Below are 55,647 nucleotides of genomic sequence, written 5' to 3' on the forward strand. Positions count from 1 at the left end.
ATCCCGGGCACAGCCGAGCTGCGGCTGAGCGTGCGGGCCATGCAACCCGAAATTCGCGACCTGCTGGAGCGGCGCATCCACGAAATCGCTAACGCCGTGGCGCAAACCTACGGTGCAACGGCCGATGTGAACTACATGCGCCGCTACCCGGTCCTCATGAACGACCCTACCCAAACCGCCTTCTGTCTGGACCTGGTGCGCGACTGGCTGGGCGAGACTGGCCTGGTGCCCAAGCCCGAGCCCGTGCCGGCCAGCGAAGACTTCGCCTTTTTCCTGGAAAAGGTGCCCGGCTGCTTCATCAACATCGGCAACGGCGTGGGCAGTGTGGGCGGCTGCATGGTGCACAACGCAGGTTATGACTTCAACGACCGCATCTTGTCGACCGGTGCCACTTACTGGGTCAAACTGGTGGAGCGCTGGCTGGCCAAGGTGTGAAGCGATCCAATCGTCTGCTTCAATTCGCCCCACTGCACAGCCCGGAACACGCGGCAACGGGGTGCTCGCCCGCCCCCTGAACACTGGGGGTCAGGGCGTTTGTGGACTTTGTGGCCAAGGCGTTCAGACTTCTTGTCATGGGCAATAACAAGCAAATCCAACCCTGCATCGCGTCGCGTGAGTTTGAGAAAATTAACCTATTATGGTTAAATTCAAATCCACAGCGGTGCAGATCAACAGGGTCCATTTGCCGCCATTGAAGTCAATAACCTGCTTGCGCCTTGTTGGCGTGGCAAGTCAACGCCAAGTGTCATGAGAACGCCTCCTTCTTTTCTGCATTTTTCAGTGCTTTCCGTGATCGGTGCGCCCCTGCTCGTCATCGCTCAAACCCTGCCCGATGAGCGGGCAACGCCGCAGGAGCAGTCAACGGAGACGGTCACAGTGTCTGCCCGGCGTGCGATCGAGCAGCGTTTTGATGCGACAGGATCACTGGTGGTGGTGGAGCGCAAAGACATTGCCGCCTTGGGCGCATTTTCTGTCGTGGATGTGCTGCGGCAGCTGCCGAGTGTGCAAGTCACGCCCAACGGGCAAGGGGGCGTTGAGATTCGCATGCGCGGCATGGAGGCCAGTGCAACGCAATTGCTGATTGACGGCCAGCGTGTCAGCAGCGGCAAGAGTTCCCTGCCACTGGACCAGCTGCCCTCTGAGCTGATCGAGCGCATTGAGGTGGTGCGCGCACCGACGGCTGAATTTTCTGGGGCCACCGGGGGCACACTGAACATCGTCTTGCGTGCCGCCACCGTGAAGCGCGAAACCACCTTGCAACTGACCGACAACCATGTCTGGGGTCAAAATGCGGGGCAGCTGTACTTCTCGCAGTCAGGGCCCTTGGGCACCGACCCCGCTGCCCTCAAAGCCGATGCGGCGTCGGACACGCCACCCGTCAAACCCTGGACTTACTTTGTCGCGGCCAGCCGCATCGATTACTTGATTGGCTCCGATACCCAGCGGCAAACTCAGTCCGATGGGCGGCTCACTTCGACGACCGATACCGCGGGCCGCTACCGCCGCAGCGAGTCCATGCTGCTTCCCAAGGTGAGTGGGCGCATGGGTGCCAGTGACCAGCTCACCTTGCGCGCGACCTTGAGCCAGACCGAATTTGACGGCACCGCCCTGGCCTCTGGAAGCCTGTGGCGCGACGGCACGCCCTATGCGCTCAACAGCCAGGACATGAACGACTACCAGCGCCAATACCTGCAAGTGGCAGCGGACTGGACACACCGCTTTGACCGCAGCAAGCTCGACACCACACTGCATGGCGCCCGCAGCAACTACCGCCTGAACCGCCAGGGCATCGTGCAGTCCCAGGGCAGCCCCAATTCCGACTACGCCTTGTCTGACGAACAGCGCGACAGGCAGTGGACGCTCAAATCCAAACTCACAGGCACCGACAGCCCCTTGCTGTGGTCGACCGGGGTGGAGCTGGATACGCTGAGCCTGGACGCATTGACCCAGAACACCGACACCCTGCGCGGTAGCAAGCGCGTGGAGATGGGCGCAAAGCTGCAACGCCAGATCATCTGGGGGCAAAACGAATGGGCGTTACCGGGCAAAACCACCCTGACGGGCGGTTTACGCGCCGAAACGATGATCCTGACCAGTGACGATGCCAGCGTCATCCCTGAGCGGCGCATGCACTTCATCCAACCCTCGCTGCATACACGCACCGCCATTGGCAATGACATGCAGTGGCGTTGGAACCTTGCCCGGATCACACGCAACCCCGCTGTTCGAGATTTGTTTAACCGCACCAGCCCCAGTGTGGGGGGCAACAGCATCACCAACCCGGACAACGCAGGCAACCCCGACCTGCGTCCCGAAGTGGCATGGAGTCTGGACACCGGGCTGGACCAACGCCTGAGTGAGCAAGGTCATTTGGGCTTGAACCTGTTTGTGCGCCAGCTCAGCGACACACTGGCCACCTTGGTGACGCCGATCAATGGCCGCTGGTTACAAACCCGTGCCAATGTGGGTGATGCGACAGTCTGGGGCTTGGAGGCCGATGTCAAAACCGGACTGGCCTGGGCGGGTTTGGGGCGGGACTGGACGCTGTCGAGCAACGCCAGTGTGTTGCAGTCGCGGATGACCAGTGGCCCCAGCGAGGGCAACCGCATTCCTGGACAAGCCCGCTACACCGCCAGCGTGAACGTGGCCAAACCCCTGCGCAGCACAGGCGGTTTGTTTGGTGGCGTCACCTTATCGCTCACGGGACCAACCCAACTCAATACCTCTGCCGGCATCACCGGACGAGACCACGCCCGTGCGGCGCTGGATGTTTACATCGGACGCGTGCAGCCGACCTGGGGTTTCTGGCGCGTGGGGGTGTACAACATCGGCAATGCCCGCTTTAACCGCGATCGCCACTACGCTGACGGGACAGGCGAAGTCTGGCAAGACCGCTCCAGCATGGCACTCACACCCCGGGTGTACCTGTCGGTGGGGACGCGATTTTGTGGCGCGTTCAAGCCTTGTTGATTCCGGTGGGTTTTGCCAAGTGATGGGCTTCAGAAGAATAGGCCCGTTCATCTTCATGTCTTGCGAAAACGCCAACACGCCAGCGCTTCACGAACGCGCATCTGCTTAAAATCACCCCACTGCACAGCCCGGGACGCGCGGCAACGTGGTGCTCGCCCTCCCCCAGCAAGCCTGGGGCCAGGGGATTCGGCCGCGACTTGTTTCACCCCTTGCAAAGGACAAGTCCATGACCACGCTGCTCATCCACCGCGCCCGCTGCATCGCCACGCAAGACGATGCCAATACAGAACTCAACGACGCCTCGCTGCTGATCCGCGACGGCCGCATCGAACGCATCATCCCCGCGAATGAAAACGTCGACGAACTGCTGAAGCAGGTCGACGAGGTGATCGATGCCCGCCACCATGTGGTGGTGCCGGGCCTGATCAACACGCACCACCATATGTACCAGTCGCTCACGCGGGCGATTCCGGCAGTGCAAAACGCCGAGCTGTTCAGTTGGCTGAAGGGCCTGTACCCGATCTGGGTGGGCCTGACGCCCGAGATGGTGCGAGTCTCTAGCCAGGTGGCCATGGCCGAGTTGCTGCTGAGCGGCTGCACCACCAGCAGTGACCACCTCTACATCTACCCCAACGGCGTGCGGCTGGACGACAGCATTGAAGCCGCGCACACCATCGGCATGCGCTTCACGGCCACACGCGGCAGCATGAGTGTGGGCGAGAGCCAAGGCGGCTTGCCACCCGACAGCGTGGTCGAGCAAGAACCCGCCATCCTGAAAGAAACCCAGCGCCTGATCGAACGCTGGCACGACGCGAGCTACGGGTCGATGACCCATGTGGCCGTGGCCCCCTGCTCGCCCTTCAGCGTGAGCCAAGACTTGATGCGCGAATCGGCCAAGCTGGCCCGCGCCCACGGCGTGCGCCTGCACACCCATCTGGCCGAAAACGACCACGACATCGCTTACACCCGCGAGAAGTTCAACTGCACCCCCGCCCAATACGCCGAAGACCTGGGCTGGGTCGGTCACGACGTGTGGCACGCCCATGGTGTGAAGCTGGACGAAGAAGGCACGTATTTGTTTGCCCGCACGCGCACCGGCATCGCCCACTGCCCGTGCAGCAATATGCGCCTGTCCAGCGGCATCTTGCCGCTGCGCAAAATGCTCGACGCGGGCGTGCCCATTGGCCTGGGTGTGGACGGCAGCGCCAGCAACGACGCGGCGCACCTGCTGAACGAAGCCCGCCAAGCCATGCTGCTGGCGCGTGTGGGCAGAGCCATGGAGCCACCGCGCGTCGAAAACGGGCGCACTGTGTTTGGCTGTGACTTGGGTCCGTCAGACATGACACCCCGCGACGCCTTGCGCCTGGCCACTCGCGGCGGCGCCGAGGTGCTGGGCCGCGCCCATGAGCTGGGGCAGATCAAAGAAGGCTATTGCGCCGACATCGCGATGTTCCGCACCGACACCCTGAGCATGGCGGGCGGCGCGGTGCACGACCCGGTGGGAGCGCTCTTGCTGTGCGCCAGTGACAACGCCGACTACACCATCGTGAATGGCCGCGTGGTGGTGCGCCAAGGGCAGATCACCACGGTGGACATGGGGCCGCTGATCGAGCGGCACAACCAGCTGGCTTTGCAGTTGGCCTTGGCAAGTTGATGAACGCATGATCCAATCAACGGCTTGAGTTCCGAAAGAGATTTGAACTCCATTTTTTGACATCAAAGTTAACGCCAAAAAATTCAACGGCCTGGCCATGCGACCTGAGCAAAAAGATATGACAACCCAAGACAAGCACACCGCGCATGTGACCTGGTTTGTCGACGAGGCGGGTGATCCGACGCTGTTTGGCAAAGGTGGCAAAGTCGTGGCAGCCACCGATGGCTGCTCACGTTTTTTCATTGCTGGAAAACTGGAATGCCGCGATGTGCAGGCCCTGACCTCAGATCTGGATCGCTTGCGCAGCGACCTGTTGTCTGACCCTTTTTTCAAGGATGTGCCTTCGCTGGACCCTGCACGCAAACGCACGGCGGTGCACTTTCATGCGAAAGACGATCCGCCTGAGGTGCGGTTTTTGGTCTACAAGTTATTGGCGAAACACGACCTGCGTTTTGTCGCCGTGGTTCGCGATAAATTGCGTTTGCTTGACTATGCCCAACAACGCCGCCGGATAGACCCCGCGTACCGCTATGACCCCGACGGCCACGAGCTGTATGACGAATTGACTCGGCACCTTTTTTCGCGGATGCACGGCTTGAATCACCACAAAATTGTGTTCGCTCAGCGCGGACACAAACCGCGCACCAAGGCGTTTGTGGACGCTATCGAGCACGAGCACGACACCATTCCCGAGGAATTTGGCTTAGCACGCCCCAAACCCACTGAAGTCCTGTGCTCATTCCCCAAAGACCACGCGGGTCTGCAAGCAGTTGACTACTACCTGTGGGCGCTTCAACGGTTTTATGAACGCAGCGAGGTCCGGTATCTGAATTTTGTGTGGCCCCAGATTCTGGAAGTTCTGGATCTGGATTTGCCTCAAGGAGCCAGCCAATTCAAGCAACAAAGCACCGTCTTCAATCAAGAACACCCGCTGACTTTGGAAAGTCGAGCGGGTGTTGGGAAGAAGGATCGAGAGATATAGGATGAACCGAATCACCTCACGGCATGGAGCCGATTTTTGTCTCTCGAAGCGGAAATTATAGCCATGCCCATGTTTTTTGCTCGGCTTTTTGGCTTGCCTTTTTGCCTGCTCTAAGTGGCCATTTCCGCCAACGCCCTCAAATAAGCCTCCCCACGCGCCTCGGCAAACAAGTCCAGCGCCAGCGTGAAGCCCGCCTGCACCACCAAGCCGATGCCGATAGCGGTGGCCGGGTTCCATTTGGAGAAGAACGCGATCAGACAGGCCCCGAGCACGAGCAGCGCCAACTCGACGCGTTTGTACAGCTTGAAATTGGCCATCACCGTTTGCATGCGCTCGGTTTCTGCCTGTTTGAACTCGGCTGGTGCGCTCACGAGTTGCGTGCTGAGCTTGGCCAGTTGCGCATCGGTGCGCGCAAAAATGGTGACACCCACCACCAGCTGCATCAGCGCCACCACCACCAAAGGCAGCGCCATCCAGCGCAGGCGGTGGCCGTGGGACCACAGCCAAACCGCCAGGCCTATCGCCATCAAGGCCGCCAAGATGAAGAGCACGCTTTCCTGCTTCTCCCCGACAAAATAATCCGTCATGTCTTTCACCATGTGCAGGTCTCCTGTGTTCATGTGCTGTGCCGCTCAATGCCACTGGGCGTCCATGCCCGCACGCCCCTGCCGATAGGCTGCAGGCGTGGTGCCGGTCCAGCTTCTGAAGGCCCGGATGAAAGAGTTGCTTTCCTGAAAGCCCAGCAACCACGAAATCTCGCCGGCTGAAATGTCGGTGCGGCTCAGGTAATGACGCGCCAGTTCATGCCGCACCTCGCTGAGCAGTTCTTGAAACCCCACCGACTCGTCGGCCAACTGCCGCTGCAAGGAGCGTTTGCTGATGGCCAAACGCTTTGCCACGGCGTCGATGCTGCTGATGCCGGCGGGCAGCGTCTCCAGCAACACGGCCCGCACCCGCTCGCGCAGGCTCGCTTGCGCATCCAACTCAGAGAGTCGGCTGTTGAGCGCAGGCTCAAACGCGGCCCACATGGCCATGTTGTCGGTCAAGAAAGGCCGCCGCGCATCTTGCGCTGAAAACGTGATCTGGATCTGTTCAGATGTCCCCAAAGCGCAGCCCAAATAGGCTTGGTAGGGCGCAAGGTTCAAAGGCACATCCGGCACCGAGGCCGCCAAGGGCTCAATGCGCTCGCGCGTGCCCAGTCGCGCCAGTTGCGTGAAAAACACCAGCTCCGACACCCCCAAGCTGCGGGGAATCGGCTCGTCGCTGCCATAGCAGCTGAGCGTGACTTGCGTGCGGTCTGCGCGGATGTCGACCCCCATGTGCAAGGGGCACATCAGGCGTTTGTAATGCGCCAGCCGCTGCAGCGCGGTGTTCAGGTCGGGGCTGCAGAGGCAGGCAAACATGGCCGGGTCAAAAGCCTCGACCGACATGGCTTGCGCGAGTTTGAGGGCCAGCTCGTCGTTGCCGGCGGCCTGCTCTAGTCCACGCCACAGGTCAAAGTACTGCGCGGGCGACAAACTCGCGCCACCCGGGCGTGCAAACAGGTCGCCCGGCAGCCGCGCCAGGCTCAGCACATCGGCGGGGGCGTAGCCCATGTCGAGGATGAGCAGTTTCCAACCCATCTGCAGGGCAAAACGTGTGGCCTGTTTCACGGTGGGGGGCTTTCTGGCGTGTGCGGCGTTTCGAGGGGCGGACTACTTGGCTTGGCTCATGATGGCCATGTCAAAGAGGCGGTCCCCGAAATACTTGCGGATGAACATCAGGGGCTTGGCCATTTTGCCGATGACGTAACGGGTTTTGGGTCGGCGCGAACGCACCGCCTGCAGTATGGCATCGGCCACCACCGAAGGCGGCGAGGCGGCACCCGCTTTGGCGTAGGTGCTGCGCATCGCCTTGGCCATGCCGTGGGCCATGGCGTGGTAAGGGCCTTGGCCCGAACGCGCCAGCATGGGCTCGAGCATCACGCCGCCCCATTCGGTGGCAATCACACCGGGCTCAATGATCACCACCTGAATGCCAAAGGGCGCCAGCTCGAGGCGCAAGCAATCGCTCCAGCCTTCCACCGCGTGCTTGGTGGCGTGGTACCACGAGCCCAAGGGCGTGTACATCTTGCCGCCCATGGACGAGATGTTGATGACCTTGCCCGCCTTTTGGCGGCGCATGTGCGGCAGGGCCAATTGCGTGAGCCGCGCCATGCCAAACAGGTTGACTTCAAACTGGTAGCGGGCGTCGGCCAGGGTCGAATCTTCCATCGCGCCATACATGCCAAAGCCCGCGTTGTTCACCAGCACGTCGATGCCCCCATGACCCTGGGTGATGGTGTTCACGGCCGCGACGATGTCAGCGTCCACCGAAATGTCCATCTGCAGCGGTATCGCGCCCAAGGCCCGCAGGTCTTCCATTTGCGCCACACGCCGGGCCGCGACGTAAACCACCAAGCCCTCTTGCAGCAGCCGCTTGGCCGTTTCTTTGCCCATGCCAGACGATGCGCCGGTGACGAGGACCACTTGTTTTGCGGGGGATGTGGATGCCATGAAAAACTCCGTTCGTGCTTGTGTTGCGAATGAACTGATGGTCGCCGCTGGGGCGCGAAGCGTCACCATCGGATCGCGCCAATGCACATGCCGAAGATGCCAGATGGCCATACCCAAGTGCCGCGGGCAAAAGACTTGAATCGGCGTTGCGCCCGTCCTTGCTGCGCTTTGGCCGGGTTCAGACCTGCGTCCTTGGTAAAGCGCGATGGCTCAGTTTGACGTTCATGTGAACCCCAGTGACACCGCTGCTCAAGGCATCCCTTTTGTGGTTGTCGTTCAAACCGACTTGCTCGATGCCTTGGCCACGCGCATGAGCATCCCTTTGGCTTCCATTGAATTTTCTGAAAAGTCGCCGGACAAGCTCTGCCCGATGGTCATGATCAATGGCCTAGCACGTCGAGCATTGGCCCACTACGCGGCACCCTTGCCCACTCGCAGCTTGCGCCAGCGGGTTGGCCATTTGGCACCCCAAGCGGGCTTGCTGATCGCAGCCATGGATGTTGTGGTTTCAGGTCTTTGATCAATACCCCATTCATGGGCTTGCAGGCTGAACGCTCAGCCCAAGGCGCTGCAAGCCTGGCTGGGCGAACGGGCGTTGACGTTGGGCGTTGACGTTCAGACGTCGCGCAATCGAATCACTTGTTCGCGCAAGTCATGAGCCCAGGCGCGGCGGTCGCGCCCATGCGCTTGCTGAAGTTCACCAAAATGAACCACCGCCAAAATGGGGGGCGACTTGAGGGTGCGCCACATGGAGCCCAGCAATGTATCGTCACCGATGTAGCAAGGCCCCCAACTGATTTGACCTGTTTGCGCATCCACGAATTGAATCGACATGGGCTGCACCGGGGCATTGGCCTGAATGGCCGCCTGGATCAAGTTGGCATGAAAGGGCAACAGATCGCGGCCATCGCTGGTGGTGCCTTCAGGAAAAATGGCCACCACATCGCCGTTTCGCATGGCATCGGCCATGTCTTTGACCATGCGCAGCGCGTCTTTGCGGCTGGTGCGTTCAATGTACAACGTGCCCGCGCCCGTGGCCAGCATGCCGACCAAAGGCCAGTCGCGCACATCCGATTTGGAGACAAAACGGCAATGCCGCGCTGCGTGGATGACCAAAATGTCGAGCCACGAAATGTGGTTGGCCACCATGAGCGCTGGCCCACTGACCACAGGCTGGCCCAGCACTTTGAGGTGAATGCCCCAGAGCGCCAAAAACTGCAAGGCCCAGGCTTGCACATGCATTTCCCTTTGCTCTGGTGAGAGCTGAGGAAAACGAAAGTAAATCGTCCACATGCCCACGAAGACATGCCACAGTCCCCGCAGGAATTTCCAGATGGCTTTTGCAGAGTTCATGGCTTAGCAGCACGGTGTATGAATGAAGGGCACCCCCAAGAGTGCACCGGGGATGGCACACAAAGGGCGCTTCACGCAGGCGAGGCTCACCGGGCCTCGAACGCCACTTGCCCGCCCACCACCGTGGCCAGCACACGACCGGGCAACTCGTAGCCAGAAAACGGGGTGCTCTTGCCTTGGCTGCGCAGGGCAGCGTCGCGCACCAGCCAGTGGCCTTCGGTGGACAGCACACACACATCGGCCACGCCGCCCACCGCCAGATGGCCCACCGAATCTTGCAAGCTGCCCAAAGTGGCACCCAGCACGCGGGACGGGTCGGCGGTGATGCGCGAGAGCACTTGGGTCACGGGTAGACCGGCCTCTTGTCCCCACTTGAGGGCCAGGCTCCACAGCAGCTCCATGCCGGTCGCGCCGGGTTCGGCTTCGGCAAAGGGCAAGGCCTTGGCATCGGCATCGACTGGGGTGTGGTCAGACACCAGCACGTCCAGCGTGCCGTCGGCCAGGCCTGCGCGCAAGGCATCGCGGTCGCGCTGCTGGCGCAGCACGGGCACCAGGCGAGCACGGCTGTCAAAGTAGCCCATGTCGGCATCGGTCAGGTGCAGCGAGTTGATGCTCACGTCAGCCGTGATGGGCAGGCCCTCGGCCTTGGCCTTGCGAATGAGATCCACCCCTTGGGCACTGCTGATGCGGCACAGGTGCACACGGGCTTGGGTGCTGCGCACCAGCTCAAAAATCGTGTGCAGGGCAATGGTTTCAGCCGCCACCGACACGCCCGACAGGCCCATGCGTGTGGCCAAAGCGCCGCTGGCAGCAACGCCCTTGCCCAGGTGCAGCTCTTGCGGACGCAGCCAGACCGTGAAGCCAAAAGTGCTGGCGTATTGCAAAGCGCGTTGCAGCACCTGGGTGCTGGGAATCGGCACCTCAGCCTGAGAAAAGCCTACACAACCGGCGGCCGTGAGCTGGCCCATCTCGGTCAGCACATCACCCTTGAGGCCCACGGTGAGCGCGCCCAAGGGCAGTACACGGGCCTGGTGCAGTTTTTCGGCGCGGTAGCGCAGCATCTCGACCAGACCGGGTTCGTCGAGCACCGGCTCGGTATCGGGCGGGCACACCAGGCTGGTCACGCCACCGGCCACGGCAGCGGCCATTTCGCTCTCCAGCATGCCGGCGTGTTCCTGGCCGGGTTCGCGCAGGCGAGCCGCCAAGTCCACCAAGCCAGGAGCGACGATGCAGCCCTGGGCATCGATCACCCGGTTGGGCGTGAAGTCTGTCGGGGCCTTGCCCATGGCCACAATGCGACCCGCCGCAATGGCCAAGTCCACCTTTTGGTCAAAGCCGCTGGCGGGGTCGATCACACGGCCGTTTTGAATGAGTAATTTCATGTTGTCTGTCCTCACGCCTCGTTGCCCGCGACGATGCTCATCACCGCCATGCGCACCGCGATGCCGAAGGTCACTTGCGGCAGGATCACGCTTTGCTGGCCGTCGACCACAGCCGAGTCGATCTCGACCCCGCGGTTGATGGGGCCGGGGTGCATGACGATGGCGTCGGGCTTGGCCAATTGCAGTTTTTCGGGGGTGAGGCCAAAGCTCTCAAAGTACTCCTGGCTGGAGGGCAGCAGTGCCCCGCTCATGCGCTCGTTTTGCAGGCGCAGCATGATGACCACGTCGCAGCCCTTGATGCCTTCTTCGAGGTTGTTGAAGACGCGCACACCCATTTGCGCCATGTCGGCGGGCACCAGGGTTTTGGGGCCGACCACACGCACTTCGGCGCAACCCAAGGTGGTCAACGCGTGGATGTCGGAGCGGGCCACACGCGAATGCAACACGTCACCCACGATGGCCACGGTGAGGTTGGTGAAATCTTTTTTGTAGTGCCGGATGGTGTACATGTCCAGCAGGCCCTGGGTGGGGTGGGCGTGACGCCCATCGCCCGCGTTGACCACATGCACATGGGGCGCGACGTGTTGCGCGATCAAATACGGCGCACCCGACTCGCTGTGGCGAACCACAAAGATATCGGCCGCCATGGCGCTCAGGTTGGCGATGGTGTCCAGCAAGGACTCACCTTTGCTGGCCGACGAGCGCGCAATGTCGAGCGTGTAGACATCAGCCGACAGGCGGGTGGCGGCGATGTCGAAGGTGGTGCGGGTGCGGGTGCTGTTTTCAAAAAACAGGTTGAACACGCTTTTGCCGCGCAAAAGAGGCACCTTTTTCACCTCGCGGTCGCTTACGCTGACGAAGCTGGCCGCCGTGTCCAGAATGTGGGTCAGGATGTCCTTGGACAGGCCCTCGGTGGAGAGCAGGTGGATCAGCTCGCCGTTTTTGTTGAGTTGGGGGTTGTTGCGTTTGTAGAGCATGTTTTTTTCACCTCGTGGCCTGTTGAAGTGCCTTCAAGAAAGCGCGGCTTTGATCTCCACGTCAAAACTGAAATTGCCCGCCGCATCGCGGGCCAGCGCCAGCGATTGCGTCTCGGGCAAGGCCACGCGGGCGGCGGCAAAGTCGGCCTGAATGGGCAGCTGCCGTCCACCCCGGTCCACCAACACGGCCAGCTGCACACGGGCGGGGCGGCCGTAGTCAAAAATTTCATTGAGCACCGCGCGTATGGTGCGGCCGGTGTAGAGCACGTCGTCCAGCACCAGGATGTCGGCACCGTCGACCTCGAACGGCAAGCTGGTCTGGCCACCGGCCGACAAGCCGCGTTGGGCAAAGTCGTCACGGTGCATGACCGAAGACACCTGACCCGACTCACCGGGCAAGCCCAAGTCACGTTGCAGGCGCTGGGCCAGCCAGGCCCCACCCGAGGTAATGCCGACCAAGCGGGTATTGGCCTGACACAGGCTGCGCACGCCGCGCAGCAGCTCCAGGTACAGGGCTTCTGCATTCAACGCCAAAGCACTCATGGCAGGCTCCTTAAGAATTGGTCAAGAATGATCGCCGCCGCCGCCGCATCGGCGTCTTTGGCCCCATAAGAATGGGCTTCGGTGGTGGTGTAGCGCTCATCCACTTCGTACACCACCAGGCCAAAGCGGCCGCGCAGTTGACGGCCGAACTTGCGGGCGCGCAGGGTGTTTTCGTGTTCGCCGCCATCGGGGTGGAGGGGCACGCCAATCACCAGCGCGTCGGGCTGCCACTCCTTGATGCGCTTGGCAATGTGCTCAAACCGGGCGTCACCCTCGGCGGCAATCGTGCCTTGCGGGGTGGCCGACTTCATCAGGCGGTTGCCCACGGCCACGCCGGTGCGCTTGAGGCCGTAGTCAAAGGCCAGAAAACTCTGGTGCTTGGCGGGGACGGTGTTTTCGGAGATGTTGCTCATGCGTGCCCCGCGTCTGGCGAGAGCATCCAGCTTTTGAGGCCCAGCAGGTCCAGGGCGCGGTCATAGCGCTCGGCCATGGGTACATCAAAGATCACATCGGCCGAGGCAGGCACCGTGAGCCAGGTGTTTTCACCCAGCTCGGATTCGAGTTGGCCTTCGCCCCAGGACGAATACCCCAACGTGACCAGCACGCGGCGCGGACCAGCGCCAGACGACAGGGCTTCGAGCACGTCGCGCGAGGTCGTCATCTCCAGCCCCCCAGGCACGGTGAGGGTGGAGGCGTAGGCCGAGCCTTCTTGTTCGGGTTTATCCATGCGCAGTGGATCGTGCACGAGGGGGCGCAAAGGGTCGTGCAGCACAAAGCCGCGCTCGGTTTGCACCGGGCCGCCGTGGCCCACCGGGTTTTGCATCAGGTCTTCACGGCGCAGGGGCAACTCCACCTTGTCAAACAAAAGGCGCATGCTGATGTCGGAGGGTTTGTTGATGATCAGGCCCATGGCACCGCGCGCGCTGTGTTCGCACACGTAGATGACGCTGCGGGCAAATGTCTCGTCCTCCAACCCGGGCATGGCGATCAGGAAATGATGCTTGAGGTCAATAGAGGCAGAATCGGCGGTCATGCACCGATTTTAGCGGCCCCGTCTCCTCTGTTTGGGCCAGATGTGCATTGTTTGATACAACCCGGCTTACCCCATGCAAACCCCTTTTTCTTGCGGCCTGGTCTGGCTGCGGCGCGACCTGCGCGTGAGTGACCACGCCGCCCTGCATCAAGCCCTGAAGCACTGCCAGCGGGTGCATGTGGTGTTTGTGTTCGACACCGAGATCCTGAACGCCCTGCCCCGCGCCGACCGCCGGGTCGAGTTCATCCGCGAGTCACTGGTCGAAGTCGATGCCCGTTTGCGGGAAATGTCGGGTCACCCGCAGGCGGGCCTCATCGTGCGCCACGGCGTGGCCAAAGACAAAATCGTCAAACTGGCCCAGCACCTGCAGGCCCAGGCCGTGTTTGCCAACCACGACGACGAGCCCCTGGCGCTGGCCCGCGACATCCAGGTGCGCGGCCACCTGGCGGACCATGGCATCGTGCTGCACACCTTCAAGGACCATGTGGTGTTTGAGCGCAACGAGGTGCTGACCCAGATGGCCAAGCCCTTCAGCGTGTTCACGCCCTACAAAAACGCTTGGCTGAAAAAAGTCAGGCCGGAGGACCTGCAGGCCTTTGACGTGGCATCCATGGCCCAGCGGCTGGCCCCAAGGCCGGATGACCTGGCCCAAGCCGTGCCTGCGCTGCAGGACCTTGATTTTGAAATCACCAACCTCAAAGCCCTGAAAATCCCCACGGGCGAATCGGGTGCGCAGGCCTTGCTGCAAGACTTTTTGACCCGCATTGACCAGTACGAGGACACACGCAACTTCCCGGCCGTCAAAGGCCCCAGTTATTTGAGTGTGCATTTGCGCTTTGGCACGGTGTCGATCCGCCAACTGGCCCGCGAGGCGCACCCGCGCATGCTGGCCGGCAGCGTGGGGGCCAGCGTGTGGCTGTCCGAGCTGATTTGGCGCGACTTTTATGTGCAGGTGCTGCACAACTTTGCGCATGTGGGCCGGGGCCAGAGCTTCAAGCCCGACTACGACGCCATCCACTGGGAACACGGCCCGCACGCCCACAAGCTGTTTGACGCCTGGTGCGAAGCCCGCACCGGCTACCCCTTGGTGGACGCGGCCATGCGCCAAATCAACCAGACGGGTTACATGCACAATCGCCTGCGCATGGTGGTCGCGAGCTTTTTGGTGAAGGACTTGGGCATTGACTGGCGCTGGGGCGAAAAGTACTTCGCCACCCACCTGAACGACTTTGATTTATCGGCCAACAACGGCGGTTGGCAGTGGGCCAGCTCCAGCGGCTGTGACGCGCAGCCCTACTTTCGCATCTTCAACCCGATCAGCCAAAGCGAAAAGTTCGACCCAGATGGCAAGTTCATCCGCCGCTATGTGCCGGAATTGGCGGACTTGCCCACGGCCGCGTTGCACGCGCCTTGGCTGGCCAAACCCATGGAATTGCAAGCGGCAGGGGTTGTGATCGGCAAAACCTACCCGGCCCCAATCGTGGACCACGCCCAAGCCCGCGAAAAAACGCTGGCCCGCTATGCCTTGGTCAAGAAAACACTGTCTGAATAAGGCTGCGATACGGGTGCTCGTTGTAGGTCGGAGCTTCGGCTCCGACACTTGGCCCACCGGATTTGTCGGGGCTGAAGCCACCGACCTACGGCATGCGAATGCCGATCAGATCGCGACCATCTCAAAGTCTTCTTTGCGGGCGGCGCATTCGGGGCAAGTCCAGTTCATGGGCACGTCTTCCCATTTGGTGCCGGGAGCAATGCCATGCTCGGGATCGCCCTCGGCTTCGTCGTAGATCCAGCCGCAAATCAGGCACATCCAAGTTTTGAGTTCCATCACAGTGTCGCAATCAGAGAGTCGAATAGAATGAATTGATTGTATCGGGCCGTTCAACGATCGCCCCGTACATCATTCTGAAGCACCTGAGATTCGCCCTTTTAATGACCGACTTCAGCCACGACCCCGACCTTGAACAGCTGTTTGCCGACCAAGAGCCTGCCCTCATGGCCTGTGTCCTGTCCTTCAATGCCAACGATCCCAGTGGTGCCGGGGGCTTGAGCTGCGATGCGGTCGCCATGGCGTCAGTGGGGGCGCATTGCCTGCCCGTGTGCACCGGTGCCTACGTGCGAGACACCACCAGCATCACCGACTTTTATCCCTTGGACAGCGAAGCCGTGAACGACCAGGCCCGCACCATGGCCGAAGACGTTCCGGTGCAGGTCATCAAGGTTGGTTTTGTGGGCACCCCTGAAAACTTGAGTGCGATTGCCGAGTTGGCCGATGACTACGAAGGTGTGCCGGTGGTGGCCTACATGCCCAACTTGTCGTGGTGGGACGAAGACAAAATCGACGCTTACCTGGACGCCTTTCGCGAACTGCTGTTGCCGCAGACCAGCGTCTTGATCGGCCACCACAGCACGCTGCGACGCTGGCTCTTGCCCGAATGGACAGGGCAGCGCAACCCCGGTCCACGCGACATTGCCAAGGCCGCCAGCGAATGGGGGGTGCCCTACACCCTGGTGACCGGCTTGCCCTTGCCCGAGCAGCACATCGACAACGTGTTGACGTCACCTGAGTCGGTCATGGCCCACGAGAAATTCGAGCACATTGAAGCTGTATTTGCCGGTGCGGGTGACACGCTCACCGCGGCTTTGGCCGCATTGCTGGCCACCGGCATGGACCTGCCTGAAGCCACCAGCGAAGCCCTGCATTATCTGGACCGCTGCCTGAGCGAAGGCTTTCGCCCCGGCATGGGTCAGGTCATCCCGGATCGCTTGTTTTGGGCCCTGCCCGATGACGAAGAGACCGACGACGAAGCCGACCCCGAAGGGCACCCAGGGGCCGATTATTTTGAAGTGCCTTTCAACGAAACCAAACACTGAAGCCGGAGACACACCCCATGACTGATCGCAACCAAACCCTTTTTGACCGCGCCGCCCAGGTGATCCCCGGGGGGGTGAATTCTCCCGTTCGCGCATTTCGCGCCGTGGGCGGAACACCCCGCTTTGTGCAACGTGCCCAGGGCGCCTATTTTTGGGACGCCAACGGCCAAAAATACATCGATTACATCGGCTCCTGGGGCCCGATGATCCTGGGCCACGGTCACCCCGCCGTGCTTGAAGCCGTTCAAAAAGCGGCACTGGACGGCTTCTCGTTTGGTGCCCCGACCGAGCGCGAGATCGAACTGGCCGAAGAAATCCTCAAGCATGTACCGTCCATGGAGATGGTGCGCCTGGTCAGCTCGGGCACCGAAGCGGGCATGAGCGCGCTGCGCCTAGCACGGGGCGCCACCGGCCGCACCAAGTTCATCAAGTTCGAAGGCTGTTACCACGGCCACGCCGACGCGCTGCTCGTCAAGGCCGGCTCGGGCCTGGCCACCTTTGGCAACCCCACCAGCGCCGGTGTGCCACCCGAAGTGGTGCGCGACACCCTGGTGCTGGAGTACAACAACATCACAGCGCTGGAAGAAGCCTTTGCCCTGCACGGCAAGGAACTGGCCTGCGTGATGATCGAGCCCATTGCAGGCAACATGAACTTTGTGCGCGCCAGCGTGCCCTTCATGACGCGCTGCCGCGAGCTGTGCACCGAACACGGTGCCTTGCTGGTGTTTGACGAAGTCATGTCGGGCTTTCGCGTGGCCCTGGGCAGCGCACAAAGCGTGTACGCCAAATTGATCCCCGGCTTCAAGCCCGACATGACGGTGCTGGGCAAGGTCATTGGCGGCGGCATGCCACTGGCGGCCTTTGGCGGCCCGCGCGAGATCATGCGCGAGTTGGCCCCCACCGGCCCGGTCTACCAGGCGGGCACGCTCAGCGGCAACCCGGTGGCCACTGCCTGCGGCTTGGCCACACTGCGCGAGATCGCCAAGCCCGGCTTTTGGGATGCGTTGAGTGCTCGCACGCAAAGTTTGGTCGACGGTCTCAAAGGTGTTGCGGCCCATGCGGGCGTGCCCTTCAGCGCCGACTGCCAAGGCGGCATGTTTGGCTTTTTCTTGCTGCCCGAGTTGGCGCAAAACTACGCCCAGGTCATGACCAGCGACAGCCCCAAGTTCAACAAACTGTTCCACGGCCTGCTGGACGGCGGTGTCTACATCGCGCCCGCTTTGTACGAAGCCGGTTTTGTGAGCGCCGCCCACACTGAAGCCGACATCGCCGAGACGGTACGGGTGGCAGGCGAGGTATTCAAAACCCTCTGACTTTGTGGGAGCCCTGTGGGCGATGGGCGTGGCACACGCCCCAAAAACGCCGCCTGCAACTTGGGCTTGTATGGAGAGACACCGATGAAATTGCCAGTTCCACCTGATCTGGTCTTGGGCTCTTCCCTCAAAGCCCTCAGCTTGGTTTTGCTGTGCACATTAGGCAGCGCAGCAAAAGCAGAGTTCGACGCCAGCCGCCTGTGGGTCAACGCCGGGTTTTACTCGGCCCACTTTGACACCAACCAAGGCCTGCGCAACGCCAACCCCGGCATCGGCTTCGAATACCGCATTGACGACACCTGGTCAGCCACAGCGGGGCGCTTTCGCAACAGCAACAACGCCAACTCCAACTATGTGGGTGCCTACTACCAACCCTGGACTTGGGCCGGCGTGAAGCTGGGCATGGTGGCCGGGGCTTTCAACGGTTACCCCAATGCTTACGAGGGTGGCTGGTTTCCAGCCCTCATTCCCACCGCCAGCCTGGAAGGCCAGCACTGGGGCCTGAACGTGGCGCTGGTGCCGCCCCTCAAAGACCGGCTGTATGGTGCGGTCAGTTTTCAACTCAAATACCGTTTACGCTGACACGGCACTGTCCGGCACACGACAGGTGAAGGGACTCCAGAGGTACAAGGCACAGCTGGGCTCTTCAATAATGACCATTGACCAAAAACACTTGGAGATCGCCCCATGAACCCGTCACGCCGCCAACTGAGCACCTTGCTGGGTGCCAGCCTTTTGAGTTTGGGCGCTGCCCCCTTGGCTTGGGCTCAATCTGCAGCCAGCCAAGCGCCCCTGAAACTGATCGTGCCCTTCACCCCCGGCACCGGCATTGACCTGATCGCCCGCACCTTGGGGCCCAAACTCTCGCAGCGCCTGAACCGCCCGGTGGTGGTCGAAAACCGTGTAGGTGCATCCGGCAACATCGGCACCGAAGCCGTGGTCCGCGCCGCGCCCGATGGTGCCACCTTGCTGGTGAGCGTCAATACTTTGGTCATGAACCGGGCGCTGTACCCGGGCCTGAGTTTTGATGCGGTGAAAGACCTGACGGCCGTCTCGCAAACCAGCTGGGGGCAACTGCTGCTGGTGACGCACCCCAAAACCGGCTACAAAACCGCAGGCGAATTGGTGCAAGGTGCACGCCAGTCGCCAGGCCGCATCAATTACGCATCACCCGGCGTGGGCACGCCACACCATTTGTCGATGGAGCTGTTTAAAAACACCGCCCGGGTGTTTCTGACCCACATTCCCTACCGGGGCACCGGCCCGGCCGTGACCGATTTGCTCGGCGGCCAGGTGGACGCGATGTTCTTGCCCATTCATGTGGCCTTGCCGCACATCCGATCTGGCCGACTGGTGGCGCTGGGCATTGGCAGTGACAAGCGCCACGCCCTGCTGCCCGATCTGCCCACCTTGGCCGAGGCCAAAGCAGGCAATGTCAACGTGGACATGTGGTATGGCTTTTTTGCCCCCAAAGGCACACCAGCCGACATCGTCAACCTCTACAACCGCGAGATCAACCAACTGCTCGGCGGTGAAGACGTGCAAAAAGCATTTGTTTCACAAGGCATGGACCCCAGCGGCAGCACCCCACAAGCCTTTGCCCAACTGGTCGAGCGCGACGCCGAGCGCTGGGCCCGCCTGATCAAGGACCAAGGCATCAAGGCCGACTGATGTGAATGCGCTCAGAGCGCGGTGTCTGAGTTGGTGTGGGGCTTGGCGTCGGTTGGCAACACCAGGCAACGCGTCAGCCCAAAACGCTCAAAGTCACGGTCGAAGGTGACCATGCGCAGGCCTGCGCTTTGGGCTGTGGCCGCCAAGCACATGTCGGTCCACAAGCGAATGGGCTGGGGCTCACCGCGACGCCCCAGTAACTGCGCAATGGCGTCATCCAAACCAGGCGGGTCGGCCAACAATCCCACGGCTGGCGTTTCCAGCCATTGGCGGTACATGGCCATGGCCTGCGTCAGATTCAACACATTGGGGCCCATCGCCCGGGGCTGCGACAGCACGCGCACCAAACCCATCATGGTGCTGCGGCAAAACCACAAAGGCGTTGCTGCTTCGCATGCCGATTTCCAGTAGCGCATGGCCTGCGAATGAAACGGGTGAGCGGCACTGCACAGCCCCACCCACACATTCACATCGAGCAAATCACCCGCTGCCAATCGCCAGTTGGCCGAGGCCTCAGCCACGCCCCAAGAGCTGGATGGTTCGCTCATCGTCTTCCTCGTTGATCAATTCATACAAATCGGCATTGGTCAATTTGCTCAGATGCAGCGGCAATGGGCCTTGGTTTGGAATGATCAGTGGCCTGGCCTCAAACCGCTTTTGCGGGTCCACCACCTCGCGGGCGGTCAAGCCCCGCTCCACCAGCTCAATGACCAGGTCGCGCAGGGTCCGGCCCTCTTGGGCTGCACGGGTTTTGAGGTGCTTGAACAGCGCGTCGGGAAAATCAAGTGAAGTTCGCATGTCTGCATTTTTGCATGAATGCATCAATATGCACAAGCCGTCTTGATGTGCACCACCGTATTGCCCCGTGCGCCCAAGCAAACCAGCGATAATTCGCCACTGCATTCACGTCCAGACCGGGCGCTTGCCCACCCCTCAGGACCCCCCATGAAAAAGAACTTCCCTCTGCAAGCCGAAGGCAAGCACCCCGACCGCGTGCTCGAAGCCGTCAAGCACGACATCCGCAAATACTTCAAACGCGAACGCAACCGCGACGTGCCCAAAGGCGTGGACTTTTGGGACTTTGACTGCAAAGTGGGCCTGACCGCCGACACCGCCGAAGTGGTTCGCGTGAGCGCCGTGATCGAAGCCGTGGACGCCGCCGCCAAAACAGGGGCCACATCGGTGTATGTGGAGATTTTGAGCAAGCACGGTGTGCGTGTGATCAAGGCACAAGACGACTACGAAGATCCGCAGGAAGACGCTAAATATTGAATAAAAAGTTTTCTTTTTGGTCCATGATATAAATCATGGACCCCATAAATACTCAAGACGAGCGCGCCGAAAACTTCATCCAGCGCTGGGCAATCAGCACCGCCAGCGAACTCGCCACATCGCAAAGCTTCATCATTGAACTGTGCGAACTGCTGGACGTGCCCAGGCCGCAAGCCACCGCAGACCGGGACTACATGTTTGAACGCGCTTTGAAAGAAGCCCATGCTGACGGCCAAGAATCAGACCGGTACGTGGACTGCTACAAACGCGGCCACTCCTGTTGATCGACGTGGGCCAAGTCATCCAGCTGTTCGCCGAGTTCAGCCGCACCGGCGGCAACTACATTCCCTTTCCTGATCCGCGCAGTTACCAGATCAAGCTGCAAGACCTGCGCGACGAAAAAATCCGCCACCGCCTGCGCCAAATTTGGACCGACCCCATGGCGCTGGACCCCTGCTACGCCAACGCCCAAGTGACCCGCGAAGTGGCCAAACAACTGGCCACCTTGGCCAAAAGCCTGGAGGCCGATGGACACCCCGCTCACCAGGTCGGCGCCTTCCTGACGCGCTGCCTGTTCAGCATGTTTGCCGAAGACGTGGGCCTGCTGCCCGCCAGTGACAAGGGCGATGGAAAGGGTGAAGCCTGAGCGAGACCAGAACAACAGTGAAAGTCGCCGAAAAAACTGGTGGTTATTTGGAGAAACCAATTCAAAGCTACGCAACCAACAACCGCGCCTTGCGTTTTTGTGCCTTCAGCAGCTGAATGGCCTGCTGCTCAAATGACACAAACTCGGTGCCGCCCAGCAGCTCACGATCGGCTGCAATCACACCGTCGGCAAAGTCGCCGCCCCTGGCCAGCTGCGGCGTCAAGGCTCAACAATCCCCAAGACCCGCCCCACATCCAAAAGCCCAATCACCTGCGCCTTGTCTGACAGCGGCCAGCTACTCGACACGGGGGCCACCACATAAGCGCGGCTGACTTGCAGGTCGGCGCAGGCGTTCCAGAAGCCTTTGGTCACGCGGGGGGCGTCGGAGAGCTTGATTTCAAACCCCAAGCGCTCTTGCCCCGTGTCGACCACGGCGTCGAGTTCGGCCCCAGCGGCGGTTCGGAAAAAGTGCAGACTCGCGTTGCCACCCGCGATCAAGGGCAACAATGCGGCGATGTGGTTGACCACCAACCCCTCCCACGAAAATCCCGACATAGGATGGCCTTGCAGGTCTTGCGCGTTGCCTATGCCCAGCAGGGCGTGCAGCAAGCCCGTGTCGCGGAAATACACCTTGGGCGACTTGACCAGACGCTTGCCCAGGTTCACGAAATAGGGCTCAACTTTGCGCACGATCAGGGCATCACAAAAGATGTCGAGGTAGCGGCCCACAGTGATGGGTGAGATGCCGCCCATGGCCACGGCCAGCGCCGAAGCATTAAAAAGTTGCCCATGCTGGTGCGCCAGCATGCGCAAAAAACGCCACAAGGTTTCGCTGGGAATGTGAATGCCCAAGCTGGGTAAATCTCGTCGAACCACCGATTGCAAGTAATCGTTGCGCCAGCGCAGCGATTGCGCGTCCGTTTTGGCCAAACAACTCAGGGGCATGCCCCCGCGTTGCCAATGCGATTGCAGGGCCAACAACTGCTGCGTGTCCTTGTGTGCAGGGTCGCTGGTGGCTTCTTGATGGGCAGCCCCTCCAGGTTGAACTTTGGCCTGGACTTCGGACCACAGCAAAGGCGGCAACTCCAGGTAACTGACCCGCCCAGCCAACGATTCAGCTGTTTGCCTGAGCAACACCCCACTGGCAGAACCCAGCAACAAGAAACGTCCAGGCCGTCGGTCCGCGTCGATTTCGGGGCGCAGCTGCACAAACAAGTCGGGCATGGTTTGCACTTCGTCAATGACCACCAAGTGGTCACGGTGCGCAGCAAAAAATGCAGCGGGGTTGTCAAGTTTGGCCCGGTCAGCCGGAAGTTCCAGATCCAGAAATACCGCGCCTGGCGTTTGCGCCGCCACCTGCCGCGCCAAGGTGGACTTGCCCACTTGGCGAGCGCCTAGCAAAACAACACCCGGATAAAAAGACAATCGGTCCGACAAATCGGCCATGAAAATACGATCAATCATCCTTGCATTTTGATAGGTGATTTATCAAAATGCAAGGTTATTTTAAGACCTTAATTTGAGCAGTCACTGAATTGACGGTGTCAATTCAGGTCCTTGTGTTGCCATTCAGGGGGCGCATCAGCCCCAGCATCACACCTGCCGCCAACCGTCGCCCGGCATGGCGCGCAGCATGAACTGGTCGAACAAGGGCACGGTGAACGCCGTATCTCCGTGGCTGGGGCTCCAGACCATGCCTTTGTTGATGAGGCTGCTTCGCACCATGCCCAAGGTGTTGATGGATCGTCCCAGCGCCGCAGCGATATCACCCGAGCGGTGCGGACCAGAGCCCAGCGATGCCATGGCCCGCAGGTAGCGCCGTTCGCTGGGAGTGCAGCGTTCAAAACGGGTTTTGAAAAAGCTTTCATCCAAGTCTGCTTCGGTCAACAACCTGGCCCGCTGGACATCCGTACGCGAGTTGGGGCTGATCGTCGCCACATCCCAGGCGTACTTGCTCCACATTTGCAAAAAGTATGGATAGCCGTCGGTGTCTTTGTAAATTTCATCGATGGCTTCGGGCTCAAACACCACGTTGAGTTCTTCCGCTGGACGGGTGATGGCCTGGCTGGCGTCGGCCAGTGACAAAGGGCCGACCATGGGGTAATCAAACAAGCGCTCAGAATAAGATTTGGCTTGTCCCGCCCGCGCCAACAATTGAGGCAAGCCGGCCCCAATCACGGTCACGGGCAACTTGGCTTGGGCACATCGGTGCAATGCGGTGATGAGCGCGGCAAGCTCGGCCTCTTTCACGAATTGCAGTTCATCGATGAACGTGACCACGACAGTTTTGGCACTTTGAGCCGCCAAGCCCACCTGCTCCAACAACACAGCCAGATCGCCCTCCAAGTCGCCGTTGTCGGCCAAGCCCAACTCGGGCTCCAAGTCGAGCCCAACCTCGATGTCGTTGAATTTGACCTTGAGGGCTTTGGCAAAACCAGCCAAAGCACGCAGCCCGCGCGTCGCATAGGCTTTGGCCGATTCGACAGCGCTGAGTTTGAGCAAAATCAAGCGCAACTGAGGTGCCAACAAGGCTGGCAAAGAGCGGTCTTCGGGAGCCTCCAGCTTCAGGGTGTAGACCCCACTGGCTTCGGCGTCCTGACGCATTCTGTCCAGCAACACGGTTTTGCCTACGCCGCGCAAACCCACCATCAATACACTTTTCGCGGGATTACCAATGCGGATGCGGCCGATGGCCACCCGCACACCACGACCACCTGCAGCAAAGATTCACTCCTCAACCCCGCGTGAACAAGCGCTCCACCTCTGCCCGCAGCCATTGCTGATCCGAGTCCTGCTCGGTGCTGCTGTGCCACAGCATGTGCACCTCATAAACAGGTGCATCCTCAAAGGCCCACATCTGCAGCTGCACGCGCTGGCTCAGTTCGCGGGCGTACATCTCGGGCACGATGCACAGCAAATCGGTGTTTTGCGCCAGCTCGGCGATCGCGCCAAAGTGGCGTGGACGCACCAAGATGCGGTCTTGGAGTTTCATGCCCGCCAGCATTTTTTCCACGCTCCCATGGAAGGTCGCCGTGGGCGAGACCACCACAAAATTCGCTTGCGCCAGTTGGCTTGGGCTGAGCGTCTTGCTGCGCCCTGGTGGGCTGGGTGACCAGTCTTTGGAAGAGATGGCCATATAGCGTTCCTTGAACAACAGCTGGCTGCGTATGCCCCGGTGCTGCGGCTTGAGGATGCCGATGGCCATGTCGATGTCACGCGATTCCAGGGCAGCAGCCACTTGGGACGCATCCACCGACACGTTGGACAAACTCGCATGGGGCGAGACTTTGCGCAACGCCGAAGCCAGGCGCGGCAAGAACAAAATTTCGCCCAAGTCGGACAAAGACAAACGCCAATGGCGGTGGCTGCTGGATGCGTCAAAAGGCTGGTGGTTGAGCACCAGGCTTTCCATGGCCAGCAACTGCGATTGCATGGCGGGTGCCAATTGTTCGCACAGCCGCGTGGGCTGCAAACCAGCGGGCGAGCGCACAAACAATTCATCGCCAAAAAATTCGCGCAAACGGGCCAAGGCGTTGCTGGTGGCGGGCTGCGACAAGGCCAACGCCTTGCCCGCCGCCGTGACCGAGCGGCTGCGGTGGATGGCCACCAGCACCCGCAAGAGGTTCAGGTCGAGTTGTCGGAAATTCATGCTTTGCCCATGGTTCATGTGAATAAGGGTTGCCCCTAATTATTCACACGATCAATGTACTGCATTGAAAGAATCCATTTGCGACAAGGCCTCAGCTGGCCTAAATTGCCCTCACTTGATCAGGCAACACCACGGGGCAAGGCCCCATGAAAGGTTTTGGGCATGGCTGAACGCTCGTTTGTGCAAGAGGTGCAAAAACTGCGCTTGGGCGATGGCGACGAATTCCATGGCGAAGGCATTTTGGCCGTCACCAAGGCTTTGCTGCAATCGGGCGTGTCGTATGTGGCGGGCTACCAGGGTGCGCCGATCTCGCACCTGATGGATGTGCTGACCGACGCCAACGACATCCTGCAAGAACTGGGTGTGCATTTTGAACACAGCGCCTCCGAAGCCACGGCCGCCGCCACTTTGGCCGCCTCGGTCAACTACCCTCTGCGCGGCGCGGTCACCTTCAAATCCACTGTGGGTACCAATGTGGCGTCGGACGCACTGGCCAATCTGGCCTCAGGCGGCGTCACCGGCGGGGCCATGCTGATCGTGGGCGAGGACTACGGCGAAGGTTCCAGCATCATGCAAGAGCGCTCGCACGCCTTTGCCATGAAATCGCAGGTCTGGCTGATCGACCCCCGTCCCAACCTGCCCAGCATCGTGCACGCGGTGGAAAAAGGCTTTGAGTTGTCCGAGGCCAGCAACACGCCGGTGATGCTGGAGTTGCGCATCCGCGCCTGCCATGTACACGGCCGTTTTCCCACCCGGGACAACGTGCGCCCCAGCTTCACGCTGAAAGACGCCATCGAAAACCCCAAACGCGATGTCAACCGCATCGTGTTGCCGCCCGCCAGCTACCTGCACGAGCAAGAAAAAACACACAAGCGCTGGCCCGCTGCGGTCCAATTCATTCAGGAACACCAGCTCAACGAGTTTTTCTCCGAAGACGCGCAAGACTTTGGCATCGTCATGCAGGGCGGCCTGTACAACGGTGTGGTGCGTGCACTGCAGCTGCTGGGCCTGGCCGATGACTTTGGCAAGACCGACATCCCGCTGTATGTGCTGAACATCACTTACCCCCTGGTCGACGATGAATTCAAACGCTTTTGTACAGGCAAGCGCGGCCTGCTGGTGGTGGAAGAAGGCCAGCCCGACTTCATCGAGCAAAACATCCACAGCATCTTGCACAAGGCGGGTCTGAACACCGAGGTGCACGGCAAGGATGTGTTGCCCATGGGCGGCGAGTACACCGGTGGGGTGGTGCTGAAAGGCATCCGGGCGTTCATCGCGCAATACGCGGCGCACTTGCTGCCAGCAACGGTGCCCGCAGTTCAAGCGAGCAACCAACTGGCGATCAGCGAAGCCGTGGCCCAGGTGCACCCGCGTCCGCCCTCGTTTTGCACCGGTTGCCCGGAGCGGCCCATCTTCACGGCCATCAAGATGATCGAAAAAGAGCTGGGTCAGCACCATGTGAGTTGCGACATCGGCTGCCATTTGTTTTCGATCCTGCCGCCTTTCAACATTGGTGCCACCACCATGGGCTATGGCCTGGGCTGGGCGGGCGCTTCGGCCTTCAACACCAACGAGACGAGCAAGCGCACCGTCTCGATCATGGGCGACGGGGGCTTTTGGCACAACGGCCTGACCAGCGGCGTGGGCAACGCGGTGTTCAACCAGTCCGACAACTTGCTGCTGGTCGTGGACAACGGTTATTCGGCTGCGACCGGCGGGCAGGACGTGCTCTCGTCCAAAGCCATCAACCCGATCCGCAACACCAACAACCCGATTGAAAAAGCCGTGCGCGGCGTCGGCGTGGAGTGGGTCAAGACGGTCACCAACACCTACAGCCTGGACCAAATGCGCCAGGCTTTGCGCGACGCCCTGACCACGAAACAACAAGGCCCCAAGGTCATCGTGGCGCAAAGCGAGTGCATGCTCAATCGCCAGCGCCGTGTCAAGCCGCTGATTCGCCAGCGCATCCAGAAAGGCGAGCGCGTGGTGCGCGAGCGCTTTGGAATCGACCCCGACACCTGCACCGGCGACCACTCCTGCATTCGCCTGTCGGGCTGCCCATCGCTCAGCATCAAGCCCAACCCCGATCCGCTGCGCCAAGACCCGGTGGCGGCCGTGGCCGACAGCTGTGTGGGCTGCGGCCTGTGCGGCGAGGTCGCGCACGCGGCGGTGCTCTGCCCCTCGTTTTACCGGGCCGAGATCATCAACAACCCCAGCGCCTGGGACCGCTTCAAACAAGGCCTGCGCCAGCGGGTGATTGGCTGGCTGCAAAACCGCATTGAGCGCCGACTGGAAGGCATTGCCGCATGAACGACACAAAGCGACCCCAAGGCATCATCAGCCTGGCCATTTTGGCCATGGGCGGAGAAGGCGGCGGCGTGCTGGCCGACTGGCTGGTCGACTTGGCCGAACACAACGGCCATTGGGCCCAGACCACCTCGGTGCCCGGCGTGGCGCAACGCACCGGGGCCACCATCTATTACATCGAGATGTACCCGCAATCGGCATCGCCTTCAGGGCAAATGCCCGTGATGGCGCTCAGCCCGTTTCCGGGCGAAGTCGACATCGTGTTGGCCTCCGAATTGATGGAAGCCGGTCGCGCCTTACAACGCGGGCTGGTGGACCCCCACAAAACCACCTTCATTGCGTCCTCGCACCGCGTCTATTCCATGACCGAGCGCACCGCCATGGGCGATGGGCGTGTGGACGAGGCCAAGCTGCTCGCCGGTGCACAAGCGGCTGCCAAGTTGTTCATCAGCGCCGACTTTGCCCAACTGGCAGAGCAAACCGGCAGCCTGATTGCCCCCGCCTTGTATGGTGCGCTGGCCGCCTGTGAACGTTTGCCGTTTTCTCGGGCGCAGTTTGAAGCCACCATCGAGCGCAGCGGCGTGGGTGTCAAAACCAGTCTGAAAGCTTTTGCCGCCGGGTTTGATGCGGCTAAGCAAGTGCTGCATCCCCAGACGACAAACGTGGCCGATGTCACCCCGCTTGCCCTGCCCTTGCACCGCCAAGTCGGCCCCAAGCTGCAGGCCTTGGCGAACAGTTTGGAGGGCACATTTGCCCCATCGGCGCACCCCGTCATCGCTTCGGGTTTGACGCGCCTGGCCGATTACCAAAGTGTGGGCTATGCCACCCTGTATGCGGGGTACTTGCAAGACCTGGCCCAAGCTTTGGCCTCGGCCACATTGGCCCCGGCTTTGGCCGAAGACCTCTTGCGCGAAGGTGCTCGGCACCTGGCACTTTGGATGTCCTACGAAGACACGGTGCGTGTGGCCGATCTGAAAACACGCCGCTCACGTTTCGCCCGCGTCAGCCAAGAGGTCAACCAGAGCGACAAACAGCTCATCGACATCCACGAGTTCATGCACCCGCGCCTCGAAGAAATCGCCGACACCTTGCCTGCAGGTTTGGGGCGGTGGTTGCTGGCTTCAAAAACAGCCCGCGCCGTGGTGGGCCGTTTCACGCAAAAAGGGCGCGTGGTGAAAACCAGTTCCTTGCGCGGGTTTTTGCTGCTTTATGGCGTGGCCAGCTTGCGCCGCATTCGGCCCTTGTCACTGCGCTACGAAACCGAACATCAACGCATCAATGCCTGGTGGGCACAGACCTTGGCGCTGCTGCCGCAACATGCCGATCTGGCCCTGGAGGTGCTGCGTGCGCAGCAGCTGGTCAAAGGCTACGGCGACACCCATGCCCGTGGCTGGCGACATTTTGAAATACTCATGGCAGCCTTGCCGCGCCTGCAGCAGCTGCCCGATGCAGCCAACCGGTTGAGCGCCTTGCGCAAAGCGGCGCTGGCCGACGACAGCGGCCAGGCGCTGGAGCATGCCCTGAGCCAGCTGGCACCTGCGTGACGCATGCATCCGATCCGGCAGGACTACCCTTCAAGTTTCCCATCCACCTTCCACACACTCAGGAGACAAGCCCATGAAACGACGTTTACTCACCCAGGCCACGGCACTGGTTCTGGCCCTCGGTGCCACCTCGGCCACACTGGCGCAAGAGGTCACTTTGCGCCTGATCAGTGGCTTTGCCGAAAACGGCATCTACGTGCAACGCCTGCAGCCCTGGATCAACAAGGTCAACGCCGAAGGCAAAGGCGTGTTGCAAATCAACTTCATCGGCGGCCCCCGTGCCATTCCCTCGTTTGAGCTGGGCAACGCGGTCAAAACCGGCGTGGTCGACATGGCGCTCAACACCGGCGCTTTCTACACCAACGTGATGCCCGAGGCCGACTTTTTGAAACTGACGCAGATCCCGGTGGCCGAGCAGCGCAAGAACGGGGCCTTTGATGCGATCAACAAGGTCTGGAACGAAAAAGGCAACATGCAGTATCTGGCCCGCATGGTCGAAAACCAGCCCTTCCACATCTACACCAACAAGAAGGTCGACAAGCCCGACCTGGCGGGTCAAAAAATCCGCATCACGCCCGTGTACCGCGACTTCTTTCAAGCGCTGAACGCCAGCGTGATCACCACGCCACCCGGCGAGGTTTACACCGCGCTGGAGCGCGGTGTGGTGGACGGTTATGGCTGGCCCATTGGCGGTATTTTTGACTTCAACTGGCATGAAAAAACCAAGTTCCGCATCGACCCGGGCTTTTACGACGCCGAGGTCTCGCTGATCATGAACCTGCCGGCCTACAAAAAGCTCAACGACACGCAGCGCAACTACCTGCAAAAACAGTTGCTGGCGCTGGAGGCCGAGAACACGTTCTGGGCACGCTACGGGGCCGATGAAATCGCACGCCAGACCAAGGCGGGTATCCAGACCATCACCTTTGATGCCGCCACCAGCAAGGCCTTTCGCGACAAGGCTTACGACATCGGCTGGGCCGGTGCTGCCAAGCAAAGCCCTGAAGTGGCCGCTCGGTTCAAGGCGCTGTTCTCCAAATGATGCAAGCGCTGTCTGAGCGATTTGGCCGGTGGCTGTCGGGTCTGGCCCTGCTGGGCTGCCTGCTGCTGCTGGCCATGATGCTCATCATCGTGGCCGATGTGGCGTTGCGCAACCTGGCCATTCCAGGCATGCCGCTGGGGCTGTCCTGGAGCAACGAGGTGTCTGAACTCATGCTCTACCTGATCACGATGTGCGTGGCCCCTTGGCTGCTGCGTCAGGGCCAGCACATCCGGGTGGACATTTTTTTGCAGGCCATTCCACCGCGCATGGCTTGGGCTCTGGAATGGGTGTGCGATGTGCTGGGTTTGCTGTGCTGCCTGGTGCTGGCCTGGTACGGCGCTTTGGCCACTTGGGCCAGTTATGCGGCAGGTTCTCTGAGCATCAAAACCCTGGTCACGCCCGAGTGGTGGTCGCTCGCGCCCTTGCCGGTGGTGTTTGTGCTGCTGTCCATCGAGATGGTGTTTCGCATGCACCGCCTGCTGCATGCCGAACGCGGACCACGACAGGATGCGGTGAGCGCAGCTTGAGACTGTTCGATATGTTTTTATATTTCTCGTCTGGAGTCTGCACATGAGCAGTTGGCCCATCGCAGCCTGGTTGATGTTGGGCGGCTCCACCTTGCTGCTGTTCATGGGCATGCCCGTGGCGTTGACTTTTTTGGGCGTCAACATCATCGGGGCCGTGCTTTACATGGGGGGCGAACCCGGATTGGTGCAACTGGTGCGCAACAGCGTCAGTTCAGTCACCGCTTTTGCCCTCACACCCATCCCACTGTTTGTGCTGATGGGCGAAATTCTGTTCCACACCGGTTTGGCCGTGAAGGTGATCGACGGGGTCGAGCGCTTGATCGTGCGCGTTCCTGGACGCCTGGCGGTGGTTGCTGTGGTGGCGGGCACGGTGTTTTCGGCCATCTCAGGCTCGACCATTGCCACCACGGCCATGCTGGGTGCCCTGATGCTGCCCGTGATGCTGGCACGCGGTTACCACCCCACCATGGCCACCGGCCCCATCATGGCGATTGGCGCGGTGGACATGCTGATTCCGCCTTCGGCCCTGACGGTTTTGCTGGGTTCGCTCTCGGGCATCTCGATTTCCAAGCTGCTGCTGGGCGGTGTTGTTCCCGGGCTGCTGTTGTCGGTGGCGTTTGTGGCCTGGATCGTTGTGCGGGTGCGCATCAGCCCCCATCTGGCCCCCACCGACACCGAGGCCGTTGAGCACCAAGGTTGGGACCGTTTGCAACCGCTGTTCGCTTATGTTTTGCCCACTTTGTCGATTTTTGGGGTGGTGGTGGGCGCACTGGCAGCGGGTTGGGCCACGCCCACCGAATGCGCAGCGCTCGGTGCCTTTGCCACCATGCTGCTGGCCGCGCTTTACCGTGCCTTGCGCTGGGAAGCGGTGCTCAAGGCCCTCAAGGGCACGGCGGGCATCTCCGGCATGATTTTGTTCATCATTTTGGGGGCCACCACCTTCGCACAAATTTTGTCTTTTTCGGGGGCCAGCTCGGGCCTGGTGCAGCTCATCACCGAACAAGGTTTGTCGGCCAACCAGATCCTGATCGGCATGATGCTCTTCCTGATTTTTCTGGGCATCTTTGTGGACCAGGTCAGCATGATGATGATCACCCTGCCCATCTTCATGCCCATCGTGAACGCCTTGGGCATTGACCCGGTGTGGTTTGGTGTGTTGTTCCTCATCTGCATGCAAATGGGTCTGCTTTTGCCGCCCCATGGTTTGCTGCTCATGACCATGCGGGGTGTGGCACCACCGTCGGTCACCATGACGCACATCTTTTTGGCGGTCACGCCTTATTTGGCGATGAGCGTGTTGCTGCTGGTGGCCGTCTTCATGGTGCCGGGCATCGCCACTTGGTTGCCCGGGTGGATGGGCTGATGGGCTGCTTGTAGGAACCTACCCTGTGGGCGATGGCATCCAACCGCCAGGGCAAGCCATCGCCCACGGGGGTGGGCTCCTACAAAGATACAGACAACAGCCTGCGGTCGGATCAATTGTTCGATTTGAGCAGACCTGCCGCCCGCAGCTTGTCTTTTTTGCTGGGCCGTGAACCCTTGATGCCGCCATTGCCGGGAGATGGCGGCGGCGGGGTTTCGGTCTGCTCAAAACCTGGCACCTGCTCCAAAGGCAGCTCCAAGCTTTCGCGTTTCTGGATCAGCTGCCAGTGCGCCAGCGCTGCAGCCGTGACAAAGCTCACCGCGTCGCCATGCGCACCCGCCCTGCCCGTGCGACCGATGCGGTGGGTGTAATCGGTGGCCGAGCGCGGCAAGTCATAGTTGACGACCACGGGCAGCATGGCGATGTCGATGCCGCGTGAGGCCAGGTCGGTGGTGACCACCACATCCCAGCGTCCGGCCTTGAATTCGCTCAGCACCTCTTGCCTTGCACCTTGGCTCATCTCGCCATGGAAAGGCGTGGCAAACACACCCGCCTTGTAGAGCTTGCCCGCCACATGCTCGCAGGCGTAACGCGTGGCCACAAACACCAGCACCTGTTTCCAGCCGTTTTCGGTGATCAGGTGGCGCAGCAAGGCAGTGCGACTTTTCTCGTCCACGCGGATGGCGCGTTGCGTGATGTCGGGTTGGTGGCCTTCAAAAGCCTCTACTGTGATGCGCACCGGATCACGCAGCAGCTTGGCCGCCAAGGCTTCCACCTCGGGTGCAAACGTGGCCGAGAACAACAAGGTTTGACGTTGGGCGGGCAGCAGCGCCAGCACGCGCTGCAGCTCGTCGGCAAAGCCCAAATCCAGCAAGCGGTCGGCTTCGTCCAGCACCAAGTGCTGCACATCGGCCAGGCGCAAAGCGTTCTGGTCAATCAGGTCAAGCAAACGACCCGGCGTGGCCACCACGATGTCGGCACCACCACGCAGCGCCATCATTTGAGGGTTGACCGACACGCCACCAAACACGGTGTTCACTTTCAAGGATTGCGGCAGCTTGTAAGCCAAATTGGCCAACACATCGCCCACCTGCACCGCCAGCTCGCGCGTGGGCACCAGCACCAGCGTACGCACGGGGCGGCGAAAATTGGTCTGGCGCGGTGCGGCCAGCAGGTGCTGGAGCAGCGGCAGCGCAAAAGCCAGCGTCTTGCCCGAGCCGGTGGGCGCAGTGGCCCACACATCGGCCAACTTCAGGGCAGCCGGAATCGCCTCGGCCTGGATGGGGGTGGGGGCATAGAGGCCCATGTCGGACACGGCGCGTTGCAGCGCGGGGGACAGGCCCAATGGGCCAAAACTCAAGGTCATGCTTGATCCTCAAAAAAATGCTGCCCGTTAAGGATCAAGGTGAAACGGCTCATCGCTCATCACCCTCCAGCGGAGAACGTTCGGGCACCATCGCCAAAAAGCTGGCCAAATCGCCCGGCTTGGCCGCACCAGCACGTTCGGCAAAAAAAGCCACTGCGTTGAGGGCGGACACCTTTTCGGCCACAGCCACAGTAATGAACTGGTTGAGCGAAGCCTGATCTTGTTCTGCCAACTTGCGTGCATGGGCATACAAAGAATCGGGCAAACGAAGCGCAAAAGTACTCATACGGCATCCTCCAAAAAAGCCAAAGCCTGGGCTGGTGTTTTGACAGCCAGGCCAAAGCGTGGCGCGGCGATCGAAAAATCTTTCACATTCAAGGTGACCAGGGCATGTACCCGCGCGTTGACAGCGGCCTCGAGCACCATCTCATCACCCGGGTCGCGCAACTGTGGCCGCCAGATGTAATGCAAGCTCACCGGCTCCACCCAAAGGGCCAAGGCGGACAAAAACGCATCGACCTGCTCAACAGAAAAACCATGCAAGGCCCGTATCGAATCGCGCTTGAGCACCGACTCGTATTCAAGCCACAAAGCAGGCGACGCCACCACGCGCAAACGCGTCGAAGCCACCGCTTGAAGCAGTGCATACGACGCGCCCCGAGCGCTGCTCAAGCCTGCAACCAGCACGTTGGTGTCCAGCAACATGATTTTCATGATGTTGCCAATGATATCAGCGAATAATCAGCATCGGGCCTAATGACGTGGGTGCACAGAAATGATGCACCAGAGATCGCGGCGCACAAGGCGAGCCAAGTTTGCGCTGCTGCGCTGCACTCGCCGTGAAAATTTGGTTCGTCGTGACCGTTGATGTCAATGACGGAAGTGGCGCACACCCGTGAACACCATCGCCACGCCACGCTCGTTGGCGGCGTCAATGACTTCTTGGTCGCGCATGGATCCACCGGGCTGGGCAACACAAGTAGCGCCTGCATCCACCACCACGTCGAGGCCGTCGCGGAAGGGGAAGAAGGCGTCGCTGGCGACCACGGTGTGTTGCAGGCTCAGCTTGGCGGCTTCGGCCTTGATGCTGGCGATGCGGGCGGAGTCGAGGCGGCTCATTTGGCCAGCGCCCACGCCCATGGTCATGCCGTTTTTACAGAACACGATGGCGTTGGATTTGACGAACTTGGCCACTTTCCAGGCGAACAGCAGGTCGTGCAGTTCTTCGGGGGTGGGTTGTTTGACGGTGACGATTTTCATGTCGGCCAACGCCAACTCGTGGTTGTCCGCGCTTTGCAGCAACAGACCTGAGCCCACGCGTTTGGTTTCGAGTGCGTTGCGCACATCGCCGTAATTGGCAGGCAGCGCGATTTTCATCAAGCGCACATTCACTTTGCTCTTGAACACTTCGAGCGCTTCGGCGCTGAAGTCGGGGGCCATGAGCACTTCGACGAATTGCTTGCTCACCGCTTCGGCAGCGGCTTTGTCCACCGGGCGGTTGAAGGCGATGATGCCGCCGAACGCGCTGGTGGGGTCGGTTTGGAAGGCTTTGCTGTAGGCCTCGAGTGCGGTCGCGCCCACGGCCACGCCGCAGGGATTGGCGTGTTTGACGATCACACACGCGGTGTTCTCGAAGCTCTTCACACATTCCCAAGCCGCATCGGCATCGGCGATGTTGTTGTAAGACAGTTCTTTGCCTTGCAGCTGCACGCCAGTGGCCAGAGACCCAGCCGCTGGAGCCAAGTCACGGTACCAAGCGGCTTGCTGGTGGCTGTTCTCGCCGTAGCGCAGGTCTTGCACCTTGACGTATTGCTCGTTGAACTGGTCTGAGAACTGGGCGCGCTCGGGCACGTAGTCTTCGCTCAGTTTTTCAGCTTCAAAGTTCACGCTGGAGAGGTAGTTGCTGATCGCACCGTCGTATTGGCTGATGCGGTTGAACGCGGCCACCGACAAGGCAAAACGCAGTTTGTCGCTGAGTTTGCCGCTGGCTTTGAGCTCGGCGATCACGTCGGCGTATTGGCTGGCGTCGGTGACGATGCCCACGTCTTTCCAGTTTTTGGCGGCAGAGCGCACCATGGCGGGGCCGCCGATGTCGATGTTCTCGATGGCGTCGGCCAGTGTGCAACCGGGCTTGGCCACGGTGGCCTCAAAGGGGTAGAGGTTGACGATGAGCAGGTCGATGGTCTCGATGCCATGCGCTTGCAATGCCGCCATGTGCTCGGGCGTGTCGCGGCGCGCCAGCAAGCCGCCGTGCACTTTGGGGTGCAGTGTTTTGACGCGGCCATCGAGCATTTCGGGGAAGCCGGTGACTTCGGCCACCTCGGTCACGGGCAGGCCTTGCTCGGCCAGCAGTTTGGCGGTGCCGCCGGTGGAGATCAGGCCCACGCCCAAGGCGTGCAGGTCACGCGCGAGTTCGACGATGCCGGTTTTGTCGGAGACAGAGATGAGGGCTCTCATGGGGGCTTTCTTCAAAATTCAGAGTATTTAAGGTGGGGCCGGGCTAAAGGGTTCCGGCAGGTATTCAAGTGGGCTGGGCGGGAGCAGGCCGCCCCAGCTTCATTTCAACAAATCGTGTTCGAGCAGTTTCTTGCGCAAGGTGTTGCGGTTCAGGCCCAACCATTCGGCGGCGCGTGACTGGTTTTGCCCAGACTGGTTCATCACCACGTCGAGCAGTGGCTTTTCGACCAGCTTGACCAGCATGTCGTAAAGACCCGTGGGGTCGGTGCCGTCCAGGTCGCGGAAGTAAATGTCCAGGTTGTCCCGGATGCAGTTTTCAATGGATTGGGGTTCGCTCATGGCGTGGTCTCTAAATCGGTGCAGGCCTCGGGGCGCTGGGCCTGGCGCTGGGGCAGACGCTCCATCTGCTCGGCCAAGCCGTCCAGATAAGCAGCCACGGCGGCCAGTTGTCCGTCTGCGGTTTCCAGGGTGTTCATGTGTTCACGAAAGGCGTCGCCACCGGGCAGCGTGCGCACATACCAGCCGATGTGTTTGCGCGCCGAGCGCACGCCGGTGTATTCGCCGTACAAACCGTAGTGATCTTGCAGGTGTTCCAGCAAGGCGCGGCGCACCTCGGCCACCAGGGGTGGGGCCAGGTGTTCGCCCGTGGCCAAAAAGTGGTCGATCTCACGGAAGATCCAGGGGCTGCCTTGCGCGGCGCGGCCGATCATCACGGCATCTGCGCCGGTGAACTTCATCACATCGCGGGCTTTTTCAGGCGAATCCACATCACCATTGGCCACCACAGGAATGCGCAAGGCGGCCTTGACGGCGGCCACAGTGTCGTATTCGGCCAGGCCTTTGTAGCCTTGCTCGCGGGTGCGGCCATGCACGGTGACCATTTGCACCCCGGCGCTCTCAGCGGCGCGGGCCAAGCTCAGGGCGTTTTTTTCGGCATCGCACCAGCCTGTGCGCATCTTGAGTGTGACGGGCACGCCGTGAGGCAAAGCCGCTTCAACCACGGCGCTGATGATCTCCAGCGCCAGCGGCTCGTCTTGCATCAGGGCCGAGCCAGCCCATTTGTTGCAAACTTTTTTGGCCGGGCAACCCATGTTGATGTCGATGATTTGCGCGCCCCGGTCGATGTTGTAGCGGGCAGCGTCGGCCATCATCTGCGCCTCGGTGCCCGCAATTTGCACCGCAATCGGGCCGGGCTCGCCGTCGTGGTTGGCGCGGCGCGAGGTTTTGAGCGAGGCCCACAAATCGGGCCGCGAAGTCACCATTTCGCTCACGGCATAACCCGCCCCAAACTGCCTGCACAGCTGGCGAAATGGCCGATCCGTCACCCCCGCCATGGGGGCGACAAACAAATTGTTCGGCAATAGGTAAGGGCCAATCTGCATGACTGGGGGTCGGTATTTGGTGGGGGGGCCTGAAAAGGAAGCACGATTGTAATTGCTTAATATTTCAGCAAATGAAAGCGAAGTGTGCTAGCCATTGCGGCGGGCAGCAGCACCCGCTTGATGGCGACTTGCGCTCCACGAGCGCAGTCTTCGTTTCAGGGCTTGCGGCATCCCTGCAGCTTGATGGGCTCAATGCAGAGGCGGTTTTGACCGTCGAATGGCTTCAATGACCGCTTGCCCGGTCGAGCCACTTGCCCATCAATTCGAGGATCTGGCGGCGCATGAAGGGCTTGGTGAGGTAATCGTCCATGCCTGCGGCCAGACAATTGGCCTTGTCGTCGGCCAAGGCATTGGCCGTCAAGGCCAAAATCGGCTTGCGGGGCAAGCCCAGCGCCACTTCGCGAGCACGGATGGCGCGTGTGGCGGTGATGCCATCCATCTCGGGCATTTGCACATCCATCAACACAATGTCGTGTCCTTCGGTCGCGCTGATGTGCACCGCCTCCAAGCCGTTGTGGGCCTGGAGCACACGGCAGCCCGCTGTTTTGAGCATGGTCACCAAGATTTCACGGTTCACATCGTTGTCTTCGGCGATCAACACGGTGCAGTCCAGTGTTTGCGGGGTTTTGGCCTGTGTGTGGCTGGCTTCCAGCGGCAGGTCTTTCAGGCGGGGGCCACACACCTCAAACCAAAATTCTGAACCTTGCCCGGGTTGGCTGGAAAAACCCACTTGCCCGCCCATGAGTTCGGACAACTGACGCGAAATGACCAAGCCCAGGCCGCTGCCTCCATAGCGCCGGGCCATGGAAATATCGGCTTGCGAAAACGCACTGAACAAACGGTGGGCTTCTTCTTCGCTGATGCCAATGCCGGTGTCGCGCACCGTGCAGCGCACACGGGTCATGCCGTCGTTTTGCGTCATGTAGACCAAGCCCACGCTCACCTGGCCTTGGGCGGTGAACTTGACGGCGTTGGACACCAAATTGCTGGCCACCTGGGTGAATCGGTGCGGGTCGCCCAGCAGCATCAGGGGAACCCCATCGGCGGGTGGCTCAAACACCAGCTTCAGACCTTTGTCCTGGGCATGCGGCTCAAACAAGGCAGCCACCTGACGCGCCGCCTGTTCCGGGCTGTAAGGCACTTTTTCCAAGTGCAGCATGCCCGCCTCGATCTTGGAAAAATCAAGGATGTCGTTGATCAGGTAGAGCAGCGTCGACGACGAGGAACTGATCATGCTGATGAGTTTTTTCTGCTGCTCAGTCGGGTCGGTCGAGCCCAGCAACTCAGAGACACCGATCAGGCCGTTGAGAGGGGTGCGGATCTCATGGCTCATGTTGGCCAAAAACTGGCTTTTGGCTTGGTTGGCGGCATCGGCGTGCTCTTTGGCCAACAACAGCTCGGCAGTACGGGCTTGCACCTCGGATTCAAGTTGCTGGCTGTATTGACCCAGTGCTTTGTCTTTGTGCTCGATTTGGTCGAGCATGGAATTGAAACCAGCCACCAACTCGCCAATTTCGTCCTGGCTTTGACGTTTGGCGCGTTGGCTGTAGTCGTGCACCGAGGTGATGCGCCGCATCACCTCGGCCAAATCCAAAATGGGCTGGCTGATGATGACGATCAACTGGCCCATGAATTGGCGCACCACCGCATAGGCCAACATCATGGCCACCACGGCCACCAGCAAGGTGATGGCGATGTTCCACCAAAAGTCATCCAGCCGGATTTTGACCAGCACAAAGCCAATGCGCTCGCCATCTTGAACAATGGGCAAGCGAATGGCATAGCGGCTGAGTGTGAGCTGCGAGATTTGGGTCCCGTCCAGCATGGCCGCTGGGGTGGTGCTTGGCGTTGACTTCACGTCGCCCAGCCGTGACGGGTAATGCGCAAAAGCGACCGAACCCGAGGCTTTGGTGTAAATGTCGACGGTTTCCACATTTTTGATGTGCCGGAAAATTTCCAGTTGCTTGTGGGCCCCAGCGCTGTCTTCAAAAAGGACTGCTGCTGCATTGCTTTCTGCGGCCAGCTCGGCCAGGCTTTTGGCCGCAGCCTGTGTGGCTTGCAAAGTCTGACTGGCTTGCCACAAGGTGATGACCACAAAAAACAAGATCAGCACGCACCAGATGCCCAAGGCCAAAATATGGTTGAGCTTCTCGCGCATGGGCGCATGCAGCAGTTTTTCTCGACGCCAATTGGAAAAGGTCAGCACCATCGAGCCCTTATCGAACGACCACGCGGGCCAACTTGAGCATCTGGCTGCTGGCTTTGATGCTGGATTTTTGCAAGTTCAGCAGGTTCACATCAAACTCCACCCGATCGTCGTTGAAAACCATGGACAGGTGCGCACCCTGGTCCATGGCTTGGCGGGCGTCGCTGACCAAAAGCACCGAAGCTGAGCCCAATTGCCGCACCAACAAAGGCAAAAGTCGTGCATCACTCTCGCCCACAAAGACCATGCTGCACTCCTTGGCCTGCTCGATGGCCACATCCTTGCGGACCATGATTTCGCGGCCCTGAGCCACGCGGCGATTCAAGCTGAGCATGGCCCCATTCAGGTCATCGCGACCCATGACACACATCCGAAGAATTTTGTCTTCGGAGGCGGGCAACTCGACAAACTTGGCGAAGTTGAACACATAAGCGGCTTTGATGCGGTCCACCGTTTGCCCTGCGGGCTGGGCTGCAGCCGTCCAAGAGGACAAACAGCACCACAACATGGCACCCCAGCGAAGGCCTTGCCCCACCTGCACAGAGACTTGTCGCAGGCACGCGAGACGGTTCATTTTTTGAAAGGTCATGGTCATGTCCTTCAAAAACGAACCACCGCTTGAACCAGAGCGCTGCGCTGTACGTCATACGCCCGGGTCACGGGGAAAATGTTGATGAATTCGGTGTGACGGTCTTTGAGCAGGTTGCGCCCCATCAAGGACAGTTCGGTGCTGCGGTTGACTTGCCATGCCAGTCGCATGTCCAGGCCGGTATAGCCAGGCAAGGGGGTGGGCGTGTCGGTGTTGAGGGTGTAGTGGGCCGTCCCCGAGTTGTAGCGCAGGCGCACGTCCAAGTTCAGATCGCTGGCGAGGTTGAAGTTGTTGCGCAGCAAAATCTGGTGACGTGGCGCACTGTTTTCAAAGGCCCGGACCTGGATATCACCCAAGAAGTCGCCAGACATTTTCCCTTTGACACGCAACAGGCTGTAAGAGCCCTGCACCTTCCACCAGGCACGGGGATGCCATTCCAGAGACAGCTCCCCACCCCATGAACGGGCCTTGTCCAGGTTGGTGTTGTAGCCAGACATGGTGTAGTAGCACATGCCCGGACCATAAACCGCCAAGCAACCCAGGGCCTCGGGCAAACCCACCACCGGTTGGCTGTTCATGCGGGCACCACGCAAATGGCTGTAATCGGACGCAAACAAAGAGACGTCGACGCTCAGGAAATTGGAGAATTGTTTGCGCCAACCGCCCTCCAGACTGAGTGCCTGCTCGGCTTTTAAGCCCGCCTGCGCACGCGGCGAGATCTGAGTGATGGCCGTGAGCATCTGGGCCGGCAGGTTCAAGCCCGTCACGCCATTGAAACTGGCAGCATCCGCAGCACTGATGTCAATCGTGGCCAGGCTCTCGGTGCGGCGCGACGAACGCACCGAACGCGACAAAGCCCCCCAATAGGCTTCGTTCTGTCCCGGCGTGTAGAGCATGCGCACATTGGGCTGGATGTTGAACCCCGTCAAACCATCTTTTTCGAACTTGGAGCCCACGATCAGCTTGAAGCGTTCGGGCACCAAGGTGATTTCGTCATGCACAAAAGCGCTGTAACTCAGTCGATGGCTTTCGCCATCCAGCAAAAGATAGGGCGAGGTGGGCAAGATCAGCTTGTCCGAGGTGTAGCGCAGGTTCAGTCCCCAAATGAAATCATGGTCACCCCAAATTTGACGCTGCTGAAAGTCCACATCGGCATCTGTTTTGCTGCCCCCCATGTCCATAAATCGAGGCAACTCTGCCAAGGGCATTGAAGTGCCTGCACCTGAGCCCCAAAGCCCCTCATGAATCGACCGGTCTCGGTCAATCGACGCTTGCAAGACATTCTCGGCCCCGGCACTGCCTTTCCAGGCATAACGCGCTTGCAAGGCCCCGCCCTGGGCACGTTCGTTCATGAGGCTGTCACGCGCAAATGGGGTGGCCGGGTCGCTCAAAGCCAAAACCGAAGGCGTGCCCCAGTAATCGTGCGACCGGTCTTGGTACACCTCGGCCTTGAGGCTCAAAGAGCCACCGTCAAGCTTGGGCTCAAGCCGGATGCCCAAGCGCTGCCCCTTGGCCGCATCGACACCCGTCAAACCCGTGTCGCGCTCCAAAGACCCCCCCATGCTGCTTGCTTTGCCATACACCTTGTAGTGCCCGCCTTGGGTCAACTCGCCACCCTGAGTCAGCGAGGCCGAGGCCGTTTGACCATTGCCCAGCACAGCACTGACCCGTTGGCCCTGGCTGGCACTGGCCGAACGCGTGACGATGTTAATGACGCCATTCATGGCGTTGGTGCCCCACAAGGCTGCGCCTGGGCCACGGATGACTTCAATCCGTTCGATGTCGTCCATGATCAGGTCTTGCGTTTCCCACAACACGCCAGAAAACAAGGGGGAATAAACGCTGCGGCCGTCGACTTGCACCAACAATTTGCTGGAAAAACGCTCATTGAACCCGCGAGAGCTGACTGCCCAACGGTTTCGCGCCATTTGCGCCACGTTCAGGCCCGGCACCAAACGCAAGGCTTCAGGGATGGATTGCGCACCGGAGCGCCGAATTTCTTCTGCCGAGATCACATAGGCGGCTGCCGCCATGTCGGCCACACGCTGCTCTTTGCGCGACATGGACATGAGCCGGTAATCGACCAACTCCTCCAAAGACATGTCCAAAAACTCATTGCCCGTGGCCGCTGCTGCACACGAGGCGTGAATGGCGCATGCCAACAGCGTCCATCGCCAGACATTTTGGCGTTTGTTTTTGTTTTCCCTCATCGGCATGCTCCCTTTTGAATCTATTGTCACCTCAAGATCAGTTATTAGATTTTATATTTCCTGTTTTTTGATGTCCAAAGAAAACTTGCATTTATTCAATTTGTTATATTTGAAGTATTCATTCGATTCAGTCTTCGTTTCCACTGTTCCATGACCTCAGGGCCTCGGGTAACCCGGAAAAAAACCACAAAACCGGACACCGCTACACTGACCCGATGGATGTTTGGTTGAATCACCTCTTGCAATGGCTGGCTTTGCCGCAACACGGTTTGAGTACGGTGTTTGTGGTGGCCTTCATCTCGGCCACTTTGTTGCCCATGGGTTCTGAACCCGTTGTTTTTGGGCTGGTCAAACTCAACCCTGAACTGTTTTGGCCTGCGGTGGTGGTCGCCACGGCGGGCAACACCTTGGGTGGCATGCTCAGCTGGTGGATGGGCCGAGGCACCTTGCACGCCATGAAGCGCTGGCGCGACACGCCAGGGCACCTCCGAGCCCTGTCTTGGCTCGAAAAACTGGGCCCTAAAGCCTGTTTACTGAGTTGGTTGCCGGTGGTGGGCGACCCCTTGTGCGCGGTGGCTGGCTGGCTGAAGATGCCTTTTTGGCCTTGCACCTTGTACATGGCCATCGGCAAATTCTTGCGCTACCTGGTCATGACCGCCTTGTTGCTTTGGGTGTTTCCCTGGCATTGACCAGGCTTGGCCGAGCGAGCCTTGCCAGTTGGCCAGTCGGCCTGCTGGCTCAAAACCAACGCTGCTGCTGTCAAGTGAATCCCCAACTCAGCTCACAACGTTCAACAAAGACTGCCCGGCCGTGTAGCGCCGCAGATTGTCCAAAAACATCTGACGAACGCGCTGTTCGTTGCCATCCGAATGACCCGCCGCGTGGGGCGTGACCATGACCTGGGGCATGGCCCACAAAGGGGAGTCTGTTGGCAAGGGTTCGTGCGCAAACACATCCAGAAAAGCACCGCCCAAATGGCCACTTTGCAGGGCGGACACCAAAGCTTGCTCATCCACCACCTCACCTCGCGCCACATTGATCAGGTGAGCACCCGCTGGCAAGGCGGCCAAGGTGTGCGCATTGACCAATTGACGGGTCTTGTCGGTCAAGGGGCAGGCCAAAATCAGCCAATCGGTGCGGGGCAGCACCTCATGCAAGCGCTCAAATGTGACATGCTCGACCGCATCGGGCGTGGCCTGACAAGGTGATGCGGCGTGCTGGCGCACGGCCACCACATGCAAGCCCAAAGCCTGCAGCAAACTGCCCAACTTTTGACCAATCGGTCCCCAGCCCACAAGGGTGGCGGTTTGGCCTAGCAAGTCGCGCGGCATGCGTTCACCGAGCAGCGGGATCCACTGGCGTGCTTGTTGCTCGGCCCACAAACCCGGAAAACGCCGGGCCAAAGCCAACAAGCCCGCCAAGGCCACGGTGGCCACCACCTGCGCATTGGCCCCGGACGAGGTGGCAATTTGCACCCCCCGGGCCTTCAAGTCCAGATAGATCTGCCGGTCAGCCCCTGCCGAGTGGATGTGCACCCACTTCAAACCCGGCGATTGGCGCAGCAAGTCATACACCCGCTGCAAGGCGGGGTGAATTTGGTGCTTGGTCGAGGTGCCAGTGACTTCACGCGAGATGAAGGCCACATCGGCATCGGTGCGCTGCGTGGCCACCGCCGTGTCCAGCGCCAGCAACTCATGGGGTCGCGGGCCCATGAGCGCTGAGATGGCCGGCCCCAACTGATCGATGCTTGGCTGCGACATCAGCAAGCGCAGGGGGCGTATGGGGGCGTTCATTCGGCCCGCGCACCCGAGTCACGCACAATCAAGCGCCACTTGTCGTGTTCGCGCTGCACAAACTGTCCAAACTGCGCGGGGGTGCCACCTGCAGGGTCAGCCCCTTGCGCCACCATTTGCTGCTCGATCGCGGGCACTTGCAGGACCTCGTTGACCGCCTTGTTGACCAAGTTGATCACCGATTCGGGCGTGCCTTTGGGTGCAAAAAAACCAAACCACGAACCCGCCTCGAAGTTGGGAAAACCTTTTTCGACCACGGTGGGCACATCGGGCATGGAACGGGAGCGCTTGAGCGAGCTGACCGCCATGGGCTTGAGTTTGCCCGCCGTGATGTGCGGCATGACCGACGGGATGGTGGCAAACATGAACTGGATGCGCCCGGCCAAAAGGTCCTTCAAGGCATCTGCCCCTTTGTAGGGAATGTGGGTGGCCTCAAAACCCACCCGTTTGGCCAACATGAAACTCGACAAATGCGAGGAGGTGCCAATGCCGGTCGAGCCGTAGTTGAGCTTGCCCGGGTTGGCTTTGGCGTAGGCGACCAACTCTTCCATGTTTTGTGCGGGCACCGACGGGTGAATCACCAGCACATTGGGCACATCGGCAATTTGCACCATGGGCACCAGATCGGTCAGGGGGTTGTAGGGGAGCTTGGCATACAGCGAAGGATTGACCGCAATCGGTCCCACCGAATTGACAATCAGGGTGTAGCCATCGGGCGCTGCACGCACCACCATTTCGGTACCCAAGTTGCCCCCTGCGCCGGGCTTGTTGTCAATCACAAAAGGCTGCTTGAGCTTTTCAGACAATTGCTGCGCCACGGTGCGGGCCAGGATGTCCGTGGTGCCCCCAGCGGTAAAGGCCACCACGACTTTGACCGGCTTTTGGGGATAGGTTTGCGCCTGGGCCAACGGCGCTCCAACCCACGCCACAAGCGTCAGGCAGCCCAACAAGGTCATGGCTTTGAGTTTCATGGGTGTCTCCGTTTATTCAACAATGGTGATCACAGCCCTGGGGCAAAACAAACCTCAGGTCTTGTAACTGGGGTCCATGCGGTCGAGTTTGCGCAGCAAGGCGGGCCACTCCATCAAACCGTAAGGCCTGCGCGTGCTGGGCTGGTAGTTGTTCCAGGTTTCTTCCAGCACCTCAGGGGCCACTTTCACGAAGGGCGTGTTGCAGGCCATGGCCGCCAGTTGAGCGTGGCAAGCCAGCTCCAAGCGGTGCATCCAGTTGAAGGCCTCGCCCACGCTGCGGCCGACCGTCAAGGCCCCGTGGTTGCGCAAGATGAGCGCCTCCCCCTGCCCCAGGTCTTGGACCAAGGACGCCTGTTCGGCCAGATCGAGCACCACACCCTGGTAGTCGTGGTAGCCAATCTTCAAAAAGCGCATGGCCGTTTGCGTGATCGGCAAGAGGCCACATTCGAGCGAGGACACCGCCATGGAGGCCCAGCTGTGGGTGTGAATGACGCAGTCCACCTCGGGACGAGCCGAGTGCACCGCGCTGTGGATCACATAACCGGCCTTGTTGATGCCGTAGTTCAAGTCACCAAAATCGGGCTTGGCCAAGATGTTGCCGTCGTGATCAATCTTGATCAAGCTCGACGCTGTGATCTCTTCGTACATCATGCCGTAGGCGTTGATGAGAAAAGCGCCCTCCTCGCCCGGCACTCGCGACGAGATGTGGTTGGCCATCATGTCCGACATGCCATAAATGGCCACCAGCCGGTAGCAAGCCGCCAGATCGACACGCGCCTGCCACTCTTCGGGTGTACAACGAGCCTGCATCGACTCGATTTTCAATATTCCGTTTTCAAGCATGACAACTCCAGTGTTTCAATCGAGTTTGACGCCGGCGCTCTTGACCAGATTCACCCAAAATTTGGCATCTTCGGTCAAGAAGGTCCCGAAGTGTTCTGGCGAAGTGGACACAGCAACATCGGTGCCTTCGCGGGCCAAAGCCGCTTTCACAGCAGGCTGGGCCATGGCGGTTTGTGCTGCATCAAAAATCTTTTTGATCACGGCAGGTGGCGTGCCCACCGGCACAAACAAGCCATACCAAAACTCAATCCCGTATTCAGGCAATCGGGCTTCCTGCATGCCCGGCAAGCCGGGCACCAATGGCGTGCTGTTCTTGGTACTGACGGCCAAGCCTTTCAAACGACCCGCTTGGATCATGGGCAAAACCGAAGGCGGTGTGCCAAAGGTGACCTGGGTGTCGCCCGCTATGACCGACTGAATGGCTGGACTGCCCCCCCGAAACGGGATGTGCACCATCTCGACCCCGGTCAATTGGGTGAACAAAGCGGCGCCCAAATGCGGTGCCGAGCCATTGCCCGACGTGGCGTAATTGATCTTGCCTGGGGCCTGTTTGGCGCGGGCGATCAACTCTTGCACCGAATTGATGCCGATGCCGGGGTTGACGGCAATGACCAGGGGCGACGTGGTCACCTTGGTCACCGGCACCAGGTCTTTGGGTGTGTAGTTGAGCTTGGGATTCAAAGCCGGATTGACCGAAATGCTGCTGGGACTGGCCAGCAACACACTGTAGCCATCGGCTGCCGACTTGGCCACGTTTTCGGCCGCGATGCTGGAGCCGGCACCTGCCCGGTTTTCCACGATCACCGTTTGGCCCAAAGATTTGCCCATGGCGTCGCTCATGGCGCGGGCCACATAGTCGGCCGCACCACCGGGCGCAAAGCCCACCACCAAACGCACGGGCTTGTTCGGGTAAGCCGTCCCCTGCGCTTGCGCACTCCAGGTCACACAGGACAGGACCAAGGCGGAAATCAGGATTCTTTTGTTCATGCTGTTGTCTCCATGGCTTCAAAATGGGCATTGGCCTGAGCGCGGTCTCAGGCGCTGCTGGCAATGCGCAAGACGATCTTGCCCGTGTGTTGGTTGCTTTCCATGTGCAGCTTAGCCGCCTCCAGCTGGTCAAACTCAAACACGCGGTCGATCAAGGGCTGGATGCGCCCATCGGCAAAGGCCGGCAAAATCTGCGCGGCAAACTGCGCAATGCCGTCCGCTCGCTGAGCCGGTGTTCTCAACTTGTTGGACACCCCAAACAAGCACAAGCGTTTGGCGTGCAGCGCTTGCAGGTCAATGTTGGCGTTGAGCGTGCCGTCCACATACCCCACAAAACCCATGCGCCCTTGAAAGGCCATGCAGCGCATGTTTTCGGCAAACACCGTGCCGCCCACGGTGTTCACCACCAGGTTGACGCCTTGTTGATCGGTGGCCTGCAACACGGCCTGGTGAAAATCGGCCCCGCGTGTGCACAAGCCCAGATCCAAGCCAAGTGGTTTCAATTGATCGAGCTTGGCCTGCGAGCCTGAGGTGCCCATCACCTTGGCCCCCAGCACCTTGGCCATTTGCAGGCTGGCCACCCCCACACCAGAAGACACACCATTGACCAACAGCCATTGCCCGGCTTGCAAATGACCTTGCAAAACCAAGAGGTCATAGGTCACCAAAAACGTGAGCGGAATCGATGCGGCTTGCTCAAAACTCAAGTTGTCCGGCACACGCATGATTTCGCGCACATCCATCAAGGCATATTCGGCAAACGCCCCCGGGCAGCGGCCCATGACACGATCACCGACTTGCCAGGCCCCGGCATCACTGCCCAGCTGAACGATTTGTCCCGCCCCTTCCATGCCTGCAGGCTTGCTGCCGCCCTGGCCATGCAGACCGTGGCCCACGATTAACTCACCCCGGTTCAGGGAGGCGGCATGCATCTTGACCAGCACCTGGCCTGCGCCGGGCACCGGCCTGTCCACCTCGCGCAGCACCATGCTGGCTTGGCCTTCAGAGATGTTCATCCAATACGATTTCATGTGAGACCTCATTCGCCTTTGAAGACGGGTTGGCGTTTTTCCATGAAGGCTTTGCGGCCTTCGGCGTAATCGGCGCTGTCAAAGCAGCCGCGAATGAGCTGGGTGCACAAGTCCATGTCCAGCTCGGGCGAGGGCTTGAGGATTTCGCGGGTGATGGCCTTGGCCGCCTGAATGGTCAGGGGGGCGTTGGCAGCCAGTGCCGAGGTGTATTCGGCCAGCAACTCAGGCAAGGCTTCGGGGGCACACACCCGCGTGACCAAACCCAGACTGAGGGCCTCTGGCGCTTTGATTTTTCGAGCCGTGAAAAACAAGTCTTTGGCCGCACCCGGGCCAATCAGGTCCACCAGGTTTTTCATGGCCGAGTAACGGTAGCCCAGACCCAGTCGAGCGGCGGGCACAGAGAACACCGCATCGCTGGCGGCAATGCGCATGTCGCAGCTGATGGCCACGTTGATGCCGCCACCGATGCAAAAACCGCGAATGCAGGCCAGTGTGGGCTTGGGGAAATTGAAGATGCCCATGAGCGCGGTCTCGGCCATGTGCTCGTAGCGGGTCACCGCCTCACGCGCGGCACGCATGTCTTCAAACTGAGAAATGTCAGCCCCCGAGACAAAGGCTTTCTCGCCCGCACCCGAGAACACCACCAAACGCACACGCGGATCGTGTTCGGCCTGGTTCAGCAGCACAGGCACGGCTTCCCACATGTCCACCGACAAGGCGTTGTGCCGTGCCACATTGTTGAACTGGATGAACAGCGTGCTGCCGTCCAGCCAGGTGTTGACCCGCTCGGTGGGTGAGGTGTAGACGACTTCGGACATTCAAAACACTCCTTTGGACTTGAGTTGGGCAAGCACCTGGGCATCGAGCCCGAGTTCGCCCAAAATTTCTTCGCTGTGCTCGCCACGGCGAGGTGCGGCGCGGGCGATGGTGCTGGGCGTGCGCTCGAGTTGCACCGGCTGGCCCACCAAACGCTGCGGCCCTTGGTGCACCGACACCACCTCTTTGACCATCTTCAAGTGTTGGACTTGCGGCTCGTTGAAAACCTCGTCCATGCTGTTGATCAAGCCACAGGCCACCCCGCCATCGTTCAAGCGCTCAATCCAATAAGCACGGTCTTGCTTGGCCAAGCGTTCGTTGATTTCGGCGTTGAGCGCGTCGCGGTTGACCGAGCGGCTGGGCTTGTCGTGGTAACGCGGGTCGGTGACCCATTGCGGCGCTTCCAAAATATCGCAAAAGCGCTCCCAAATTTTGGAGCCAAACACCGCGATGTTCATGTAGCCGTCGCGCGCTTTGTAGACCCCGGTGGGGATGCTGGTGGGGTGGAAGTTGCCCGCCTGTGTGGCCACTTCTTCGTCGATCAGCCAGCGCGAGGTCTGGAAATCCATCATGTACACCATGGACTCGAGCAAAGAGGTGTGCAACCACTGGCCTTGGCCAGACTTTTCACGCTCCAGCAAGGCCACCAAAATGCCTTGGGCGGCAAAAATGCCCGCGCACAAATCGGCAATGGGGATGCCCACGCGCATGGGCCCCTGCTCGGCCATGCCCGTGACCGACATCAGCCCGCCCATGCCTTGTGCGATCTGGTCAAAGCCTGGCCGTGCGGCCAAAGGCCCGGTCTGGCCAAAGCCCGAAATGCTGGCGTACACCAAGCCAGGGTTGTCCTTTTTCAGAGTCTCATAATCAATGCCCAAGCGGAACTTGACGTCGGGGCGGAAGTTTTCCACCACCACATCGGCCTTGGCGATCAAGTCTTTGAGCAGCGCAATGCCCTCGGGCTCTTTCAGGTTGAGCGTGATCGAGCGCTTGTTGCGGTGCGTGTACTGGTAGTCCGAGCCCTCTTGCCCACCCAGCGTGTCGTCACCTCGCATGTGCTCAGGCATTTGCACCTGCACCACATCGGCCCCCCAATCGGCCAGCTGGCGGCAAGCGGTGGGGCCAGCGCGGACTTGGGTCAAGTCGATCACTCGAAAACGCGACAGCGCAGCAGATGCGGGTTGGTGCGGCATGAAAAGTTCCAAACGGAAAACACGAACGGATCAAAAACGGACACTTGTTGACCGCACAAAGTGTGAACGTCAGCCCAAAAAGTGTCAACACTTTGACTGAATTGTTGACACATTGGCGACGCCAATGGGATGATTTGTCACATCATCAGTTAGCATGAGGACATGCAACTGCTGCGTTTTTCAGCAACATCCAACCCTGAACAGCACAACCTTCAGCCCATGAACGCAGCCCCCGAAAAGCCCGAGCAAGGTTTGCCTGTTTTTGTGGCGGACCAGCTCAAGCAACTCATCTACAGCGGTGAGCTCAAACCCGGTGAGCGCCTGAACGAAGCGGCTTTGGCCCTGCGCATGGGCACCAGCCGTGGCCCTGTGCGCGAGGCCATTCGCATGCTCACAGGTTTGGGATTGGTCACGGCCGTGCTCAACCGGGGGGTGTTTGTGCGCCAGATGTCGGTGCGAGAAATGCTAGAGCTTTACGACCTGCGGGCCCTGGTGTTTGGCTTTGCCGCCGAACGCGCCACGGAACACATCGCCGAGAGTCACAAAGCCAGATTCGAAGAACTTCTGCAAGCCATGGACCATGCCTGTGAAACTGAAAACCCCAACCTGTATTACGAGTTGAATCTGCAGTTCCATGCCCTGGTTCTGCAGCTCGCCAACAACCGGCGGGCGCAGGCGGCTTACGACGACTATGTGAAAGAAATGCACCTGTTTCGGCGTGAATACTTCAATGCGCCGGGCAACATGCGCCAGTCCAATGCCGAGCACCGCACACTGTATGAAGCCATCGTCAAAGGCTCGAAGGCCAAAGCCAAAACCACCGCCGAACGGCATGTGCTCAAAGGGCGCGAGCGCTTGCTGAGCAACATCGACAGCCACTCTCCGCTGGCCAGGCTTTGAGCCCGATTGAGGGCCCTATCGCATGCACTTTTGCCCCGCTTGCACACCAACAAGGCACATCACACAACAAGTGTGCCGTTGTTCACTTTCTGAGATTTGCACATGGCCAACACATTTTGGACTTTGTTTTTGTCTTTACTGGTGGCCTGCATTGGGGTCTTGGCCTGGAGCTGGGCACCCGACCGCTCGGTGGACGCCCTCAAAGCACGCTGGGCCGCACCGCCATCGCGCTTTGTGACGCTGCAAGGCATGCAGGTGCATGTTCGCGACGAGGGGCCACGCGATGACCCGACCCCCATTGTGTTGATCCACGGCACCTCGGCCAGCCTGCACACCTGGGACGGCTGGGTGGCCGCGTTGAGCCCACACCGCCGTGTGGTCCGCATGGATTTGCCCGGCTTCGGGCTGACCGGCCCCGCACCCGATGGCGACTACAGCATGGCGCGATACACCGGCTTCATGCGGGATTTGCTGGACTTGCTGAACATCGACCAAGCCGTGCTGGCGGGCAACTCGCTGGGCGGCGGCATTGCCTGGCAAACCGCGCTGGCCCACCCAACCCGTGTGCGCCAACTGGTGCTGGTCGATGCCACGGGTTACCCCTTGCAAGCCCAGTCCATGCCCATCGGTTTTCGACTGGCCCAGATGTCATGGCTGGCGCCAGTCACCCAGAAAGTCCTGCCCCGATCCATGATTGCCGCCAGCGTGCGCAACGTCTATGGCCAGCCGGAAAGGGTGAGCGCCGATCTGGTGGATCGCTACTACGAGTTGACGCTGCGCGAAGGCAACCGGGCCAGCTTGACGAAACGCTTCCAATACCGCAGCAGCGACGCCGCCCTGGCCGGGGAGATTTCTCAGCTGCGCCAACCCACCTTGATTTTGTGGGGCAGCGAAGACCGGTTGATACCACCCGAGCACGGGCAAGGTTTTAACAAGGACATCGCAGGCAGCCAACTCCAGGTCTTTCAGGGCTTGGGCCATGTGCCCCACGAAGAGGACCCCGAGGCGACGGTGCAGGCGGTGAAAAGTTTTTTGAACTGACCGCCTTGACGCCGCATCAGGAGCTGAACAAGAAGTTCATCACGTCGCCATCTTTCACGACGTAATCCTTGCCTTCGGCACGCATCTTGCCCGCGTCTTTGGCACCTTGCTCGCCCTTGAAGGTGATGAAGTCGTCAAACGCGATGGTCTGGGCGCGGATGTAGCCTTTTTCAAAGTCGGTGTGGATCACGCCAGCCGCCTGCGGGCCGGTGTCGCCCACATGGATGGTCCAGGCACGCACTTCTTTCACGCCTGCGGTGAAGTAGGTTTGCAGGCCCAGCAAGCTGTAAGCCGAGCGGATCAGGCGGTTCAGGCCAGGCTCATCCTGGCCCAGTTCCTTCAAAAATTCGAGGCGGTCCGCGTCGTCCATTTCGGACAACTCGGCCTCGATCTTGGCGCAAATGGCCACCACGGGCGCGTTTTGCTTGGCGGCAAAGGCCTTGAGGCGATCGAGGAAGGGATTGTTCTCAAAACCGTCTTCCGACACGTTGGCCACAAACATGGCGGGTTTGGCGGTGATGAAGAAGAACTGCTTGAGTTCGGCGCGTTCTTCTTTGCTGAAGTCGATGGTACGCACCGGCTGGGTGTCGTTCAGAGCCGCTTGGCACTTTTCCAGGATCGCCATTTGCTTGACGGCATCCTTGTCGCCAGAGCGGGCGATTTTGCTCACGCGGTGGATGGCTTTTTCCACAGCCGCCAGGTCGGCCAGGCACAACTCGGTCTGAATGACTTCGATGTCGGCAATCGGGTCGACCTTGTTGGCGACGTGGATCACGTTGTCGTCTTCAAAGCAGCGCACCACGTTGACGATGGCGTCGGTCTCGCGGATGTGGGCCAAAAACTTGTTGCCCAGGCCTTCGCCCGTGCTGGCCCCGGCCACCAAACCGGCAATGTCGACAAACTCCACAATGGCCGGCACGATGCGCTCGGGTGTGATGATGTCGGCCAACTGCTGCAAGCGCGGATCGGGCACCTCGACCACGCCGGTATTGGGCTCGATGGTGCAAAAGGGGTAGTTTTCAGCGGCAATGCCGGCTTTGGTCAGGGCGTTGAAAAGGGTGGATTTGCCAACGTTGGGCAAACCCACGATGCCGCATTTGAGGCTCATGGAAAAAAGTCCTTATAAATCAAGACCCCAGTCATGCGTTCATGTCCAAGACCCGCGTGGTCAATCAGCCTGACCTGCGCAGATCCGTGGTAGCCAAAGTGCCGGGTGTTTCATCCAAAACTGCGCCAAATGCGGGTTTTGTGTCCTGGTTTTGTCCTGGGGGGTGTGCCAACGATTGTACTGAGGGATCCAGCCCTGTGAACTTTGAAAAGTTCGGGTCTCATCTGTCGTGGCTGTCGTCCATCGGTTTCAGGGGTGAGCTCAAAAGCGCTCACCCCATCCAGACTGCAGGGACCCAAGAAAGGATGGATCAGCGAATATCGCGCAAGAGACGGCTGACAAGATGGTCAAAATCGCCTTTCAAAAGGCTGACCGGCTTGGCATTTCCCCACTCCATGAAGGCACTGGCCACCACATTGGACTTGGCCTCGTAGCTGATTTGCCGGACCGATGCGGGTTCAGATGCCAGGCTCAAGCGCAGCTGAAGCTCGATCCGGTCCGGCTTGCCAGACCAGCCTGTCATGTTGTCTTCGTAGTGGGCGATTCGGGTCTCAAGCACATGCGTGCCCCCTCGGCGCAGGCACTCTTCCGAGGGCTGCCCCGTGCCGCCCTGGATCATCAGTGTTTTCGATCCCGCTTGTTGCACCGACTGCTGAATTCGACGACCAATTTCAGCGCCACTTCCGGCCGTTTTCTCTTGTCCGTTGGAGGGGTCGCCGGGTTGCACGACACAAACCAAGGACGGGGTCGCACCACTGTGGCGTGACTGCGCGGTGGTGCCCGTGGGTTGACCTTGATGCGTCACATCAGGAATGGCGCTGCATGAAACCAGCCCGATGCACCCCAAAACCATGGCCACTTTGCTTTTGTAACTCACTGAACACCCCATCAAAAAGACTGAATTTAATTCAATATTTAACATTTCATTAATAAAAATAGATATTTTTTACGGTTAATTGACCCAAAAAACACAAGCACCCAACCCTGGACGAATGAGATGTGCTCATTCAGGACATGCCCAGGATGGACAGGGTCTTGTGGTCCAGTGACCGCTTGGTGCACTGGGGCTGCCACCTACAATGCAGCCATGGCTAACCCTTCCGATATTTGCATCCGCGGCGCTGGCATTGTGGGCCGCACTTTGGCACTGCTGCTGGCCCGCGAACGTCTGCGCGTGGCGCTGGTCGATGCACCTGTCAAAGGCGCAAGCCCCGACGTGCGGGCCTACTCGCTCAATGGGGCTTCGCAGCGCATTTTGCAAGACCTGCGCTGCTGGCCTGACAGCCCGGCCGTCACACCTGTGCACCAGATGCAGGTCTTTGGCGACCACGGCGGTGAATTGACTTTTGACACCCCCAACCTGGGCACAGGCGAACTCAACTGGATGGTGGACGTGCCCGTGCTGGAAGCACGCTTGACGTCAGCCGTTCAGTTTCAACCGTTGATCGAAGTCGTGCAGGCCCCCGTGGCCGCTTCCCTCACTGTGATTTGTGAAGGCCGCGACAGCCTGACCCGCGCACAACTGGGCGTGGCTTTTGACATCAAGGCCTATGAGCAGCACGCCGTGGCGACCCGTTTGCTCTGCGAACGGCCGCACGGTGGCGTGGCACGCCAGTGGTTCACCTGGGGCCAAGTGCCGGGCAAAACTGAAGCCCAAGCCGAGATCTTGGCGCTGCTGCCCCTGGGCGGTGAAGGTGGCCGCGAAGTGGCGCTGGTCTGGTCCGTCCACCCTCTGCGGGCCGCTGACCTGATGGGTCTGACTGCCGAAGCCTTTGCCGCCGAATTGGCACAGGCCTGTGGCCTGGCCTTGGGTCACATGACGCTGTCTGCAGAGCGTGCTGTGTGGCCGCTGCAACTGGCCCGTGCCTCGCGCTGGATGGGCGTGATGCCCGGCACCACGAAACAGGCTTTTGTGCTGGCCGGTGACGCCGCTCACGCCATGCACCCGCTGGCAGGTCAAGGCCTGAACGTGGGCCTGGCCGATGTGGCTGAACTGGTGCAGGTGATCCGTGCCAAAGAATTTTGGCGGCCACTTTATGACCCTAAACTGCTTCGCCGCTACGAACGCGCACGTCAAGCCGATGTCCAGGCCATGGGCCTGGTCACCGATGGCCTGCAACGCTTGTTTGCGCAGCCCGGTCCGGTGTGGCAAAACCTGCGCAATTGGGGGATGCGTGGCTTTGACCGCAGCGGTCCCCTCAAGCACTGGATGACCCAACGCGCCATGGGCCAAAGTGCGCATGAAGCTTCAGCTTCGCGCTGAACTGCCCTTTTGTTTTTCTGCATCTGAAAGCGTTTTTATGAAGTTCGTTCTCTCCAAGTTGGCCTTGATTGTGGCCACCACCGCTTTGTCTTTGGGCAGCGTGATGGCCCAAGAAGCCACCATCCGCAAAAACCTGAGCGAGCGCCTGAGCAACCTGCCCAAAATTGACGAGGTCAGCAAAACGCCGATGAACGGCCTCTATGAAATCCGCATGGGCAACGATGTGATGTACAGCGACGCCGAGGGCAACTTTTTGATCCAAGGGGCGCTGATCGACGTCAAGCAAAAACGCAACCTGACCGAAGAGCGCATGGACAAACTGTCGGCCATCCCCTTTGACCAGTTGCCCCTGAAAACCGCCTTCACCCAGGTGCGCGGCAACGGCAAACGCAAATTGGCGGTTTTCGCCGATCCCAACTGCGGCTACTGCAAGCGCTTCGAGAAAGACCTGCAAAAGCTGGACAACGTGACCATCTATCACTTCCTCTACCCCATCTTGGGCGAGGACTCCAAGACCAAGTCCAAAAACATCTGGTGCGCCAAAGACAAAGCCAAAACCTGGAACGACTGGATGATCAACGCGACAGTGCCGGTGACAGCCAACTGCGATGCCAGCGCCATTGACACCGTGGTGGAATTTGGCAAGAAGAACCGCATCACCGGAACACCCATGATCTTGTTGGCCGATGGCACACGCGTGCCAGGTGCTGTGCCTTTGGCCCAGATCGAAAAAATGCTCGCTGACATCAAATGAACATGAACACCAGCGAAGACCCTACTTGGCAATGGATCCGACGCCTGGGTTATGCAGGTTTGATCCCTTTTGTGTTTTTGGCCCTGTGTCTGTGGTTGGTG

Annotated in this window: 58 protein-coding genes (2 of these 58 running past the window's edge); 24 read left to right on the forward strand and 34 right to left on the reverse strand. The window is 60.2% G+C overall.

The window, feature by feature from the left end; translation table 11 throughout:
* The 4 genes from AMM41_RS12660 to AMM41_RS12675 form a co-directional block, all read left to right on the forward strand.
* A protein-coding gene (locus AMM41_RS12660; protein ID WP_089958828.1) for a M20 aminoacylase family protein crosses the window boundary here: on the forward strand, positions 1-435 show its end. It extends 759 nt beyond the left edge of the window; 435 of the gene's 1,194 nt are visible here — the last part of the coding sequence; its start codon lies off the left edge, out of view; it ends in the stop codon at positions 433-435.
* Between the two features lie 345 nt (positions 436-780).
* Positions 781-2,970, forward strand: a complete 2,190-nt coding sequence (locus tag AMM41_RS12665; protein ID WP_228769259.1) for a TonB-dependent receptor plug domain-containing protein — start codon at positions 781-783, stop codon at positions 2,968-2,970.
* A 226-nt stretch (positions 2,971-3,196) separates the two neighbouring features.
* Positions 3,197-4,624 carry an 8-oxoguanine deaminase gene (locus AMM41_RS12670; RefSeq protein ID WP_089958836.1) on the forward strand — a complete coding sequence of 476 codons (1,428 nt, stop codon included), beginning with the start codon at positions 3,197-3,199 and terminating at the stop codon, positions 4,622-4,624.
* Between the two features lie 118 nt (positions 4,625-4,742).
* Positions 4,743-5,606, forward strand: a complete 864-nt coding sequence (locus tag AMM41_RS12675; RefSeq protein WP_194944777.1) for a DUF3800 domain-containing protein — start codon at positions 4,743-4,745, stop codon at positions 5,604-5,606.
* A gap of 110 nt (positions 5,607-5,716) precedes the next feature.
* On the opposite strand, the gene AMM41_RS12680 is transcribed toward AMM41_RS12675, so the two are convergent.
* Genes AMM41_RS12680 through AMM41_RS12690 form a run of 3 tightly spaced genes read right to left on the reverse strand, consistent with a single transcriptional unit; the run spans position 5,717 to position 8,140 of the window.
* Complete coding sequence (locus AMM41_RS12680; protein ID WP_089958847.1) at positions 5,717-6,226, reverse strand: hypothetical protein; 510 nt, start codon at positions 6,224-6,226, stop codon at positions 5,717-5,719.
* A gap of 12 nt (positions 6,227-6,238) precedes the next feature.
* Positions 6,239-7,258: an AraC family transcriptional regulator gene (locus tag AMM41_RS12685; protein ID WP_089958851.1), complete on the reverse strand. Its 1,020-nt coding sequence runs from the start codon at positions 7,256-7,258 to the stop codon at positions 6,239-6,241.
* A 42-nt stretch (positions 7,259-7,300) separates the two neighbouring features.
* Positions 7,301-8,140, reverse strand: a complete 840-nt coding sequence (locus AMM41_RS12690; RefSeq protein WP_089959124.1) for an oxidoreductase — start codon at positions 8,138-8,140, stop codon at positions 7,301-7,303.
* A 205-nt stretch (positions 8,141-8,345) separates the two neighbouring features.
* On the opposite strand from AMM41_RS12690, the gene AMM41_RS12695 reads away from it, so the two are divergent.
* Complete coding sequence (locus tag AMM41_RS12695) at positions 8,346-8,660, forward strand: CcdB family protein (protein ID WP_089958854.1); 315 nt, start codon at positions 8,346-8,348, stop codon at positions 8,658-8,660.
* A gap of 95 nt (positions 8,661-8,755) precedes the next feature.
* Here the strand turns inward: AMM41_RS12695 and AMM41_RS12700 are convergent, their stop codons facing one another.
* The 6 genes from AMM41_RS12700 to AMM41_RS12725 form a co-directional block, all read right to left on the reverse strand.
* Positions 8,756-9,493: a lysophospholipid acyltransferase family protein gene (locus AMM41_RS12700; protein ID WP_089958859.1), complete on the reverse strand. Its 738-nt coding sequence runs from the start codon at positions 9,491-9,493 to the stop codon at positions 8,756-8,758.
* Between the two features lie 86 nt (positions 9,494-9,579).
* Complete coding sequence (locus tag AMM41_RS12705; protein ID WP_089958862.1) at positions 9,580-10,875, reverse strand: dihydroorotase; 1,296 nt, start codon at positions 10,873-10,875, stop codon at positions 9,580-9,582.
* A gap of 11 nt (positions 10,876-10,886) precedes the next feature.
* The gene (locus AMM41_RS12710) at positions 10,887-11,852 is read right to left on the reverse strand and encodes an aspartate carbamoyltransferase catalytic subunit (protein WP_089958866.1); all 966 of its coding nucleotides are present in this window, start codon (positions 11,850-11,852) and stop codon (positions 10,887-10,889) included.
* Positions 11,853-11,885: 33 nt separating this feature from the next.
* Positions 11,886-12,395: a bifunctional pyr operon transcriptional regulator/uracil phosphoribosyltransferase PyrR gene (pyrR, locus tag AMM41_RS12715; protein ID WP_089958869.1), complete on the reverse strand. Its 510-nt coding sequence runs from the start codon at positions 12,393-12,395 to the stop codon at positions 11,886-11,888.
* On the reverse strand, positions 12,392-12,808 hold the full coding sequence (gene ruvX, locus AMM41_RS12720; RefSeq protein ID WP_089958875.1) for a Holliday junction resolvase RuvX: 417 nt from the start codon (positions 12,806-12,808) through the stop codon (positions 12,392-12,394). Before ruvX ends, pyrR begins: the two co-directional genes overlap by 4 nt.
* Entirely contained in the window at positions 12,805-13,428 is a 624-nt protein-coding gene (locus tag AMM41_RS12725) for a YqgE/AlgH family protein (protein WP_089958880.1), read from the reverse strand. The genes ruvX and AMM41_RS12725 overlap by 4 nt, the downstream gene beginning before the upstream one ends.
* A gap of 73 nt (positions 13,429-13,501) precedes the next feature.
* Here AMM41_RS12725 and AMM41_RS12730 point away from each other — a divergent pair, with 73 nt between their 5' ends.
* Positions 13,502-14,980 carry a cryptochrome/photolyase family protein gene (locus AMM41_RS12730; RefSeq protein ID WP_089958884.1) on the forward strand — a complete coding sequence of 493 codons (1,479 nt, stop codon included), beginning with the start codon at positions 13,502-13,504 and terminating at the stop codon, positions 14,978-14,980.
* Positions 14,981-15,085: 105 nt separating this feature from the next.
* On the opposite strand, the gene AMM41_RS12735 is transcribed toward AMM41_RS12730, so the two are convergent.
* Positions 15,086-15,256, reverse strand: coding sequence for a rubredoxin (locus AMM41_RS12735; RefSeq protein WP_089958888.1), 171 nt, complete (start codon positions 15,254-15,256; stop codon positions 15,086-15,088).
* A gap of 167 nt (positions 15,257-15,423) precedes the next feature.
* Here AMM41_RS12735 and AMM41_RS12740 point away from each other — a divergent pair, with 167 nt between their 5' ends.
* The 4 genes from AMM41_RS12740 to AMM41_RS12755 all read left to right on the forward strand — a co-directional run bounded on the left by AMM41_RS12740 (position 15,424) and on the right by AMM41_RS12755 (position 19,286).
* On the forward strand, positions 15,424-16,302 hold the full coding sequence (locus AMM41_RS12740; protein ID WP_228769267.1) for a bifunctional hydroxymethylpyrimidine kinase/phosphomethylpyrimidine kinase: 879 nt from the start codon (positions 15,424-15,426) through the stop codon (positions 16,300-16,302).
* A 17-nt stretch (positions 16,303-16,319) separates the two neighbouring features.
* Positions 16,320-17,615: a glutamate-1-semialdehyde 2,1-aminomutase gene (hemL, locus tag AMM41_RS12745; RefSeq protein ID WP_089958895.1), complete on the forward strand. Its 1,296-nt coding sequence runs from the start codon at positions 16,320-16,322 to the stop codon at positions 17,613-17,615.
* Positions 17,616-17,699: 84 nt separating this feature from the next.
* Positions 17,700-18,197, forward strand: a complete 498-nt coding sequence (locus tag AMM41_RS12750) for a hypothetical protein (protein ID WP_228769260.1) — start codon at positions 17,700-17,702, stop codon at positions 18,195-18,197.
* A gap of 174 nt (positions 18,198-18,371) precedes the next feature.
* Positions 18,372-19,286 carry a tripartite tricarboxylate transporter substrate binding protein gene (locus tag AMM41_RS12755; protein WP_089959130.1) on the forward strand — a complete coding sequence of 305 codons (915 nt, stop codon included), beginning with the start codon at positions 18,372-18,374 and terminating at the stop codon, positions 19,284-19,286.
* A gap of 11 nt (positions 19,287-19,297) precedes the next feature.
* On the opposite strand, the gene AMM41_RS12760 is transcribed toward AMM41_RS12755, so the two are convergent.
* Both AMM41_RS12760 and AMM41_RS12765 read right to left on the reverse strand, forming a co-directional pair.
* Positions 19,298-19,834 (reverse strand): TA system VapC family ribonuclease toxin, encoded by a 537-nt coding sequence (locus tag AMM41_RS12760; protein ID WP_089958899.1) that lies wholly within the window; start codon positions 19,832-19,834, stop codon positions 19,298-19,300.
* Positions 19,800-20,084 (reverse strand): hypothetical protein, encoded by a 285-nt coding sequence (locus AMM41_RS12765; RefSeq protein ID WP_108378003.1) that lies wholly within the window; start codon positions 20,082-20,084, stop codon positions 19,800-19,802. Before AMM41_RS12765 ends, AMM41_RS12760 begins: the two co-directional genes overlap by 35 nt.
* Before the next feature lie 147 nt (positions 20,085-20,231).
* Here AMM41_RS12765 and AMM41_RS12770 point away from each other — a divergent pair, with 147 nt between their 5' ends.
* The 3 genes from AMM41_RS12770 to AMM41_RS12780 are packed head-to-tail and all read left to right on the forward strand — an operon-like array spanning position 20,232 to position 21,204.
* Positions 20,232-20,558, forward strand: coding sequence for a DUF6172 family protein (locus tag AMM41_RS12770; protein ID WP_089959134.1), 327 nt, complete (start codon positions 20,232-20,234; stop codon positions 20,556-20,558).
* Positions 20,559-20,593: 35 nt separating this feature from the next.
* The gene (locus AMM41_RS12775) at positions 20,594-20,842 is read left to right on the forward strand and encodes a type IIL restriction-modification enzyme MmeI (protein WP_089958907.1); all 249 of its coding nucleotides are present in this window, start codon (positions 20,594-20,596) and stop codon (positions 20,840-20,842) included.
* Complete coding sequence (locus tag AMM41_RS12780; protein WP_089958910.1) at positions 20,839-21,204, forward strand: hypothetical protein; 366 nt, start codon at positions 20,839-20,841, stop codon at positions 21,202-21,204. Before AMM41_RS12775 ends, AMM41_RS12780 begins: the two co-directional genes overlap by 4 nt.
* A 67-nt stretch (positions 21,205-21,271) precedes the next feature.
* On the opposite strand, the gene AMM41_RS21935 is transcribed toward AMM41_RS12780, so the two are convergent.
* The 4 genes from AMM41_RS21935 to AMM41_RS12795 all read right to left on the reverse strand — a co-directional run bounded on the left by AMM41_RS21935 (position 21,272) and on the right by AMM41_RS12795 (position 24,853).
* Positions 21,272-21,427 (reverse strand): PIN domain-containing protein, encoded by a 156-nt coding sequence (locus AMM41_RS21935; RefSeq protein WP_146186257.1) that lies wholly within the window; start codon positions 21,425-21,427, stop codon positions 21,272-21,274.
* Positions 21,424-22,668, reverse strand: a complete 1,245-nt coding sequence (locus AMM41_RS12785) for an ATP-binding protein (RefSeq protein WP_089958914.1) — start codon at positions 22,666-22,668, stop codon at positions 21,424-21,426. Before AMM41_RS12785 ends, AMM41_RS21935 begins: the two co-directional genes overlap by 4 nt.
* 129 nt (positions 22,669-22,797) lie before the next feature.
* Complete coding sequence (locus AMM41_RS12790; RefSeq protein ID WP_368664973.1) at positions 22,798-23,907, reverse strand: AAA family ATPase; 1,110 nt, start codon at positions 23,905-23,907, stop codon at positions 22,798-22,800.
* A 31-nt stretch (positions 23,908-23,938) separates the two neighbouring features.
* Entirely contained in the window at positions 23,939-24,853 is a 915-nt protein-coding gene (locus tag AMM41_RS12795) for a LysR family transcriptional regulator (protein WP_089959137.1), read from the reverse strand.
* 162 nt (positions 24,854-25,015) lie between these two features.
* Here AMM41_RS12795 and AMM41_RS12800 point away from each other — a divergent pair, with 162 nt between their 5' ends.
* From AMM41_RS12800 to AMM41_RS12820, 5 genes are all read left to right on the forward strand, one after another.
* The gene (locus tag AMM41_RS12800; protein ID WP_089958921.1) at positions 25,016-27,163 is read left to right on the forward strand and encodes a thiamine pyrophosphate-dependent enzyme; all 2,148 of its coding nucleotides are present in this window, start codon (positions 25,016-25,018) and stop codon (positions 27,161-27,163) included.
* Complete coding sequence (locus AMM41_RS12805; protein WP_089958925.1) at positions 27,160-28,704, forward strand: indolepyruvate oxidoreductase subunit beta family protein; 1,545 nt, start codon at positions 27,160-27,162, stop codon at positions 28,702-28,704. Before AMM41_RS12800 ends, AMM41_RS12805 begins: the two co-directional genes overlap by 4 nt.
* Before the next feature lie 73 nt (positions 28,705-28,777).
* Positions 28,778-29,746 (forward strand): TRAP transporter substrate-binding protein DctP, encoded by a 969-nt coding sequence (dctP, locus tag AMM41_RS12810; RefSeq protein WP_089958931.1) that lies wholly within the window; start codon positions 28,778-28,780, stop codon positions 29,744-29,746.
* A complete protein-coding gene (locus AMM41_RS12815) occupies positions 29,746-30,273 on the forward strand; it encodes a TRAP transporter small permease (RefSeq protein WP_228769262.1) in 528 nt (175 codons plus the stop codon). The genes dctP and AMM41_RS12815 overlap by 1 nt, the downstream gene beginning before the upstream one ends.
* Positions 30,274-30,316: 43 nt before the next feature.
* Positions 30,317-31,636, forward strand: coding sequence for a TRAP transporter large permease (locus tag AMM41_RS12820; RefSeq protein WP_089958934.1), 1,320 nt, complete (start codon positions 30,317-30,319; stop codon positions 31,634-31,636).
* A 112-nt stretch (positions 31,637-31,748) separates the two neighbouring features.
* Here the strand turns inward: AMM41_RS12820 and AMM41_RS12825 are convergent, their stop codons facing one another.
* The 9 genes from AMM41_RS12825 to AMM41_RS22265 form a co-directional block, all read right to left on the reverse strand.
* Positions 31,749-32,996, reverse strand: a complete 1,248-nt coding sequence (locus AMM41_RS12825) for a DEAD/DEAH box helicase (protein ID WP_089959146.1) — start codon at positions 32,994-32,996, stop codon at positions 31,749-31,751.
* A gap of 55 nt (positions 32,997-33,051) precedes the next feature.
* Positions 33,052-33,288 carry a toxin-antitoxin system HicB family antitoxin gene (locus tag AMM41_RS12830; protein WP_089958942.1) on the reverse strand — a complete coding sequence of 79 codons (237 nt, stop codon included), beginning with the start codon at positions 33,286-33,288 and terminating at the stop codon, positions 33,052-33,054.
* Positions 33,285-33,716: a putative toxin-antitoxin system toxin component, PIN family gene (locus AMM41_RS12835; RefSeq protein ID WP_089958945.1), complete on the reverse strand. Its 432-nt coding sequence runs from the start codon at positions 33,714-33,716 to the stop codon at positions 33,285-33,287. The genes AMM41_RS12830 and AMM41_RS12835 overlap by 4 nt, the downstream gene beginning before the upstream one ends.
* Before the next feature lie 156 nt (positions 33,717-33,872).
* The gene (purH, locus tag AMM41_RS12840) at positions 33,873-35,459 is read right to left on the reverse strand and encodes a bifunctional phosphoribosylaminoimidazolecarboxamide formyltransferase/IMP cyclohydrolase (protein ID WP_089958949.1); all 1,587 of its coding nucleotides are present in this window, start codon (positions 35,457-35,459) and stop codon (positions 33,873-33,875) included.
* A 99-nt stretch (positions 35,460-35,558) separates the two neighbouring features.
* The gene (locus tag AMM41_RS12845; RefSeq protein ID WP_089958953.1) at positions 35,559-35,798 is read right to left on the reverse strand and encodes a Fis family transcriptional regulator; all 240 of its coding nucleotides are present in this window, start codon (positions 35,796-35,798) and stop codon (positions 35,559-35,561) included.
* A complete protein-coding gene (gene dusB, locus AMM41_RS12850; RefSeq protein ID WP_089958957.1) occupies positions 35,795-36,841 on the reverse strand; it encodes a tRNA dihydrouridine synthase DusB in 1,047 nt (348 codons plus the stop codon). The genes AMM41_RS12845 and dusB overlap by 4 nt, the downstream gene beginning before the upstream one ends.
* A 223-nt stretch (positions 36,842-37,064) precedes the next feature.
* Positions 37,065-39,050 (reverse strand): ATP-binding protein, encoded by a 1,986-nt coding sequence (locus tag AMM41_RS12855; protein ID WP_089958960.1) that lies wholly within the window; start codon positions 39,048-39,050, stop codon positions 37,065-37,067.
* A gap of 7 nt (positions 39,051-39,057) precedes the next feature.
* Positions 39,058-39,636, reverse strand: a complete 579-nt coding sequence (locus tag AMM41_RS12860) for a YfiR family protein (protein ID WP_194944778.1) — start codon at positions 39,634-39,636, stop codon at positions 39,058-39,060.
* Positions 39,637-39,647: 11 nt separating this feature from the next.
* Positions 39,648-41,846, reverse strand: a complete 2,199-nt coding sequence (locus AMM41_RS22265) for a TonB-dependent receptor plug domain-containing protein (protein ID WP_194944779.1) — start codon at positions 41,844-41,846, stop codon at positions 39,648-39,650.
* Positions 41,847-42,061: 215 nt separating this feature from the next.
* Between AMM41_RS22265 and AMM41_RS12870 the strand changes: the two genes are divergently transcribed.
* The gene (locus tag AMM41_RS12870) at positions 42,062-42,535 is read left to right on the forward strand and encodes a YqaA family protein (RefSeq protein ID WP_089958972.1); all 474 of its coding nucleotides are present in this window, start codon (positions 42,062-42,064) and stop codon (positions 42,533-42,535) included.
* An 87-nt stretch (positions 42,536-42,622) separates the two neighbouring features.
* Here AMM41_RS12870 and AMM41_RS12875 read toward each other — a convergent pair whose 3' ends face one another.
* The 7 genes from AMM41_RS12875 to AMM41_RS12905 are packed head-to-tail and all read right to left on the reverse strand — an operon-like array spanning position 42,623 to position 49,480.
* Positions 42,623-43,606, reverse strand: coding sequence for a D-2-hydroxyacid dehydrogenase (locus AMM41_RS12875; protein WP_089959154.1), 984 nt, complete (start codon positions 43,604-43,606; stop codon positions 42,623-42,625).
* A 29-nt stretch (positions 43,607-43,635) separates the two neighbouring features.
* On the reverse strand, positions 43,636-44,610 hold the full coding sequence (locus AMM41_RS12880) for a Bug family tripartite tricarboxylate transporter substrate binding protein (protein WP_228769263.1): 975 nt from the start codon (positions 44,608-44,610) through the stop codon (positions 43,636-43,638).
* A 54-nt stretch (positions 44,611-44,664) separates the two neighbouring features.
* Entirely contained in the window at positions 44,665-45,453 is a 789-nt protein-coding gene (locus AMM41_RS12885; protein WP_089958976.1) for a class II aldolase/adducin family protein, read from the reverse strand.
* 15 nt (positions 45,454-45,468) lie between these two features.
* Positions 45,469-46,440, reverse strand: coding sequence for a Bug family tripartite tricarboxylate transporter substrate binding protein (locus AMM41_RS12890; protein ID WP_089958980.1), 972 nt, complete (start codon positions 46,438-46,440; stop codon positions 45,469-45,471).
* Positions 46,441-46,487: 47 nt separating this feature from the next.
* Positions 46,488-47,471: a zinc-binding dehydrogenase gene (locus AMM41_RS12895; RefSeq protein WP_228769264.1), complete on the reverse strand. Its 984-nt coding sequence runs from the start codon at positions 47,469-47,471 to the stop codon at positions 46,488-46,490.
* An 8-nt stretch (positions 47,472-47,479) separates the two neighbouring features.
* Positions 47,480-48,289, reverse strand: coding sequence for an enoyl-CoA hydratase (locus AMM41_RS12900; RefSeq protein WP_089958987.1), 810 nt, complete (start codon positions 48,287-48,289; stop codon positions 47,480-47,482).
* Positions 48,290-49,480: a CaiB/BaiF CoA transferase family protein gene (locus AMM41_RS12905; protein WP_089958992.1), complete on the reverse strand. Its 1,191-nt coding sequence runs from the start codon at positions 49,478-49,480 to the stop codon at positions 48,290-48,292. It lies immediately after the preceding gene.
* A gap of 219 nt (positions 49,481-49,699) precedes the next feature.
* On the opposite strand from AMM41_RS12905, the gene AMM41_RS12910 reads away from it, so the two are divergent.
* A complete protein-coding gene (locus tag AMM41_RS12910; protein ID WP_089959158.1) occupies positions 49,700-50,380 on the forward strand; it encodes a GntR family transcriptional regulator in 681 nt (226 codons plus the stop codon).
* Between the two features lie 102 nt (positions 50,381-50,482).
* Positions 50,483-51,421, forward strand: a complete 939-nt coding sequence (locus AMM41_RS12915; RefSeq protein WP_089958995.1) for an alpha/beta fold hydrolase — start codon at positions 50,483-50,485, stop codon at positions 51,419-51,421.
* Between the two features lie 16 nt (positions 51,422-51,437).
* Here AMM41_RS12915 and ychF read toward each other — a convergent pair whose 3' ends face one another.
* Positions 51,438-52,529, reverse strand: coding sequence for a redox-regulated ATPase YchF (ychF, locus tag AMM41_RS12920; protein ID WP_089958998.1), 1,092 nt, complete (start codon positions 52,527-52,529; stop codon positions 51,438-51,440).
* Between the two features lie 310 nt (positions 52,530-52,839).
* Positions 52,840-53,406, reverse strand: coding sequence for a DUF4823 domain-containing protein (locus AMM41_RS12925; protein WP_089959003.1), 567 nt, complete (start codon positions 53,404-53,406; stop codon positions 52,840-52,842).
* A gap of 210 nt (positions 53,407-53,616) precedes the next feature.
* Here AMM41_RS12925 and AMM41_RS12930 point away from each other — a divergent pair, with 210 nt between their 5' ends.
* The 3 genes in view from AMM41_RS12930 to AMM41_RS12940 are tightly spaced (at most 37 nt apart) and all read left to right on the forward strand, a layout consistent with a single transcriptional unit that may run on beyond the window.
* Positions 53,617-54,792 (forward strand): FAD-dependent monooxygenase, encoded by a 1,176-nt coding sequence (locus AMM41_RS12930; protein ID WP_089959162.1) that lies wholly within the window; start codon positions 53,617-53,619, stop codon positions 54,790-54,792.
* Positions 54,793-54,829: 37 nt separating this feature from the next.
* The gene (locus AMM41_RS12935; RefSeq protein WP_089959007.1) at positions 54,830-55,546 is read left to right on the forward strand and encodes a DsbC family protein; all 717 of its coding nucleotides are present in this window, start codon (positions 54,830-54,832) and stop codon (positions 55,544-55,546) included.
* Positions 55,543-55,647: the start of a DUF3429 domain-containing protein gene (locus tag AMM41_RS12940; protein ID WP_089959010.1), read on the forward strand. It continues 351 nt past the right edge of the window; only the first 105 of its 456 coding nucleotides appear in the window; the start codon lies at positions 55,543-55,545; its stop codon lies off the right edge, out of view. The genes AMM41_RS12935 and AMM41_RS12940 overlap by 4 nt, the downstream gene beginning before the upstream one ends.

It is taken from the genome of Limnohabitans sp. 2KL-3, from assembly GCF_001269405.1.
Taxonomy (GTDB): domain Bacteria; phylum Pseudomonadota; class Gammaproteobacteria; order Burkholderiales; family Burkholderiaceae_C; genus Limnohabitans_A.

Bases quoted from the DNA above. Each gene is read 5' to 3' on its own strand.
- AMM41_RS12935 (WP_089959007.1), top strand. From the start codon at position 54,830: ATGAAGTTCGTTCTCTCCAAGTTGGCCTTGATTGTGGCCACCACCGCT.
- dctP (WP_089958931.1), top strand. From the start codon at position 28,778: ATGAAACGACGTTTACTCACCCAGGCCACGGCACTGGTTCTGGCCCTC.
- AMM41_RS12725 (WP_089958880.1), bottom strand. From the start codon at position 13,428: ATGACCGCCGATTCTGCCTCTATTGACCTCAAGCATCATTTCCTGATC.
- AMM41_RS12700 (WP_089958859.1), bottom strand. From the start codon at position 9,493: ATGAACTCTGCAAAAGCCATCTGGAAATTCCTGCGGGGACTGTGGCAT.
- AMM41_RS12900 (WP_089958987.1), bottom strand. From the start codon at position 48,289: ATGTCCGAAGTCGTCTACACCTCACCCACCGAGCGGGTCAACACCTGG.
- hemL (WP_089958895.1), top strand. From the start codon at position 16,320: ATGACTGATCGCAACCAAACCCTTTTTGACCGCGCCGCCCAGGTGATC.
- AMM41_RS12870 (WP_089958972.1), top strand. From the start codon at position 42,062: ATGGATGTTTGGTTGAATCACCTCTTGCAATGGCTGGCTTTGCCGCAA.
- AMM41_RS12695 (WP_089958854.1), top strand. From the start codon at position 8,346: ATGGCTCAGTTTGACGTTCATGTGAACCCCAGTGACACCGCTGCTCAA.
- AMM41_RS12705 (WP_089958862.1), bottom strand. From the start codon at position 10,875: ATGAAATTACTCATTCAAAACGGCCGTGTGATCGACCCCGCCAGCGGC.
- AMM41_RS12730 (WP_089958884.1), top strand. From the start codon at position 13,502: ATGCAAACCCCTTTTTCTTGCGGCCTGGTCTGGCTGCGGCGCGACCTG.
- purH (WP_089958949.1), bottom strand. From the start codon at position 35,459: ATGAGAGCCCTCATCTCTGTCTCCGACAAAACCGGCATCGTCGAACTC.
- AMM41_RS12690 (WP_089959124.1), bottom strand. From the start codon at position 8,140: ATGGCATCCACATCCCCCGCAAAACAAGTGGTCCTCGTCACCGGCGCA.
- AMM41_RS12930 (WP_089959162.1), top strand. From the start codon at position 53,617: ATGGCTAACCCTTCCGATATTTGCATCCGCGGCGCTGGCATTGTGGGC.
- AMM41_RS12880 (WP_228769263.1), bottom strand. From the start codon at position 44,610: ATGAAACTCAAAGCCATGACCTTGTTGGGCTGCCTGACGCTTGTGGCG.
- dusB (WP_089958957.1), bottom strand. From the start codon at position 36,841: ATGCAGATTGGCCCTTACCTATTGCCGAACAATTTGTTTGTCGCCCCC.
- AMM41_RS12670 (WP_089958836.1), top strand. From the start codon at position 3,197: ATGACCACGCTGCTCATCCACCGCGCCCGCTGCATCGCCACGCAAGAC.
- AMM41_RS12800 (WP_089958921.1), top strand. From the start codon at position 25,016: ATGGCTGAACGCTCGTTTGTGCAAGAGGTGCAAAAACTGCGCTTGGGC.
- AMM41_RS12760 (WP_089958899.1), bottom strand. From the start codon at position 19,834: ATGAGCGAACCATCCAGCTCTTGGGGCGTGGCTGAGGCCTCGGCCAAC.
- ruvX (WP_089958875.1), bottom strand. From the start codon at position 12,808: ATGAGCAACATCTCCGAAAACACCGTCCCCGCCAAGCACCAGAGTTTT.
- AMM41_RS12770 (WP_089959134.1), top strand. From the start codon at position 20,232: ATGAAAAAGAACTTCCCTCTGCAAGCCGAAGGCAAGCACCCCGACCGC.
- AMM41_RS12855 (WP_089958960.1), bottom strand. From the start codon at position 39,050: ATGGTGCTGACCTTTTCCAATTGGCGTCGAGAAAAACTGCTGCATGCG.
- AMM41_RS12750 (WP_228769260.1), top strand. From the start codon at position 17,700: ATGAAATTGCCAGTTCCACCTGATCTGGTCTTGGGCTCTTCCCTCAAA.
- AMM41_RS12710 (WP_089958866.1), bottom strand. From the start codon at position 11,852: ATGCTCTACAAACGCAACAACCCCCAACTCAACAAAAACGGCGAGCTG.
- AMM41_RS12905 (WP_089958992.1), bottom strand. From the start codon at position 49,480: ATGCCGCACCAACCCGCATCTGCTGCGCTGTCGCGTTTTCGAGTGATC.
- AMM41_RS12910 (WP_089959158.1), top strand. From the start codon at position 49,700: ATGAACGCAGCCCCCGAAAAGCCCGAGCAAGGTTTGCCTGTTTTTGTG.
- AMM41_RS12830 (WP_089958942.1), bottom strand. From the start codon at position 33,288: ATGAGTACTTTTGCGCTTCGTTTGCCCGATTCTTTGTATGCCCATGCA.
- AMM41_RS12785 (WP_089958914.1), bottom strand. From the start codon at position 22,668: ATGATTGATCGTATTTTCATGGCCGATTTGTCGGACCGATTGTCTTTT.
- AMM41_RS12835 (WP_089958945.1), bottom strand. From the start codon at position 33,716: ATGAAAATCATGTTGCTGGACACCAACGTGCTGGTTGCAGGCTTGAGC.
- AMM41_RS12805 (WP_089958925.1), top strand. From the start codon at position 27,160: ATGAACGACACAAAGCGACCCCAAGGCATCATCAGCCTGGCCATTTTG.
- AMM41_RS12675 (WP_194944777.1), top strand. From the start codon at position 4,743: ATGACAACCCAAGACAAGCACACCGCGCATGTGACCTGGTTTGTCGAC.
- AMM41_RS12860 (WP_194944778.1), bottom strand. From the start codon at position 39,636: ATGACCTTTCAAAAAATGAACCGTCTCGCGTGCCTGCGACAAGTCTCT.
- pyrR (WP_089958869.1), bottom strand. From the start codon at position 12,395: ATGAGTGCTTTGGCGTTGAATGCAGAAGCCCTGTACCTGGAGCTGCTG.
- AMM41_RS12885 (WP_089958976.1), bottom strand. From the start codon at position 45,453: ATGCTTGAAAACGGAATATTGAAAATCGAGTCGATGCAGGCTCGTTGT.
- AMM41_RS12815 (WP_228769262.1), top strand. From the start codon at position 29,746: ATGCAAGCGCTGTCTGAGCGATTTGGCCGGTGGCTGTCGGGTCTGGCC.
- AMM41_RS12795 (WP_089959137.1), bottom strand. From the start codon at position 24,853: ATGAATTTCCGACAACTCGACCTGAACCTCTTGCGGGTGCTGGTGGCC.
- AMM41_RS12890 (WP_089958980.1), bottom strand. From the start codon at position 46,440: ATGAACAAAAGAATCCTGATTTCCGCCTTGGTCCTGTCCTGTGTGACC.
- AMM41_RS12735 (WP_089958888.1), bottom strand. From the start codon at position 15,256: ATGGAACTCAAAACTTGGATGTGCCTGATTTGCGGCTGGATCTACGAC.
- AMM41_RS12765 (WP_108378003.1), bottom strand. From the start codon at position 20,084: ATGCGAACTTCACTTGATTTTCCCGACGCGCTGTTCAAGCACCTCAAA.
- ychF (WP_089958998.1), bottom strand. From the start codon at position 52,529: ATGAGCCTCAAATGCGGCATCGTGGGTTTGCCCAACGTTGGCAAATCC.
- AMM41_RS12875 (WP_089959154.1), bottom strand. From the start codon at position 43,606: ATGTCGCAGCCAAGCATCGATCAGTTGGGGCCGGCCATCTCAGCGCTC.
- AMM41_RS12845 (WP_089958953.1), bottom strand. From the start codon at position 35,798: ATGAGCGAACCCCAATCCATTGAAAACTGCATCCGGGACAACCTGGAC.
- AMM41_RS12775 (WP_089958907.1), top strand. From the start codon at position 20,594: ATGGACCCCATAAATACTCAAGACGAGCGCGCCGAAAACTTCATCCAG.
- AMM41_RS12915 (WP_089958995.1), top strand. From the start codon at position 50,483: ATGGCCAACACATTTTGGACTTTGTTTTTGTCTTTACTGGTGGCCTGC.
- AMM41_RS12680 (WP_089958847.1), bottom strand. From the start codon at position 6,226: ATGAACACAGGAGACCTGCACATGGTGAAAGACATGACGGATTATTTT.
- AMM41_RS12740 (WP_228769267.1), top strand. From the start codon at position 15,424: ATGGCCTGTGTCCTGTCCTTCAATGCCAACGATCCCAGTGGTGCCGGG.
- AMM41_RS22265 (WP_194944779.1), bottom strand. From the start codon at position 41,846: ATGAGGGAAAACAAAAACAAACGCCAAAATGTCTGGCGATGGACGCTG.
- AMM41_RS12895 (WP_228769264.1), bottom strand. From the start codon at position 47,471: ATGAAATCGTATTGGATGAACATCTCTGAAGGCCAAGCCAGCATGGTG.
- AMM41_RS12820 (WP_089958934.1), top strand. From the start codon at position 30,317: ATGAGCAGTTGGCCCATCGCAGCCTGGTTGATGTTGGGCGGCTCCACC.